Annotated in this window: 57 protein-coding genes, 1 tRNA gene, 1 other RNA gene and 2 pseudogenes (2 of these 61 running past the window's edge); 36 read left to right on the top strand and 25 right to left on the bottom strand. The window is 59.2% G+C overall.

The genetic code is table 11. From position 1 onward, the window contains the following. From pyk to rplT, 4 genes are all read left to right on the top strand, one after another. Positions 1 to 385: the 3' portion of a pyruvate kinase gene (pyk, locus tag ACZ1HM_RS19610; protein WP_472744283.1), read on the top strand. Its footprint begins 1,064 nt before the window's first position; the window shows 385 of its 1,449 coding nt (coding positions 1,065–1,449); its start codon lies off the left edge, out of view; the stop codon is at positions 383 to 385. Between the two features lie 31 nt (positions 386 to 416). After that, positions 417 to 641 (top strand): hypothetical protein, encoded by a 225-nt coding sequence (locus ACZ1HM_RS19605; RefSeq protein WP_472744282.1) that lies wholly within the window; start codon positions 417 to 419, stop codon positions 639 to 641. A 161-nt stretch (positions 642 to 802) separates the two neighbouring features. Continuing rightward, on the top strand, positions 803 to 1,003 hold the full coding sequence (gene rpmI, locus ACZ1HM_RS19600; RefSeq protein WP_472744281.1) for a 50S ribosomal protein L35: 201 nt from the start codon (positions 803 to 805) through the stop codon (positions 1,001 to 1,003). Between the two features lie 15 nt (positions 1,004 to 1,018). After that, positions 1,019 to 1,384 (top strand): 50S ribosomal protein L20, encoded by a 366-nt coding sequence (rplT, locus tag ACZ1HM_RS19595; protein ID WP_472744280.1) that lies wholly within the window; start codon positions 1,019 to 1,021, stop codon positions 1,382 to 1,384. Between the two features lie 150 nt (positions 1,385 to 1,534). Here rplT and ACZ1HM_RS19590 read toward each other — a convergent pair whose 3' ends face one another. Beyond that, the gene (locus tag ACZ1HM_RS19590) at positions 1,535 to 2,122 is read right to left on the bottom strand and encodes an NAD(P)H-dependent oxidoreductase (protein ID WP_472744279.1); all 588 of its coding nucleotides are present in this window, start codon (positions 2,120 to 2,122) and stop codon (positions 1,535 to 1,537) included. A 107-nt stretch (positions 2,123 to 2,229) separates the two neighbouring features. Here ACZ1HM_RS19590 and ACZ1HM_RS19585 point away from each other — a divergent pair, with 107 nt between their 5' ends. Further along, positions 2,230 to 2,826: a TetR/AcrR family transcriptional regulator gene (locus ACZ1HM_RS19585; RefSeq protein ID WP_472744278.1), complete on the top strand. Its 597-nt coding sequence runs from the start codon at positions 2,230 to 2,232 to the stop codon at positions 2,824 to 2,826. On the opposite strand, the gene ACZ1HM_RS19580 is transcribed toward ACZ1HM_RS19585, so the two are convergent. Then, the gene (locus ACZ1HM_RS19580; protein WP_472744277.1) at positions 2,801 to 3,316 is read right to left on the bottom strand and encodes an OmpA family protein; all 516 of its coding nucleotides are present in this window, start codon (positions 3,314 to 3,316) and stop codon (positions 2,801 to 2,803) included. The genes ACZ1HM_RS19585 and ACZ1HM_RS19580 overlap by 26 nt on opposite strands. Positions 3,317 to 3,713: 397 nt before the next feature. On the opposite strand from ACZ1HM_RS19580, the gene pheS reads away from it, so the two are divergent. From pheS to pheT, 4 genes are all read left to right on the top strand, one after another. Next, complete coding sequence (pheS, locus tag ACZ1HM_RS19575) at positions 3,714 to 4,787, top strand: phenylalanine--tRNA ligase subunit alpha (protein ID WP_472744276.1); 1,074 nt, start codon at positions 3,714 to 3,716, stop codon at positions 4,785 to 4,787. A 191-nt stretch (positions 4,788 to 4,978) separates the two neighbouring features. Beyond that, complete coding sequence (locus ACZ1HM_RS19570) at positions 4,979 to 5,716, top strand: type 1 glutamine amidotransferase (protein ID WP_472744275.1); 738 nt, start codon at positions 4,979 to 4,981, stop codon at positions 5,714 to 5,716. Between the two features lie 68 nt (positions 5,717 to 5,784). After that, positions 5,785 to 6,555 carry a CE1 family esterase gene (locus ACZ1HM_RS19565; protein ID WP_472744274.1) on the top strand — a complete coding sequence of 257 codons (771 nt, stop codon included), beginning with the start codon at positions 5,785 to 5,787 and terminating at the stop codon, positions 6,553 to 6,555. A gap of 182 nt (positions 6,556 to 6,737) precedes the next feature. Then, the gene (gene pheT, locus ACZ1HM_RS19560; protein WP_472744273.1) at positions 6,738 to 9,137 is read left to right on the top strand and encodes a phenylalanine--tRNA ligase subunit beta; all 2,400 of its coding nucleotides are present in this window, start codon (positions 6,738 to 6,740) and stop codon (positions 9,135 to 9,137) included. Here pheT and ACZ1HM_RS19555 read toward each other — a convergent pair. Further along, positions 9,126 to 9,287 carry a hypothetical protein gene (locus ACZ1HM_RS19555; protein ID WP_472744272.1) on the bottom strand — a complete coding sequence of 54 codons (162 nt, stop codon included), beginning with the start codon at positions 9,285 to 9,287 and terminating at the stop codon, positions 9,126 to 9,128. The two genes, pheT and ACZ1HM_RS19555, sit on opposite strands and share 12 nt — an antisense overlap. Continuing rightward, the gene (locus ACZ1HM_RS19550) at positions 9,262 to 10,008 is read right to left on the bottom strand and encodes a LysR family transcriptional regulator (RefSeq protein ID WP_472744271.1); all 747 of its coding nucleotides are present in this window, start codon (positions 10,006 to 10,008) and stop codon (positions 9,262 to 9,264) included. The genes ACZ1HM_RS19555 and ACZ1HM_RS19550 overlap by 26 nt, the downstream gene beginning before the upstream one ends. An 84-nt stretch (positions 10,009 to 10,092) precedes the next feature. On the opposite strand from ACZ1HM_RS19550, the gene ACZ1HM_RS19545 reads away from it, so the two are divergent. The 3 genes from ACZ1HM_RS19545 (at position 10,093) to ACZ1HM_RS19535 (ending at position 11,947) form a co-directional block, all read left to right on the top strand. Next, a complete protein-coding gene (locus ACZ1HM_RS19545) occupies positions 10,093 to 10,725 on the top strand; it encodes a class I SAM-dependent methyltransferase (protein WP_472744270.1) in 633 nt (210 codons plus the stop codon). Between the two features lie 55 nt (positions 10,726 to 10,780). Beyond that, positions 10,781 to 11,221, top strand: a complete 441-nt coding sequence (locus ACZ1HM_RS19540) for a YtoQ family protein (RefSeq protein WP_472744269.1) — start codon at positions 10,781 to 10,783, stop codon at positions 11,219 to 11,221. Positions 11,222 to 11,329: 108 nt separating this feature from the next. Further along, complete coding sequence (locus ACZ1HM_RS19535; protein WP_472744268.1) at positions 11,330 to 11,947, top strand: dimethylsulfonioproprionate lyase family protein; 618 nt, start codon at positions 11,330 to 11,332, stop codon at positions 11,945 to 11,947. Here ACZ1HM_RS19535 and ACZ1HM_RS19530 read toward each other — a convergent pair. Next, positions 11,936 to 12,635, bottom strand: a pseudogene (locus tag ACZ1HM_RS19530) (glutathione S-transferase family protein). The gene ACZ1HM_RS19535 and the pseudogene ACZ1HM_RS19530 sit on opposite strands and share 12 nt — an antisense overlap. Positions 12,636 to 12,785: 150 nt before the next feature. On the opposite strand from ACZ1HM_RS19530, the gene mscL reads away from it, so the two are divergent. From mscL to ACZ1HM_RS19515, 3 genes are all read left to right on the top strand, one after another. Then, entirely contained in the window at positions 12,786 to 13,217 is a 432-nt protein-coding gene (mscL, locus tag ACZ1HM_RS19525) for a large conductance mechanosensitive channel protein MscL (RefSeq protein WP_472744267.1), read from the top strand. A 164-nt stretch (positions 13,218 to 13,381) separates the two neighbouring features. After that, on the top strand, positions 13,382 to 13,843 hold the full coding sequence (locus tag ACZ1HM_RS19520; protein ID WP_472744266.1) for an Lrp/AsnC family transcriptional regulator: 462 nt from the start codon (positions 13,382 to 13,384) through the stop codon (positions 13,841 to 13,843). A 131-nt stretch (positions 13,844 to 13,974) separates the two neighbouring features. After that, positions 13,975 to 14,703, top strand: a complete 729-nt coding sequence (locus ACZ1HM_RS19515; RefSeq protein WP_472744265.1) for a hypothetical protein — start codon at positions 13,975 to 13,977, stop codon at positions 14,701 to 14,703. Positions 14,704 to 14,803: 100 nt separating this feature from the next. Here the strand turns inward: ACZ1HM_RS19515 and rpsU are convergent, their stop codons facing one another. Next, positions 14,804 to 15,010, bottom strand: coding sequence for a 30S ribosomal protein S21 (gene rpsU / locus ACZ1HM_RS19510; RefSeq protein WP_007118112.1), 207 nt, complete (start codon positions 15,008 to 15,010; stop codon positions 14,804 to 14,806). 111 nt (positions 15,011 to 15,121) lie between these two features. Between rpsU and ACZ1HM_RS19505 the strand changes: the two genes are divergently transcribed. Further along, positions 15,122 to 15,808 carry a COQ9 family protein gene (locus ACZ1HM_RS19505; RefSeq protein WP_472744264.1) on the top strand — a complete coding sequence of 229 codons (687 nt, stop codon included), beginning with the start codon at positions 15,122 to 15,124 and terminating at the stop codon, positions 15,806 to 15,808. Here ACZ1HM_RS19505 and ACZ1HM_RS19500 read toward each other — a convergent pair. Next, a complete protein-coding gene (locus tag ACZ1HM_RS19500; protein ID WP_472744263.1) occupies positions 15,805 to 16,149 on the bottom strand; it encodes a hypothetical protein in 345 nt (114 codons plus the stop codon). The genes ACZ1HM_RS19505 and ACZ1HM_RS19500 overlap by 4 nt on opposite strands. A 218-nt stretch (positions 16,150 to 16,367) precedes the next feature. Here ACZ1HM_RS19500 and ACZ1HM_RS19495 point away from each other — a divergent pair, with 218 nt between their 5' ends. From ACZ1HM_RS19495 to ACZ1HM_RS19485, 3 genes are all read left to right on the top strand, one after another. Continuing rightward, positions 16,368 to 17,096: an energy-coupling factor ABC transporter ATP-binding protein gene (locus ACZ1HM_RS19495; RefSeq protein ID WP_472744262.1), complete on the top strand. Its 729-nt coding sequence runs from the start codon at positions 16,368 to 16,370 to the stop codon at positions 17,094 to 17,096. Then, the gene (locus ACZ1HM_RS19490; RefSeq protein ID WP_472744261.1) at positions 17,071 to 17,667 is read left to right on the top strand and encodes an energy-coupling factor transporter transmembrane component T family protein; all 597 of its coding nucleotides are present in this window, start codon (positions 17,071 to 17,073) and stop codon (positions 17,665 to 17,667) included. The genes ACZ1HM_RS19495 and ACZ1HM_RS19490 overlap by 26 nt, the downstream gene beginning before the upstream one ends. A gap of 64 nt (positions 17,668 to 17,731) precedes the next feature. Next, the gene (locus tag ACZ1HM_RS19485; RefSeq protein ID WP_472744260.1) at positions 17,732 to 18,280 is read left to right on the top strand and encodes a biotin transporter BioY; all 549 of its coding nucleotides are present in this window, start codon (positions 17,732 to 17,734) and stop codon (positions 18,278 to 18,280) included. Here ACZ1HM_RS19485 and ACZ1HM_RS19480 read toward each other — a convergent pair. Beyond that, a complete protein-coding gene (locus ACZ1HM_RS19480) occupies positions 18,266 to 19,363 on the bottom strand; it encodes a thiolase family protein (protein ID WP_472744259.1) in 1,098 nt (365 codons plus the stop codon). The two genes, ACZ1HM_RS19485 and ACZ1HM_RS19480, sit on opposite strands and share 15 nt — an antisense overlap. Then, the gene (locus ACZ1HM_RS19475) at positions 19,363 to 20,622 is read right to left on the bottom strand and encodes an AMP-binding protein (RefSeq protein WP_472744258.1); all 1,260 of its coding nucleotides are present in this window, start codon (positions 20,620 to 20,622) and stop codon (positions 19,363 to 19,365) included. Before ACZ1HM_RS19475 ends, ACZ1HM_RS19480 begins: the two co-directional genes overlap by 1 nt. Positions 20,623 to 20,714: 92 nt before the next feature. Between ACZ1HM_RS19475 and ACZ1HM_RS19470 the strand changes: the two genes are divergently transcribed. Continuing rightward, a complete protein-coding gene (locus ACZ1HM_RS19470; protein ID WP_472744257.1) occupies positions 20,715 to 21,704 on the top strand; it encodes an NAD(P)H-quinone oxidoreductase in 990 nt (329 codons plus the stop codon). Positions 21,705 to 21,981: 277 nt separating this feature from the next. Here the strand turns inward: ACZ1HM_RS19470 and ACZ1HM_RS19465 are convergent, their stop codons facing one another. Then, positions 21,982 to 22,626: a ribonuclease T2 family protein gene (locus tag ACZ1HM_RS19465; protein ID WP_472744256.1), complete on the bottom strand. Its 645-nt coding sequence runs from the start codon at positions 22,624 to 22,626 to the stop codon at positions 21,982 to 21,984. 128 nt (positions 22,627 to 22,754) lie between these two features. Between ACZ1HM_RS19465 and ACZ1HM_RS19460 the strand changes: the two genes are divergently transcribed. Next, positions 22,755 to 23,519, top strand: a complete 765-nt coding sequence (locus tag ACZ1HM_RS19460) for a DUF1013 domain-containing protein (protein ID WP_472744255.1) — start codon at positions 22,755 to 22,757, stop codon at positions 23,517 to 23,519. Between the two features lie 486 nt (positions 23,520 to 24,005). Here ACZ1HM_RS19460 and recR read toward each other — a convergent pair whose 3' ends face one another. From recR to ACZ1HM_RS19445, 3 genes are all read right to left on the bottom strand, one after another. Beyond that, positions 24,006 to 24,599 carry a recombination mediator RecR gene (gene recR / locus ACZ1HM_RS19455; RefSeq protein ID WP_472744254.1) on the bottom strand — a complete coding sequence of 198 codons (594 nt, stop codon included), beginning with the start codon at positions 24,597 to 24,599 and terminating at the stop codon, positions 24,006 to 24,008. A gap of 82 nt (positions 24,600 to 24,681) precedes the next feature. Next, positions 24,682 to 25,026, bottom strand: coding sequence for a YbaB/EbfC family nucleoid-associated protein (locus ACZ1HM_RS19450; protein WP_472744253.1), 345 nt, complete (start codon positions 25,024 to 25,026; stop codon positions 24,682 to 24,684). A 50-nt stretch (positions 25,027 to 25,076) separates the two neighbouring features. Beyond that, on the bottom strand, positions 25,077 to 26,822 hold the full coding sequence (locus ACZ1HM_RS19445) for a DNA polymerase III subunit gamma/tau (protein ID WP_472744252.1): 1,746 nt from the start codon (positions 26,820 to 26,822) through the stop codon (positions 25,077 to 25,079). A gap of 176 nt (positions 26,823 to 26,998) precedes the next feature. Here ACZ1HM_RS19445 and ACZ1HM_RS19440 point away from each other — a divergent pair, with 176 nt between their 5' ends. Beyond that, positions 26,999 to 27,349: a DUF6404 family protein gene (locus ACZ1HM_RS19440; protein WP_472744251.1), complete on the top strand. Its 351-nt coding sequence runs from the start codon at positions 26,999 to 27,001 to the stop codon at positions 27,347 to 27,349. 34 nt (positions 27,350 to 27,383) lie between these two features. On the opposite strand, the gene ffs is transcribed toward ACZ1HM_RS19440, so the two are convergent. Then, an RNA gene (gene ffs, locus ACZ1HM_RS19435) (signal recognition particle sRNA small type) lies at positions 27,384 to 27,481 on the bottom strand. Positions 27,482 to 27,504: 23 nt separating this feature from the next. Further along, positions 27,505 to 29,382, bottom strand: a complete 1,878-nt coding sequence (locus ACZ1HM_RS19430; protein ID WP_472744250.1) for a 5'-nucleotidase C-terminal domain-containing protein — start codon at positions 29,380 to 29,382, stop codon at positions 27,505 to 27,507. A gap of 122 nt (positions 29,383 to 29,504) precedes the next feature. Between ACZ1HM_RS19430 and nudC the strand changes: the two genes are divergently transcribed. Both nudC and ACZ1HM_RS19420 read left to right on the top strand, forming a co-directional pair. Continuing rightward, entirely contained in the window at positions 29,505 to 30,473 is a 969-nt protein-coding gene (gene nudC / locus ACZ1HM_RS19425) for an NAD(+) diphosphatase (protein ID WP_472744249.1), read from the top strand. A gap of 61 nt (positions 30,474 to 30,534) precedes the next feature. Then, a complete protein-coding gene (locus ACZ1HM_RS19420) occupies positions 30,535 to 31,002 on the top strand; it encodes an SRPBCC family protein (RefSeq protein ID WP_472744248.1) in 468 nt (155 codons plus the stop codon). Positions 31,003 to 31,010: 8 nt separating this feature from the next. On the opposite strand, the gene ACZ1HM_RS19415 is transcribed toward ACZ1HM_RS19420, so the two are convergent. Continuing rightward, entirely contained in the window at positions 31,011 to 31,853 is an 843-nt protein-coding gene (locus ACZ1HM_RS19415; RefSeq protein ID WP_472744247.1) for a prephenate dehydratase, read from the bottom strand. A gap of 126 nt (positions 31,854 to 31,979) precedes the next feature. Here ACZ1HM_RS19415 and ACZ1HM_RS19410 point away from each other — a divergent pair, with 126 nt between their 5' ends. The 6 genes and pseudogenes from ACZ1HM_RS19410 (at position 31,980) to ACZ1HM_RS19385 (ending at position 39,179) form a co-directional block, all read left to right on the top strand. Next, a complete protein-coding gene (locus ACZ1HM_RS19410; protein ID WP_472744246.1) occupies positions 31,980 to 32,480 on the top strand; it encodes a c-type cytochrome in 501 nt (166 codons plus the stop codon). Positions 32,481 to 32,632: 152 nt separating this feature from the next. Further along, positions 32,633 to 34,561, top strand: coding sequence for an extracellular solute-binding protein (locus ACZ1HM_RS19405; protein WP_472744245.1), 1,929 nt, complete (start codon positions 32,633 to 32,635; stop codon positions 34,559 to 34,561). 9 nt (positions 34,562 to 34,570) lie between these two features. Beyond that, positions 34,571 to 35,658 (top strand): annotated as a pseudogene (locus tag ACZ1HM_RS19400) (microcin C ABC transporter permease YejB). Then, entirely contained in the window at positions 35,658 to 36,764 is a 1,107-nt protein-coding gene (locus ACZ1HM_RS19395) for an ABC transporter permease (RefSeq protein WP_472744244.1), read from the top strand. The pseudogene ACZ1HM_RS19400 and the gene ACZ1HM_RS19395 overlap by 1 nt, the downstream one beginning before the upstream one ends. After that, the gene (locus tag ACZ1HM_RS19390; RefSeq protein ID WP_472744243.1) at positions 36,761 to 38,341 is read left to right on the top strand and encodes an ABC transporter ATP-binding protein; all 1,581 of its coding nucleotides are present in this window, start codon (positions 36,761 to 36,763) and stop codon (positions 38,339 to 38,341) included. The genes ACZ1HM_RS19395 and ACZ1HM_RS19390 overlap by 4 nt, the downstream gene beginning before the upstream one ends. A gap of 73 nt (positions 38,342 to 38,414) precedes the next feature. After that, entirely contained in the window at positions 38,415 to 39,179 is a 765-nt protein-coding gene (locus ACZ1HM_RS19385; RefSeq protein WP_472744242.1) for a DUF2189 domain-containing protein, read from the top strand. Between the two features lie 25 nt (positions 39,180 to 39,204). Here ACZ1HM_RS19385 and ACZ1HM_RS19380 read toward each other — a convergent pair whose 3' ends face one another. Further along, positions 39,205 to 39,468 (bottom strand): DUF6552 family protein, encoded by a 264-nt coding sequence (locus tag ACZ1HM_RS19380; protein WP_472744241.1) that lies wholly within the window; start codon positions 39,466 to 39,468, stop codon positions 39,205 to 39,207. Between the two features lie 22 nt (positions 39,469 to 39,490). Continuing rightward, positions 39,491 to 39,637 carry a hypothetical protein gene (locus ACZ1HM_RS19375; RefSeq protein WP_472744240.1) on the bottom strand — a complete coding sequence of 49 codons (147 nt, stop codon included), beginning with the start codon at positions 39,635 to 39,637 and terminating at the stop codon, positions 39,491 to 39,493. A 98-nt stretch (positions 39,638 to 39,735) separates the two neighbouring features. On the opposite strand from ACZ1HM_RS19375, the gene ACZ1HM_RS19370 reads away from it, so the two are divergent. After that, on the top strand, positions 39,736 to 40,614 hold the full coding sequence (locus tag ACZ1HM_RS19370) for a LysR family transcriptional regulator (RefSeq protein ID WP_472744239.1): 879 nt from the start codon (positions 39,736 to 39,738) through the stop codon (positions 40,612 to 40,614). Here the strand turns inward: ACZ1HM_RS19370 and ACZ1HM_RS19365 are convergent. Both ACZ1HM_RS19365 and ACZ1HM_RS19360 read right to left on the bottom strand, forming a co-directional pair. After that, positions 40,611 to 42,098, bottom strand: coding sequence for a D-alanyl-D-alanine carboxypeptidase family protein (locus ACZ1HM_RS19365; RefSeq protein WP_472744238.1), 1,488 nt, complete (start codon positions 42,096 to 42,098; stop codon positions 40,611 to 40,613). The two genes, ACZ1HM_RS19370 and ACZ1HM_RS19365, sit on opposite strands and share 4 nt — an antisense overlap. Before the next feature lie 229 nt (positions 42,099 to 42,327). Continuing rightward, positions 42,328 to 43,032: an HAD family hydrolase gene (locus ACZ1HM_RS19360; protein WP_472744237.1), complete on the bottom strand. Its 705-nt coding sequence runs from the start codon at positions 43,030 to 43,032 to the stop codon at positions 42,328 to 42,330. Positions 43,033 to 43,121: 89 nt separating this feature from the next. Here ACZ1HM_RS19360 and clpS point away from each other — a divergent pair, with 89 nt between their 5' ends. The 5 genes from clpS to ACZ1HM_RS19335 all read left to right on the top strand — a co-directional run bounded on the left by clpS (position 43,122) and on the right by ACZ1HM_RS19335 (position 47,920). Further along, entirely contained in the window at positions 43,122 to 43,466 is a 345-nt protein-coding gene (gene clpS, locus ACZ1HM_RS19355) for an ATP-dependent Clp protease adapter ClpS (RefSeq protein WP_472744236.1), read from the top strand. A gap of 3 nt (positions 43,467 to 43,469) precedes the next feature. After that, positions 43,470 to 44,462: a class I SAM-dependent methyltransferase gene (locus tag ACZ1HM_RS19350; RefSeq protein WP_472744235.1), complete on the top strand. Its 993-nt coding sequence runs from the start codon at positions 43,470 to 43,472 to the stop codon at positions 44,460 to 44,462. A 32-nt stretch (positions 44,463 to 44,494) separates the two neighbouring features. Further along, positions 44,495 to 45,295 (top strand): SDR family NAD(P)-dependent oxidoreductase, encoded by an 801-nt coding sequence (locus tag ACZ1HM_RS19345; RefSeq protein WP_472744234.1) that lies wholly within the window; start codon positions 44,495 to 44,497, stop codon positions 45,293 to 45,295. Between the two features lie 760 nt (positions 45,296 to 46,055). Beyond that, a tRNA-Met gene (locus ACZ1HM_RS19340) sits at positions 46,056 to 46,132 on the top strand. 249 nt (positions 46,133 to 46,381) lie between these two features. Then, positions 46,382 to 47,920: a benzoate-CoA ligase family protein gene (locus tag ACZ1HM_RS19335; RefSeq protein WP_472744233.1), complete on the top strand. Its 1,539-nt coding sequence runs from the start codon at positions 46,382 to 46,384 to the stop codon at positions 47,918 to 47,920. Positions 47,921 to 48,132: 212 nt separating this feature from the next. On the opposite strand, the gene ACZ1HM_RS19330 is transcribed toward ACZ1HM_RS19335, so the two are convergent. The 5 genes from ACZ1HM_RS19330 to fahA all read right to left on the bottom strand — a co-directional run. After that, a complete protein-coding gene (locus ACZ1HM_RS19330) occupies positions 48,133 to 49,815 on the bottom strand; it encodes an ABC transporter substrate-binding protein (RefSeq protein WP_472744232.1) in 1,683 nt (560 codons plus the stop codon). A 476-nt stretch (positions 49,816 to 50,291) separates the two neighbouring features. Continuing rightward, complete coding sequence (locus tag ACZ1HM_RS19325; protein WP_472744231.1) at positions 50,292 to 50,492, bottom strand: DUF2783 domain-containing protein; 201 nt, start codon at positions 50,490 to 50,492, stop codon at positions 50,292 to 50,294. Beyond that, a complete protein-coding gene (locus ACZ1HM_RS19320) occupies positions 50,489 to 52,093 on the bottom strand; it encodes an FAD-dependent oxidoreductase (protein ID WP_472744230.1) in 1,605 nt (534 codons plus the stop codon). Before ACZ1HM_RS19320 ends, ACZ1HM_RS19325 begins: the two co-directional genes overlap by 4 nt. 30 nt (positions 52,094 to 52,123) lie before the next feature. After that, the gene (locus ACZ1HM_RS19315) at positions 52,124 to 53,074 is read right to left on the bottom strand and encodes an MBL fold metallo-hydrolase (protein ID WP_472744229.1); all 951 of its coding nucleotides are present in this window, start codon (positions 53,072 to 53,074) and stop codon (positions 52,124 to 52,126) included. 73 nt (positions 53,075 to 53,147) lie between these two features. Continuing rightward, positions 53,148 to 53,690 carry the final stretch of a fumarylacetoacetase gene (gene fahA, locus ACZ1HM_RS19310; protein ID WP_472744228.1) on the bottom strand. The gene runs 711 nt beyond the window's last position, so the window shows 543 of its 1,254 coding nt (coding positions 712–1,254); the start codon falls outside the window, past its right edge; it ends in the stop codon at positions 53,148 to 53,150.

Below are 53,690 nucleotides of genomic sequence, written 5' to 3'. Positions count from 1 at the left end.
CGACGGGATTGTGGCCGCCGCGCGTGAGATTGCTGAGACGACGGACATCAAGGCGATTTGCTGTTTCACGCAAAGCGGCACCACCGCGTTGCTGACCGCCCGCGAACGGCCCCGTGTGCCGGTGATTGCCTTGACGCCGCTGGTCAACACCGCCCGGCGTCTGGCGCTAAGCTGGGGAACCAATTGTGTTCTGACTGGTGAAGTGGACCGGTTTAAGATGGCGGTGGTGTCTGCTGTGCGTGCCGCGCGCAGCGAAGGCTTTGCCCAAGAGCAGGATATGGTGGTGGTCACCGCCGGTGTGCCGTTTCAGGTGTCGGGCAGCACAAACATTCTGCGGGTGGCCCCCTGCGACGAAAGTTTGATTTTTGCTGCCGACCCAGAGTAGCATTCTGCGCAAGCCTACAAGGAGAACGCGCATGACACCGGATCTCGCGCTTGCATTGGGCATCGTGATCGCCGGGTTTTCGGTGCCCTCGGTTTTATCTGCTCTGTCAGACAGGCGCGCCCCGCGCGCCTCTGCGGTGACGATTCTAATTGGCGGTGGGCTGATCCTTTATGCGATGCAGACCCAGCCGGGAGGCTACAGCCTGGAGGATGTCCCCAACGCGATGGCCAGCGCCTTTAATCAGTTGTTTCCTTAAGGTCCTGTCAATCGGCCCTGACCCTGGCTTCGCCACTGGCAAAGGCATCCTTTCTCTTGCCAAAGGCATAAACCCCGCCTATACGGCGCTTTCATCCCGTGCGGCCGGCCGAAATGGCATGCCGAGTCGTGCGTAAACCGAACCAAAAGACGGAGACGGAAATGCCTAAGATGAAGACGAAGTCGAGCGCTAAGAAGCGCTTTAAGATCTCGGCCAATGGCAAGGTGATCTCGGCACAAGCCGGGAAGCGCCATGGCATGATCAAGCGGACCAAAAAGTTCATTCGCAACGCCCGTGGCACAACCACGCTGTGCGATGCCGATGCACGTATCATCAAGGGCTTCATGCCCTACGACCGCTGATAGAGGAGAGCTGAGATGTCCCGAGTTAAAGGTGGTACAGTCACCCACGCCCGCCACAAGAAGATCGTTAAAGCCGCAAAAGGCTATTACGGTCGTCGTAAGAACGTCTTTAAGGTCGCCACGCAGGCGGTCGATAAGGCCAACCAATACGCCACACGTGACCGTAAGAATCGCAAGCGCAACTTCCGCGCGCTGTGGATCCAGCGGATCAACGCGGCTGTGCGTTCCCATGACGAGGCGCTGACATATTCCCGCTTCATCAACGGCCTGAACCTGGCCGGGATCGAAGTGGACCGCAAAGTGCTGGCCGATCTGGCCGTGAATGAGCCTGAGGCATTTGGTGCCATCGTGGCCACAGCACAGGGTGCTTTGGCGAAGTAATCGCTAAACACGCAAAGAAATTGAGGCCGTACCTGACATTCAGGTGCGGCCTTTTCTTTTGCCTCAGGGCGGACCTGTAAACGCGAAAGCGTATCGGCCCGCCTGAGGTTCAGGATTTGGGCGAGATGTCCGCCTGAACGCATCCGGCTTTCAAGCCGCAGCCGCGCCATAGGCGCTGATCTTGCGCATCCAGCGGGCCACGTTGCCCTCTTTGGGATGGCTTGCCCCGGCCAGATAGGTGATCTTGGTCGGTGTGATCCCCACAAACTTGAACACCTGTCCCTTGAGCTGGTTCACCATGGCGTTGCGGTACATCAGCGACAGCAGGAACTTGGGCGTATCAGAGGTGACAATCACCCGCCCCGTCCGCCCGGTCAGCATGGGTTTGGGCATTTTCCCAGCGGGGACATGGGTGTCAAATGTCCGGCCTGGCAACAGCACGCGGTCAAAAAGCCCTTTTAGTTTGCCCGGCACGCCGCCCCACCACATGGGGGTGGTCAGCACGACGTGCTCGCTCCATTCGATGTTTTCCAGCACTTCTTCCAAACCGGGTTCAAGCGGTTTGATGGTCTTGTAGCCCGCAAAGCCAAAGTCAGCGTCAAAGTCCAAGTCGTGCAGGTGTGCGACGCGCACGTCATGGCCTGCGGCCCGCGCCGCCTTGGCGTAGGTTTCTGCGAAAGCGCGGTTCAGTGAGGTTTCGGCCGGATGACCGTTGAGGATGAAGATTCGTTTTTTCATGTCTAACTCCAATTAAATGACCGTGGTCAAATTTCGATTAAGACATAAAATGACCGTGGTCAATTATTATTTTTGACCACGGTCACAAAATGTGAAACGAAGGGGCCATGAAACAAGCTGTCCAGAAACGCACGCTCAAAACCCGCGCCCGAATGATCCAAGCCGCACAGGCGCTGATCCAAGAGGCTGGCTATGAGGCGTTGCGGGTTGAGGATGTGGTGCGCAAGGCGGGCGTGGCCAAGGGGACGTTCTTTGCGCATTTCAAAGACAAAGACGCGCTGATGGACTTTCTGATCGGGGATAAGATCGACAGTTTCCTCGATGATATTGAGACCTTGCCCACCCCCAAAGATGTGACCGCGATGGTTGACGCGATGGCCCCGATGTTGGCGTTTCTGACCAGCGAGCGGTATATTTTTGACGTGGTGCTTAGGCATTCAACCGCTGGGCTGAACCAAGAGGTTGGGCCCATCGCAACCACATTTGGCCGTCATGCTGAGGTGATCACCCATTGGATTGCGGATGGCCCTTTTCGCAAAGACATCACATCCGAGCTGTTGGCCGAAGGTGTGCAGGCCTTTTTCATCCAGGTCATCGCCTTGGAGTTCTGCACCCTTCACAACATGACAGGCAAGACGACGCGTTTTCGCACCTACCTTGAGGCGTGGCTGAACCCCACTACTGCGCCGGGGCCCGCAGCCTAAGCACGCGGAATTCAACACGCCGGTCTGCGGCGTCTTCTTCATCGGAGCCTTGCGAAAGCGGGCGGCTGGCCCCAAAGCCCACAGCCTCAACCGCATTTGGATCGACGCCCATGGCCACCAGGTGGTTGAGTGTCTGATCGGCCCGGCCCCAGCTGATGTCAGAGTTGGCGCGATCCGATCCGCTGCCATCGGCATGGCCTGCAATCATCACATAAGCGTTTGGGCAGTTCTGGATTTCATCGCTGATGCGTTCAACAAGGGGGGCATATACTGCGGCTATTGTGGTCTGAGCGGCCCCAAACTGCAGCGTGACCTCAGACAGGAACGCATCCAGTCGGGCAACGCAGTCTGTTGCTGCAAATGTGTCCGCCTCATCCAGCGGGCCGCGATGGGCTGCAAAGGCCGACCGCACCTCAGATGCGATGGCTTGTGCTGTGGCAAGGCGTTCTTCTTTGGACGGTGTCCGCGCAGGGGCATGATCATCAGCCACGGCAAAGGATCCCGGCGCTGGGGGGCTGTCAGGTTTGCCATGGCCTGCGCTGGGGTAAGGGGCGAGGGCTGCGCCTCTTGCGCGTTGGGCTGGGTCCAGGACAGAGACAGGCCGATCACGCACAGCGCAACAGACGTGCCCGCGAAAACAAGTGTTCGGCGGATCCGGCCCTTGGCCTGGCCAAATCTGAAAAGAGGATGTCGTGAGTTCATCATGGACCGCACAGCCAGATTTTGTTGGTATCACAGGAATTTGTGGACGCTTGCCATCTTACTACTCGATCTGGTGTCTGGCAATGGATTCGGGCAAGGTGCCCTCGCGGTCGGGGATGTCCCGGTGGGTTGCATTCTCACAGGGGCGCAAGTAGCAGAGGCCAAGCAGTTTCCAAAGGTGCGTCATGGACGATCTTAAGCAAAAATACCTCAGCCAAATTGCCGACGCGGCGGATGAAAACGTGTTGGAAGACATCCGTCTGGCGGCGGTTGGCAAAAAGGGCGAAGTGGCGCTGAAAATGCGTGAGCTGGGCAAGATGACCCCAGAGGAGCGTCAGGTTGCAGGCCCCGCATTGAACGCGCTGAAAGATGAGATCAACTCCGCCCTGGCGGCCAAAAAGGCAGCGCTCGCTGATGCGGCGCTGGATGAACGGTTGAGGTCGGAGTGGCTGGACGTGACCCTGCCGTCGCGCCCTGAGCGTCAGGGGTCAATCCATCCGGTCAGCCAGGTCACCGAAGAGCTGACCGCGATTTTTGCAGAACTTGGGTTTTCCGTGGCCGAAGGCCCGCGCATCGACACCGATTGGTATAACTTCGACGCGTTGAACATTCCGGGCCATCACCCTGCACGCGCTGAGATGGACACGTTCTATATGCACCGCGCCGAGGGCGATAACCGCCCGCCTCATGTTTTGCGCACGCATACGTCACCGGTGCAGATCCGCACGATGGAAAAAGAAGGCGCGCCGCTGCGCATCATCTGTCCCGGCGGGGTGTACCGGGCTGATTATGATCAGACGCACACGCCAATGTTCCACCAGGTTGAGGGACTGGCCATCGACAAAGACATCTCCATGGCGAACCTGAAATGGGTGCTGGAAGAATTCTTTGCCGCGTTTTTCGAAATAGATGGCATCAAGACGCGCTTTCGTGCGTCGCATTTCCCCTTCACGGAGCCGTCTGCCGAAGTGGATATTCAGTGTTCCTGGGTCGATGGGCAGTTGCGCATTGGTGAGGGCGATGGCTGGATGGAAGTGCTGGGCTCTGGCATGGTGCATCCCAAGGTTTTGCAGGCCGGGGGCATTGATCCTGCGGAGTGGCAAGGGTTTGCCTTTGGCATGGGGATCGACCGGATTGCGATGCTGAAATACGGCATCCCGGATTTGCGCGCCTTTTTTGACAGTGATCTGCGGTGGCTGCGGCATTACGGCTTTGCGAGCCTGGACCAGCCGAACCTGCATGGCGGGTTAAGCCGGTAGGTTAATGCTGTCCCCGCGGTGATAGGCGGGGAATACCATTTAAGATCAGTGGTAAATCCTGGGTTGCGGCGGCTTAGGCGCGCGTAGGGTTTACGCCGTTTAGGGTGCGTTTTCTGGCGCATCCGGGGCTTGATTAATTGCGCTTAATCCTGAGGCTGTGACAGTGCAAAACCATTGGGGGGACCCGGCCCATGCCACATATTCTTATCGTCGATTCAGATTCGGCTGAATTGAACGCCAATCTTGTTGCCGCCCGCGGGATGACGACAGGGCAGAACTATGCCGCAGCTCTGGGGGCCTGTGATGCGGAGGTGCGCAGCACGGTGATTGCGCCTTATGAGGGGGACGTTGTGCCGGACCTTGCGGGGTTTGACGGGGTGGTTTTCACCGGATCAGGGGTGAGCTGGAACACCCATGACGCCCGCGCCGCCCCTTTGGCGGACGTCATGCGCAAGGTGTTTGACGCAGGGCTGCCCACATTAGGGTCGTGCAACGGCATGCAACTTGCAGCAAGCGTTCTGGGCGGACGGTCTGAGGCCTCGCCCAAAGGGCGCGAGGATGGATTGGCGCGGGATGTTCACCTGACGCAAGCGGGCCGCGCGCATCCCTTTCTGGCCGGGCGCACCGATGGCTTTGCAGTGCCCTGTGTGCACCGCGATGAGGTGAGCCAACTGCCGGAGGGCGCCGTTCTTTTGGCCAGCAACGGCCATTCTGAGGTGCAGGCCTTTGCCTATGAACATCAGGGCATCCGGTTTTGGGGGTGCAGTATCATCCAGAGTATGACCCGGTGCATTTCGGACCTGAGCTGCTGCGGTGGGAGCGGTTTGGCCCCGAAGAGGCGGGCGATATCGCAGCCGCCCCGCAAGACCCCGACGCGGCGGCGCGGTTGGGCATCCGGGCTGAGGATTTATGGCCTGAGGTGCGGATGACGGAGCTGCGCAACTGGCTGGCGTCTTTGTGAGGTGACAGGCGGCATGCAATCGATCATGTCTGCGCCATGTTGATCCGGTTTTTCCTCTTCGCTTGCGCGCTCATCGTCCTGTCGGCCATGGGGCCGTGGAAAGGGTGCCAGGAGGGCACCGCTTGCACCCAGGGGGACAGATCCTATCACATCAAACTGCCCGATGATTGGGATGGTAAGAGCGCTATGCCGGTCTTGCTGCATTTTCATGGGTGGGGGCGACAGGGGGATCTGATTGTCAATCACCAGCGCATATCGGGCCACACCAAGCGGCGCGGCGTTTTGCTGATTGCGCCCAACGGCCTGGGGCGCACCTGGGATTTCTGGCAGCCCGGCGGACGGGACGTGCCCTTTGCCGATGCGGTGCTGGCGGATGTGGCCAAGCGGCTGCCGATTGATCCGGCGCGTATTTATGTTTCGGGCTATTCCTATGGGGCGGCGATGGCCTGGCGTTATGCCTGTGAGAGCGGCGCGGATGTGGCAGCACTTTTGGCGATTTCAGGCACGCTGCCGCAGGATCAGGATTGTGCGGAGGCCCCGGGGGAGGTGCGGCAGGTGTACGGGTTTGACGACACGGTGATGCGGTTTCCCTTTGGGCCGGATGGCGATGAAACCTATCCGGTGGCGCTGTGGCGCGACATCTATGGCTGTGGGGACATGCGGCGTGAGGGGATCTGGCAGGCGGTGTCCTGGCTCAAGCTGGACCGGCGGGTTTGGGACTGTGACGGCGGGCGTGTGACGTTGGATCTGCATGTGGGGGGCATTTCATCCCGCATGGCTGGATTGGCTGGCAGTTGGATCAGTTGATGGGACGTCCGGCGCAGTATCCGTAGCGCGCGGGGTGCCGCCCAGATCCTGAGACCGCGGTCTGGGGTGGCGGCGTGGGTGTTGAGTTATAGTGGAAAGATGAAGCGCAGGGGCGGTGGCTCATTGAAACCCGGTGCGTTTGGCGATACCGACACGGCGATACGACGTGCGAGGACGATCCGATGAAATTCACGCTTTCCTGGTTGAAAGACCATCTGGAGACAGAGGCTTCTGTTGATGAGATCTGTGAGACGCTGACTGACCTTGGTCTTGAGGTCGAAGGGGTTGAGGACCGCGGCGCGAAGTTGCGCGATTTTACCATCGGCTTTGTCAAATCGGCTGAGAAACACCCCGACGCGGATCGTCTGCGGGTGTGTCAGGTGGATACCGATGAGGGCGTGAAACAGATCATTTGCGGTGCGCCAAACGCGCGCGCGGGCATCACTGTGGTGGTGGCCAAGCCGGGTGTCTATGTGCCGGGGATTGATACCACCATTGGGGTGGGCAAGATCCGCGGGATTGAGAGCTTTGGCATGATGGCCTCGGAGCGCGAGATGGAGCTGTCTGAGGAGCATGACGGCATTATTGAGCTGCCGTCGGGCGAGGTGGGGCAGTCCTTTGTGGAATGGTTGGCCGCGCATGATCCCGCCAAAGTGGATCCGGTGATTGAGATTGCGATCACGCCGAACCGCCCGGACGCCCTGGGCGTGCGCGGGATTGCGCGTGATTTGGCGGCGCGGGGCTTGGGCAAGCTGAAAGCGCGGGAGACCGATGCGGTGCCGGGCCAGTTTCCTTGTCCGATCACGGTGAAGATTGATGACGACACACGCGATCAGTGCCCGGTGTTTTATGGCCGGATGATCCGTGGTGTGAAAAACGGGCCGTCGCCTGTTTGGTTGCAAGATGCGCTGCGGGCGATCGGGTTGCGGCCGATTTCCTTTCTTGTGGATGTGACGAATTTCTTCACCTACGACCGCAACCGCCCGCTGCATGTGTTCGACGCGGATAAGGTTGCTGGTGGCACCTTGCGGGTGCACCGCGCGGTTGGCGGTGAGACGCTGGTGGCGCTGGATGACAAGGAATACACCTTTGACGCGGGCATGACGGTGATTTCGGATGCCAATGGCGTAGAAAGCATTGCCGGTGTGATGGGCGGTGCGGCGTCGGGCTGTACCGAAGAGACCGTGAATGTGTTCTTGGAGGCGGCCTATTTTGATCCGGTGCGCACGGCCTATACCGGGCGCGCGCTGAAGATCAATTCTGATGCGCGCTATCGGTTCGAGCGAGGGATTGATCCGGCCTGGACGCCCCATGGGATTGAACATGCCACGCGTATGATCCTGGAGCATGCGGGCGGCGAGGCATCGGATGTTGTGGTGGCGGGTGCCATTCCGGACACCAGCCGCGCCTACAAGCTGGACACGGACCGGGTGCAATCGCTTGTTGGGATGCGCATCCCCGCTGAGACGCAGCGCGAGACGTTGACAGCGCTGGGCTTTGTGCTGGACGGGGACATGGCCAGCGTGCCGTCCTGGCGGCCTGATGTCCAAGGCGAGGCCGATCTGGTGGAGGAAGTGGCGCGGATCGCGTCGCTGACCCAGCTGGAAGGCAAGCCGTTGCCGCGCTTGTCTGATGGTGTGCCGCGGCCGATCCTGTCGCCGATGCAGCGCCGGGAAGGGGCCGCGCGGCGTGCTGCAGCGGCGTTGGGGTACAACGAATGCGTGACCTACAGTTTCATTGATCAAGCCTCTGCGGCGCTTTTTGGCGGTGGGGATGATGCGACGATGCTGGAGAACCCGATCAGCAGTGACATGAGCCATATGCGGCCTGCCTTGTTGCCAGGATTGCTGGCCGCAGCGGCGCGCAATCAGGCGCGGGGTTTTGCAGATATGGCGCTGTTTGAGGTTGGGCCTGCCTTCAGCGGTGGCGAGCCCGAGGAGCAGCACATGTTGGTGACCGGTCTGTTGATCGGGCGCACGGGCCCTAAGGATGTGCATGGCGCGTCGCGGCCTGTGGATGTCTATGACGTCAAGGCGGACGCCGAGGCGGTTCTGGCGGCGATGGGCGCACCTGCTAAGGTGCAGATTTTGCGTGATGCGGATGCGTCCTGGCATCCAGGGCGGCATGGGCGGATTTGTCTGGGGCCGAAAAAGACGCTTGGCATTTTTGGTGAGGTGCATCCGAAAATCCTGGCGGCCATGGATGTGAAAGGCCCTGCGATGGCCTTTACGATCTACCCTGCTGAGATCCCGATGCCGCGCAAATCCGGGGCCACCCGCCCTGCGTTGTCGATCAGTGATTTGCAGGCGGTCGAACGTGACTTTGCCTTTGTGGTGGATGCAGGCGTTGAGGCGCTGACACTGGTGAATGCCGCGATGGGTGCTGACAAGGCGCTTATCCAAGAGGTGCGCGTTTTTGATGAATTCATTGGCGGCAGCTTGGGCGAGGGCAAGAAATCTCTTGCGATCACGGTGCGGTTGCAGCCGGTTGAGGCCACGCTGAAAGACGCCGACATCGAAGCGGTTGGGGCCAAGGTGATTGAGAAAGTGACCAAGGCGACCGGTGGCGTGCTACGCGGTTAAGGCTTCGGCCAACAGATCGTAGGCCAGCCTGATCCTTGGGCTGGTGTGCACCTCTCTGTGGGTGACAAGCCAGATCGGGAAGGTCACCACAAGCTTTTGGGGCAAGACACGTTCAAGCTTCGGGTCAGGCTCGGCGATGGCGGCGTCCATTGGGGCGATGCCCAGTGCCGCCTTTGCACATTTCCCAAGCCACCAGACCGCTGTCAGAGCGCGCGCGAAAGTGATCTTCGGACAGATTGATGTCCATAGCGCTGAGGTAGCTAAGCATGCGGGGAATGTCGCCCATGCCGATCCAGTCATGCTGGGTTAAATCGGTCAGCGTTTCCGGCCTGCCGCGTTTATCAAGGTAGTCGCGTGTGGCATAGAAATAGCCCGTGCGTTCCACCACCAGCCGCGCGACCAGATTGGGCTGTTCGGGGCGGATGTGGCGCAGGGCGATATCGGCTTCTCGCGTCATGAGATTGCGGATGTCGTCCCCGGCGACAATCTCGGCCACGATCTGGGGCGCGCGCAGGCGAAGCCGGTGCAGAATGGGCGGCAAGACATAGGCCGAAGAGACTTCGCTGGCGGTGATCCGCACCAGGCCAGCAAGGCCGGAGCGTTGGCCGCTCGCCGTGAGCGACAGGCGCGCGGCGGCGGATTGCATGTCATCGACATGGGGCAGCAGTTCTTTCCCGGCCTCGGTCAATTCCGTGTATCGCCCGTTGCGTTCAAAGAGCATCAGCGCCAGCCTGTCCTCAAGGGCCGCAATTTGACGGCTGAGCGTGGGCTGTGTCAGACCCAGTTTGCGTGCGGCGGCAGAGAGCGAACCTTCTTGGGCGGTGGCCTGAAAGGCGCGCAGCAGGTTCCAGTCTGGTTGATCATGATCCATGCGAAAATGTATATATAGCCTACGAATTTCGTCAATTCACCCGTGATCCATGCGGATGTAGATGGGTGGCGAAAGGAGATCGCAATGACACAGACAGGACAATTCTGGGATAAGGTGGCCGTGAAATATGCGGCCCAACCGATCCGTGACCAAGATGCGTATGAATACACTCTGGGGCGCACCCGCAGCTATCTAACCGCCAATGATCATGTTTTGGAGATCGGCAGCGGCTCAGGTTCAACAGCGTTACGGTTGGCCGGCGAGGTGGCGCAGATCACCGGCACGGACATCTCATCCGAGATGACCCGTATCGCCACGGAGAAAGCAACAGCACAGGGCGTGCGGAATGCGGATTTTCGCGTCATGAGCGCGCTGCAAGCCGCTGAGACGGCATCGGCCTATCAGGTTGTGACCGCCTTCAACCTTTTGCACCTGACGGAGAACCTGGAAAAGGTTTTGGAGACCTTATCACGTCAGTTGGCCCCCGGCAGTTTGCTGATCAGCAAGACACCTTGTTTAGGTGAGCCTTCCATCGGGTTGAAACGCTTTGCGTTTCGCGCGGTCATTCCGGTCTTGCAGGCGGTGGGTAAGGCCCCCTTTGTCCGTTACCTGAGTTTCAATGAACTGGAATCGGCCATGACCTGGGCGGGCTTTCGGATCATTGAAACCGGCAGCAACCCGGCGATGAGCCGGTACATCGTGGCCCGCAAGCCGTAGACGGGATTGGGTTTCGCCCTATGTTGCGCGGCAGTGCAAAAAGGAGATCAGCGCAGTGAAAGTCTATCTATCTGGCGAGATTCACACCGATTGGCGCGAGCAGATCATCGAAGGCGCAGCGGGGCTGGATGTGGCATTCTCCAGCCCGGTTACCGACCATGGGGCCAGCGATGATTGTGGCGTGGCGATCCTGGGGGCCGAGGATGACAAGTTCTGGCATGACCGCAAAGGGGCGCAGATGAATGCGATCCGCACCCGCAAGGGGATTGCGGAGGCGGATGTGGTCGTGGTGCGCTTTGGTGAGCAGTACAAACAGTGGAACGCGGCCTTTGATGCCGGGTATGCCGCGGCACTTGGAAAGTCGCTGATCATTCTGCATGGCCCTGACCATGCGCACGCCTTGAAAGAGGTGGATGCGGCCGCTTTGGCCGTGGCGTCTGAGCCGGGGCAGGTTGTGCAAATCCTGCGGTATGTCCTAACGGGTGCTTTGCCCTAAGGGGCGACATGGGCTGAAACCGGCCCCCTTGGTGACGCAGATTGGCGATCTTTACTGACCGGGATGTCACAGGATTTGTGACATTGCAGCGGTTGAGGAGGATCGCCAATGGCACATGCGCAGTCATCACGCGCGGCATGGGATACGCTTTTGGACAGGGCGCGCGCGGCGCATGTTGCACATGACGCGCTGTCGGCGTTCTGCCCGTTTCCATCGGATTTGCAGGCCCAAGAGGTCACGCCGTTCCACATCCCCGCTGCGGATCTGTTGGCACAAGAGCAAGGCCTGTTTTCTGACAGCTATGGCGCGTTGCGGGACGCGTTCACGCGGTGCGGGCCTTTTGCGATGTGGCGAGAAACCTACAAGGGCACCGATATTGGTGACGATTTTCTCAACCGCTTTGCCTGTTATTGTCTGATCGGGGCAGGTGGTGCGTTTCGCAGTGCGCAGATGGCGGCCTGGGTTGTTTATATGCCCGCGGGGCTTGATTATCCCTGGCATCATCATCCCGGAGAAGAGATGTACCTCACCCTGGCGGGTGAGGCTGTTTTTCGGCGTCAGGGCCAGCCGGATGAGGTGCTGCGCGCAGGCATGACCAGCCAACACGCCAGCAATCAACCCCACGCCATGGAGACGTTTCGGCATCCGGTGATGGCCTATGTCGTTTGGCGCAACGGGTTTGAAACACCCCCGGTGCTGACCGCCTCTGGCGGCTCAGCTTGGTGAGGGGATGGTGCGGCCCTTTTGAACGGCTGGGCGCTCCATGAAACGCGCGTGATAGGCCACGAGGTTTTTGTGGTCTTCCCAGCCCACGATCTCTTTTGTGCCGTAGAACTCAAGCGCGCCCAGCCACGGGACGATTGCAATGTCCGCGATCGAGAACTCGCCCGCGATCCAGTCTTGGCCATCCAGTTCGCCATTGAGGACGTTCAACAGGCGCTTTGCCTCATCAATGTAGCGTTGCTGAGGACGTTTATCCTCCCACTCAGAGCCTGCGAATTTGGAGAAGAAGCCAAGCTGCCCCAACATCGGACCCAGTGCCGCCCATCTGGAACATCAGCCATTGGGTGACCTTTGCTTTGTCAGATGCGGTGTTGCCGATCAACTTGCCGGATTTTTCTGCCAGATAGAGCAGAATAGCCCCAGATTCGAAGATGCCGATCGGTGCCCCATCAGGCCCATTCGGGTCGATGATGGCAGGGATTTTGTTGTTGGGGTTGAGCGACAGGAACTCTGGGCTTTTTACATCCGCGTCTGAAAGCGTGACCAGATGCGGTTCATAGGCCAGCCCCATTTCCTCAAGCGCGATGGATACTTTGACGCCGTTTGGTGTGGGATATGAGAACAGCTGAATGATGTCAGGGTTCTGCGGGGTCCACCGTTGGGTAATGGGAAATGCGGAAAGGTCAGCCATGTGATGCTCCTGAGTGTGCTTTTGACATCAGATAGGCAATTTTCCCCTCATTAACACCCTCGTCGCTGTGCAAGGATGTGTTAACACATGTGCGTGACCGAACGGACAAATGCGAACAGAAGTCGGTCATTGCGATCAAAGGGACAAATTATGATTCAAGAGTTCAAAGATTTCATCGCCAAAGGAAATGTCATGGACATGGCCGTTGGTATCATCATCGGTGCAGCCTTTACGGCCATCGTAACCTCATTGGTGGGTGATCTGATCAACCCGATCATCGGCCTGGTGTCTGGTGGCGTTGATTTCACCAACAACTATGCGGTGTTGGGTGGCGAAGTGCCGGAAGGTGCCTCGCTTGAAGCCGCGCGTGAGGCGGGTGCCTCAATCTTTGCCTATGGTGCGTTCATCATGGCGATCATCAACTTCCTGATCATCGCTTTTGTGGTGTTCATGCTTGTGAAGATGGTCAACCGTGTCAAAGACGCGGCCGAGAAGGAAGAAGAGGCAGCTCCAGAAGAGCCCAAGGGCCCAACCCAGGAAGAGCTGCTGGCAGACATTCTGAAAGCGCTGCAGAAATCCTAAGCAAGCGACATTGTGTAAGAAAGCCCGCCGTTCTGGCGGGCTTTTTCGTTTTTTGGGGTGGGTTCGTGCATTTTGGCGGGCAGGGGCCGCTGTTGTCTTGAAACTGGCCGACTGCACGGGATAGTTTTGCGAGAGTTACAGCCCACACGCGAGATTTTTGCATCATGAGCCTGGATGACATCGACCGACGTATTCTGCGCGCCCTGCAACGCAACGGGCGCATGTCAAATGCGGAGCTGTCCGAAGATGTCCACCTGTCCCCCTCGGCGTGTCATCGCCGGGTCCAACGGATGGAGAAAGAGGGCTATATCCGCGATTACGTCGCCCTGCTGGATGCCAGAAAGCTGGGCGTGCCGACCACCGTATTTGTTGAAATCACGCTCAGGGGGCAGGCGGACGATATCCTTGATGCCTTTGAAAAGTCCGTGGCGCGCATTCCTGATGTGCTTGAGTGTCATCTGATGGCGGGGTCCGCGGATTACTTGCTGAAGGTGGTGGCCGAAAACACCGAAGATTTTGCGCGCATCCACCGCCAGTATCTGGCGCGGCTGCCGGGCGTGCAGGGCATGCAATCAAGCTTTGCGTTGCGCACGGTTTTCAAGACCACAGCGCTGCCGGTCGGGTGAATTCACCTGTAGGTTATCTTACCTGTTGAATTTCCACGTTTTTAGCGCAGTTAAGCGCTGATTTGCCCAAGATTGGACACAATCCCCCCTAGCCACCGAATTGTTGAAAGTTTTCGGCCAGAAGGTGGATCATGAAAATCAAAGCCATAAACATTTTGCCCGTCCTCAGCGCGCTTGTCCTGTCTGGATGCAGCGTTGCCCCGCAAGGCGCACAGGAGGTGTCTTCTATTCGGCATTCGATGTTGGGGGCACCGGTTGAAACGGGGCTGGATGCCGCACTTGAGGCACAGGCGCAGGCCTTGACGGAATCCTCTGACAGGCTGGTGCGGTCCTCCACGATCAATGGGGCGTTGATTGGAGCGGCGATTGGCTGTGGTTTAACTGTGCTTTCTGCCAGTAATGCCAAGAACTGCGTTGCAGGTGCCGCGTTGGGCGGGGCCGGTGGTGCGGCTGTGGGGCATGTTGTTGGCAAGCAAAAGGTGCAGCGGCGGGTTGAGTTGGTATCGCCCAGTGCCGTTGTGCGGAACCTGCGCAGCGCGAATGACAAGCTGGACAGCATTTATGCAGATCTGCCGACAGTGCTGGGCGCACAGGACGTGCGGTTGAATGCGCTGAGCATGGCGCTGGCCAAAGGCGAAATCACCCAAGCCGCCCATGATCGCGAGGTGAACGTGATCCGGGCTGAGCGCGCCGATCTGGCGCAAGCCTTGATGATGAGCGAGCGCGATGCCCGCGCGGCGGCCCGCAATCTGCAAGAGGCAGCAACCCAAGGACAAAGCGGTTTGGATTGGCATATCGGATCCACCAACCGCCTGGCGGATGACATGGCCTCTGCTCGGGATCAGATTGACCTGCTCTGATCAGATCTAACCCTGAGGCAAAAGCACCCTTGGACAAAAGAAAACCCCCGCAGGGCGAACCTGACGGGGGTCTCTATTCTTAAGCTGACGCTCGGATGATTTACATCATGCCTTCGCGCTGTGCTTTTTTGCGTGCCAGCTTGCGGGCACGGCGGATCGCTTCAGCTTTCTCGCGCGCTTTTTTCTCGGACGGCTTCTCGAAATGTTGCTTGAGCTTCATTTCGCGGAAAACGCCTTCGCGCTGCAGCTTCTTCTTCAGGGCACGAAGCGCCTGATCGACATTGTTGTCACGAACACTAACCTGCATGTGGTTGTCACCACCTTTCTAGATAGAGTTGCAAGGATTTGCAGGAGACCGCGCTATAACAATATGTATAGGACTTGTCGAGTCTCTCAGCCCACACCAAAGGAGCCTGTGATGTCAGAACCAAAAGAGCGTCTGCTTGATGCAGCTTTGCCCCATGTCCCGTTTGATGGCTGGTCCCCTGCCACGTTCAAAATGGCCGTGACAGACAGCGGAATAGACCCGGTGGTGGCCCGCGCCACATGCCCGCGCGGCGCTGTGGATTTGGCAGTGGCCTATCATGTGCGCGGGGATCAGCTGATGCTGGCCGCCCTTGCCGAAACGGACCTGGCCGACCTGCGGTTCCGGGACCGGATCGCGAAGGCGGTGCAGCTGCGGCTTGAGGTTATTGACGACAAGGAGGCCGTGCGCCGGGGCACGACGCTTTTTGCGCTGCCGCCCTATGCGCCTGACGGGGCCAAGCTGATTTGGGGCACCTGTGATGCGATTTGGACCGTGTTGGGGGATAATTCAGCGGATTATAATTGGTACACCAAGCGGGCGACTTTGGGGGGCGTTTATTCCTCAACAGTTATTTTTTGGCTGGGTGACAACAGCGAAGGTCACACCGCCACGTGGGAGTTTCTGGACCGGCGCATTGATAACGTGATGCAGATCGAAAAGCTGAAATCGAGCGTTCAGAAAAGCCCAACGCTGAGCGCGCTTTTGGCGGGTCCGAACTGGGTGCTGAGCCAGATCAAAGCGCCGTCACAGTTTGACAAAGGCGCCTTTCCCGGCTCTTGGACCGCGCCGCGTGATTAACCCACCAGCAGTGTCAGCGCCAAAAGCACGCTGACACATAGGTTTGCGATTACCACGGGGTGCAAGGCCCTGATGGCAAAGGCCGTCAGCAGTTTATAAAGGATCTGCAGCGGAAAGAGGGTTGCCGCGATCCCTAAGGCGATGTCCTCGCGGCCCATCATCATTTGCAAAAGCGCATAAAGGCTGATGAGCCCGATGCTGAGATAGACGCATGCCAGAATGCGCCGGGCGGGCGTGTCGCTGCCGTAAACTTCGGTCATGCCGGGGTGGTTGCGCCAGATCCCTGCGCTGACGGCGAAAGTGATGGCGACATTTGCGATGAATGACAGGGCGTAAAGCATGGGGGGAAGCTACAGCAGAAATGGCAGGAGCTGAACCATAGAACCCCGGGCAAGACGTCACAGTTTTCGCCAGGTGGCGGGGGCGGTGCATCTGGGGTGATTTATGCGCTCTCTCGCCCGTCTGCGGATCTTCGACCGGGGCTGAGCGCCTATTTCAAGTCTGCTTTCCCTGACGGGCGCGACCTGTTAGCACCGGCGCGCGCAAGTCCGATGGTTTTATGCCCCACACTGCCCTCATTGAGCTGAACGCTGTTTCCTACAGGCCTGATGGCAAGCCGGTCCTGAGCGACGTGTCTTTGCAGACTGATGCCAAGCGCATTGGCATTGTCGGGCGCAACGGGTCGGGCAAGACCACCTTGGCGCGGATCATGGCCGGTCTGCTGGCCCCGGATCACGGTCAGGTTCGTATCAATGGTGTTGATGTGGCGCGGGACCGCAAAGCGGCTTTGGGGGCTGTGGGCATTCTGTTTCAGAACCCGGATCACCAGATTATTTTCCCCACCGTTGAGGAAGAGATCGCCTTTGGACTGACACAGCTGGGCCAGTCGAAATCTGAGGCTGCGGCGGGCACGCAAGGCATTCTGGCGCAGATGGGCAAGGCCCATTGGGCCAAGGCGGCCATTCACCAGCTGTCCCAAGGGCAACGGCAGTTGGTGTGTCTGATGTCGATTTTGGCGATGGCCCCAAAGGTGATCCTGCTGGATGAGCCCTTTGCCGGTCTGGATCTGCCAACCGCGCGCCAGTTGGCCCGCATTCTGGCGGGGCTGGATGTGACGCTGGTTCAGATCACCCATGATCCGGCCGCCTTGGCGGGGTATGATCAGGTGATCTGGCTCGATCAGGGACGGATCTTGCAGGACGGGGCCACCGCATCGGTTTTGGAGGCCTTTGAAGCCCGGATGCAGCAGATAGGAGAAGGCGATGATCTCTCTGACCTCACCGGTTGAGACACGGGCGCATCGCTGGCCTGCGGGGCTTAAACTGGCGCTTTTGGCGGCGTCAACGGTGGGGCTTTTTGCGCTGCAGTCGCCTTGGGCGCTGCTGATCTGTTTGCTGGGCACGCTTGCGCTTTATGCCTGGCCGGGACGCGTGTTCATGGTCTCAGGTCTGCACAAGCTTTGGGGGCTTTGGCCCTTTGTTGTGTTGATTGTGATCTGGCATCTTGTGCTGGGCGACATTGGCACCGGTTTGGCGATTGTCATGCGGATGCTGACGGCGGTTGCTTTGGCCAATCTGGTCACCATGACGACCCGGCTCAGCGATATGATGCAGGTGGTGCAGATGCTACTGACGCCGCTGCGCTGGCTTGGTCTGCGCGTGGATGTTGTGCCTGTCGCCATGGCGCTGGTGCTGCGCTTCACGCCGGTACTGGTCATCAAGGGCCAGGCGCTGACTACGGCCTGGCGCGCGCGGTCGGCGAAACGGCCCGGCTGGCGGATCGTTGTGCCCTTTGCGGTCACAGCGCTTGATGACGCTGAGCGGGTGGCGGAGGCCCTAAAGGCACGCGGCGGCATCTGATTTTGCGGTTGAAGCCCTGCCCCCCTTGGACTAGCCAACCCGCGACGCATTCAGAGGAAAGCCCATGGAACGTTCGGTCGCGTTGATCGCTATTTTCGCAGCTTTGATAGCAGCACTGGGTTTTCTGCCCGCGCTGACCCTGGTGCCTGGTGTCCCGATCACGGCGCAAAGCCTGGGCGTGATGTTGGCCGGGACGGTCCTGGGGGCCAAGCGCGGCGGTCTTGCGGTGCTATTGTTCGTGGCGCTGGTGGCTTTGGGGCTGCCATTGCTGGCGGGCGGGCGTGGCGGTTTGGGCGTCTTTGCCTCTCCTACGGCGGGTTTTGTCATTGGCTTTCCGATCGCGGCTTTTGTCACCGGATGGCTGACATCGCGTCTGCAGGCGTTGCCCGTGGCCTGGGCGGCTGGCGTTGCCGCTGTGCTGGGCGGGATTGTCGTTCTTTATATTTGCGGGACCATTGGTTTCATGACGGTTCTGGACCGGACTTTGGGTGAAACACTGGGTGTTTTGTGGGTGTTCATCCCTGGCGATCTGGTCAAAGCGGTTCTGGCAGGCGTGGTCACAGCCGCCTTGGCCAAGGCGCGCCCTGCCAGCGTGCTGTCACGCGCGCAATAAGACAGCCGTGCCGATCCCCCCGGCGGCGGCGATGGCCGCCAGGCCGGTGCCGGGCGTGGCGCGCAGTTCATGCACCAATCGCACCAGGTTGATGGCACCCGATGTGCCGATAGGGTGGCCGCGTGCCAAGGCACCCCCGCTGCGGTTGACGATGTCGGGCGATATCTGCGCCTCCTCAACACAGGCGATGGCCTGCACGGCATAGGCCTCCATGATCTCGGCGGCGTGCAGGTCTTGCGGGGACAGGGCCGCAGCCCCAAGCACCCGTTTTATGGCTGCAACCGGGGCCAGGCCGGGGCAGGTGGGATCTCCGCCCAATGTGGCCCCGCCAAGGATGTTTGGCCCGGTCAGCCCCTGCTTTTTCGCCCAACGCGCTGAGACCACCAGGCAAAAGGCCGCAGCATCGGCGGCCACGGCGGCGTTTGCGGCGGTGATCGTGCCGGTGATGGGCTTGGCCCGTTGGCAAAGTGCGGGTGTCAGACGCCGCGCGAAACTGTCGGCGGTGAGTGTCGCAAGGGGAACGAGTTCTGCCGCCGTGGGCTGATACTGCAACGCCTTTGCGTGGCTTTGGACGGCCCAGTGCGTCTTGCGCGGCTTTGCTGATGTTGTGCTGTTGCGCCAACCTATCGGCGGCCTCAGCCATGTCCGGGTCACGGTCGGGCCAAGGGGTAAAGGGTGCCTGGTCATAGGGTTCTGGTGCGCGACCATCTCGGAAGGTGCGCAAACGTTTGGGGCGCCGCGAATAGCTCTCAGCGCCCCCGCGATCACCACCTCAGCGTCACCAGAAAGGATCATCTGGCGGGCCAGCAGCACCGCATCCATGCCGCCCGCGCATTGGCGGTCAATGCTCAGCCCCGCGACCCGTCCCGGCAACCCAGCGGCCAGTGCGACCGAACGCGCAGGGTTGCCGCCCATCCCCAACGCGTTGCTGACAATGATCTCATCCACCATGTCAGCTGACATGCGGGCCTGCGCCAACAGGTGGCGGATGACCGGCGCGGCAAGCGCGTGAGGCTCCAGTGCGGCCAAAGCTCCACCACGTGGGGCCACCGGCGTGCGACATGCTGCAACGATCTGTGCCATCAGCTCTGATCCTCCACCCATTTGGCCAGCGCGACCAGATCTGTTTTGCCCGATGCCAGACGCGGCCAATCGGGCTGAAAGAGCGCGTGTTGCGGGGCCGCGGCGCGCCCGATCTCGGCTGCGACAGCGCGTTTGATCTGCTCCAACAGACCCGGTTGCGCGTCGCCCTCGATGATCGCCAGCAGCCGGTTGCCACGCAATGGGTCCAGTCGCGGCAGCACGGCAGAGGCGCGCTCAGGCACAAGCGCTGCGATGATCTGTTCTACTGGTTCGGGGGAGACAAGCGTATCGGCGATGTTGACAGCGCGGTCTTTGCGCCCGGTGATCCACAGATTGCCTCCCGCGTCTTTGTACCCAAGCTCGCCGACACTCAGCATGCCGTCCTGCCATTTTGTCTCTGCCGTGCCACCGGTTGCATAGCGGTCAAAAAGATAGGGGCTTTTCACCCAGATCTCACCGGGATCTGAGGTGGCGCGCCCCTTGGCGTCTTTGATTTCAATGTGCACGCCAGGATAAGCCTGGCCCACCGAACCGTCGGGCGTTGTTTGATCCGACAAGGTGACAAAGCTGGTTTCAGCGGCACCGTAAAACACCACAAGCTCTGCGTTTGGGAAAGTGTCCCGGGCCCTGTCGCGGGTTTGCGGATCAAGCGCGCCGCCGCCACAAAGGATCAGCCGTACCGACGGCAGTCTGGCCTTGCTGCGCCCGGCCAACAGCCGCACATGCGTGGGCGTGACATAGAGAACGGTAATGCCCTGGTTCTGGATCAGGGTGCGCTGACGCTCCGCTCCTAGCCCTGACAAGACATGGGCATCAAGGCCGAGGTAAAGCGCCTCAACCACACCATAAAGAGACAGCGAATGGTCAAGCCCGCCCAACACAGCGGCCTTGTCGTTGGGGGTGAGGGTAAAGCGGGCGGCGTTTTCCCGAAAGCTCGCGATCCAAGAGCTTTGCTGGCGTAGAATGGCCTTAGGCGCGCCGGATGTGCCGCCTGTCAGCGTCACGAAGGCACCCGCTTTCAGAGGGCTGAGGGCAGGCGGATGCGCACCGTGCAGGCAAAACCCGGCGCCTGACAGCAACGCTTGGCCAAGCGAAGCGGCAGCCTGCGCAACGGGGGTTGCGGGGATTAGGTGGGAGGCTGCCGTCACGGGCATTTCGCGCGCAACGCTTTGGTCCCCAACGCAAAGCTGGGACGTGTTGTGCCACCTGAACCGTTCTACGTTATGCGCTGTCATTTCCCATCCTTCTGCGGCGTTCATAGCAATGCCACCCTTTGGGTGCCACTATCGACGTGCACCGCGCCTGAAAGCCCATTAGGGTCCCGCCACGGACGAGCAGGAAGGATGATCAAATGCCCGAAACGATGCGCGCTGTTGAAATCACTGAACCGGGTGGGCCTGATGTGCTGCAACTGGTGACGCGGCCGGTGCCCAGCCCCGAGCACGGACAGGTCATTCTCAAGGTCGCTTATGCCGGGGTGAACCGGCCTGATGCCTTGCAGCGTGCGGGGATGTATGCCCCACCGCCCACGGCCAGCGATCTGCCGGGGTTGGAAGCCTCGGGCACCGTTGTCGCGGTTGGGGCGGGCGTGTCGGATCTGGCGGAAGGGGATCAGGTCTGTGCTCTGCTGCCCGGAGGTGGCTATGCGGAATATGTGGCCACGCCTGCGGCGCATTGTTTGCCTGTGCCTGCGGGCATGGGGTTGAAAGAAGCCGCTTGCCTGCCTGAGACATTTTTCACCGTCTGGTCCAATGTGTTCATGCGCGGCGGGTTGAAAGCGGGTGAGCGTCTCTTGGTGCATGGCGGATCGTCCGGGATTGGTACGACGGCCATTCAATTGGGCAAAGCGTTTGGCGCGCGTGTCTTTGCAACTGCGGGTACGGATGCAAAATGTGCGGCCTGTCTGGATCTGGGGGCAGAGGCTGCGATCAACTACCGTGACACGGATTTTGTCGATGTCATGAAGGCCGAAGGGGGCGCGGATCTGATCCTGGATATGGTGGGCGGTGCCTACATCCCGCGCAACCTCAAGACATTGGCGGAGGACGGGCGTCTGGTGCAAATCGCCTTTCTGCAGGGGCCGAAGGTTGAGGTGAATTTCGCCTTCCTGATGACCCGCAGGCTGACCATGACCGGATCCACCCTGCGCCCGCAAAGTGACCTCGCCAAAGCGCGTATTGCCCAAGAGCTGCGCGAGGCGGTTTGGCCATTGCTGGATGCGGGTAAAGTCGCCCCGGTGATGGACAGCAGCTATTCGCTGGCAGAGGCGTCAGCGGCGCATGCGCGGATGGAAAGCAGCGGGCACATCGGGAAAATCGTGCTGGAAGTTGGCGCGGGTTAGTCAACGGCAAGCATGGCGGCGATATGATATTTGGGTTTGGCAAAGCCAGATCTGAGTACAGTGCTTTCAGCGGTATCAGGCATTGAAAGGGGGAGGACGCTGACGCGCCGCTCCCCCAAGGTGAAGAAGAGGACTATGCTACTGATGCCGGACGCCGCCATTGGAATGGTGGCACGTCCCGCCCAGTAAAAGTGCCTCAACGAGGTTAATGAAACCTTACGCTCTTTCGGGTTTGATCCCCTGCCGTCACTTTGGCCGCGCGGCGTAGGTCAGCATCCTAGCGCACGGGGGCAAACAGCGCTTTTTCCATCCGGCAATCGCGCACCACATCCTGACCGCAGGGCACCGGCGTCAGCGTTTTGGACAGACAAATCCGCGCCTCCTGAATTTGATCCGCGCGGCAGGTGATGGTGACGCCGTCAGGTTCCATTGTAGGATTTGACTGCAAAAAGGCCTCTTCCACCACAGCGGCGGGCAGTTTTACCTGACGGTCGAGTTTTCGGAAAATCTCGGGTCTGATGATCTTACCATAGGCTTCGCGCGACAAAGCGTAATAGGCCGGGGCCGACAGGCCGGTGCAGGTGCCGTGTTTGCGCCATTGGTGCCAGGCCAGGCCGCTGGTGCCCATGATATCGGCCATGTCAGCCGTCATGCGCCGCGACGGCGGGCGTTCGGCGGTTTTGCAAAAGGATGGGTAGCCCCTATGAAACTGTGGCCAAAGCCCATGCAGGATCCATCCATGCCCGGTGCCACGCGCGCATTGCGGAGAGTTGCGCGCATCGCCTTCGCGCAGACACCAGTTGGGCGACCAGCTGAGTGAGACGACGTAGTAATCAAAATCACCCGCCCGTTCGCCTTCGGCGCTGACCGGGAGCGCCAGGCTCAGCAGGATCGTGGTGAGGAGGGTTTGCAGGATGCGCATTGGGTCTTTCCTTATGGCGTGGCGCTGACTATAACGCGCGCAAGTTCCCCGACAATGGAAACCGTTTCGGACCTCCGAGACAGCCTTTCAGGCGACGGGAAAATTGTGTTCGCAAAGGAGAGATCATCATGGGCAAGCCGATTATGGCAAAGGCCACAGCTGTTTGGCTGGTTGATAACACCACCATCAGTTTCAAGCAGATCGCGGATTTCGTCGGGATGCATGAGTTGGAAGTGCAAGGCATTGCCGATGGCGATGTGGCAGCCGGTGTCAAAGGGTTTGATCCGATTGCTAACAACCAGCTGACCCAGGATGAGATTGATGCGGCACAGTCCAACCCGCTGCATAAGCTGAAGCTCAAATTCAACGCTGCAGCGCAGGGCGAAGAAAAGCGGCGCGGTCCACGCTATACCCCGCTGTCCAAGCGCCAGGACCGACCCGCGTCCATTTTGTGGCTGGTCAAATTCCACCCGGAATTGACGGATGGCCAGATCGGCAAACTTGTCGGCACAACCAAGCCCACCATTCAGGCGATCCGTGAGCGGACGCATTGGAACATTTCCAACCTGCAGCCGATTGATCCGGTGGCTTTGGGGCTGTGTAAGCAATCTGAGCTGGACGCCGCCGTGCAAAAGGCCGCCGCGAAGAAGGCAGCGGATGGCGAAGTGATGAGCGATGATGAACGGCGCAAGCTCGTCAGCACCGAGCAGAGCCTGGAGATGGAGGCCGAGCCCAAGATCCCAACGGCGATCGAAGGGTTGGAAACCTTTACCCTGTCTGGCGATGACGCGGATATGACGGAAGACGACGATGCGGGCAACTATGCCGACGCCGACAGCTTCTTTTCGCTGCCCTCTGGCGGTGACGCGGATGAGGACGACGCCAAGACCTAAGCGCGTGCTTTCAGCATGGCGGCCTGTGACCGGGCCGCTGTGCCGAACCTTTCTCCTCGCGTGGTCATAAGTGCAGGGCGGGGGGATTAATTCTCGCCCTGCTCGTAAATTGCTTGCGGTTGCCTGTGGAACTTGCAACAAAGTAATCCACAGGGAGAGATTGGACACGCTGGTTCGCCGCCAGATGTGCGCACATTAGGGATTTTTACTGAATTTTCGTTTTCTACCGCTTGATGCGTGCTTTTTCGGATTGTGATGCGTCGCGGTAGTGGGCCGTCTGCTTTGGGAGGGGCAGGCGGCCACTTTTTTTGTCCCTTTGGTTTTTGTGTGAGAGGGTAGGTGCAGCGCTGCTGCGACAGCTTGCACCGGATGCATCCGCCTGGGCCCAGAGATTTCAGTAGGTTGGGCCAGGTGCCCGGTATCGGGTGACGCGTTGTTGGTGATTGGAGTGAGCGGATCAAGCCAACGGCCAGGCATCCGCCCTGATCAAAGCGTTTTGCGCGCCCGCATGGCAGCTGTGATCGTGCCGTCATCAAGGTAATCAAGCTCTCCCCCAATGGGAACGCCTTGGGCCAGGGAGGTGAGCGTGACATGACCTTCCAGCTGGTCCGCGATGTAGTGGGCCGTGGTTTGGCCGTCGATGGTGGCATTCAGCGCAAGAATCACTTCGGTGATGTTCTCGGTCGCTACCCTGTCAATGAGGCGCGGGATGCGCAGCTCTTGCGGGCCGATGGCATCAAGGGCCGAGAGGGTGCCGCCCAAGACATGATAGCGGCCTTTGAAGATGCCCGCGCGTTCCATCGCCCAAAGGTCTGCGACATCTTCCACCACGCAAAGTTCACCGTTGGCGCGTTTGTCGCTTTGGCAGATGTCGCAGATATCAGCAGTGCCGATGTTGCCGCAGTTCAGACATTCCCGTGCGGTAGCGGCCACCGTCTGCATCAGATCGGCCAAGGGCGTCAGTTGCAGAGAGCGTTTGCGGATCAGATGCAAAACCGCGCGCCGGGCAGAGCGTGGGCCAAGCCCAGGCAGCTTGGCCATCATCTCAATCAGAGCGTCGATTTCGCGGGTTGAACTCAAGGGACAGCTCGTGCGGTGAGGGGGGATGAAGTTATATTGGAAAGATGAAGCGCAGGGTGGCCCCCTGCCACCCTCTTGCCAGTTAGAAAGGTAGTTTCATGTCTGCCGGCAGGCCCATGCCTTCGGTCAGTTTTGCCATTTCTTCCTGGGCGCGTTCGTTGGCTTTGGTCTGGGCGTCTTTGATGGCGGCCAGGATCAGATCCTCAACCACTTCTTTGTCATCGCCATTGAAGATGGAGGGGTCGATGTCGAGGCCCTTCAGTTCCCCCTTGGCGGTGCAAGTGGCCTTGACCAGGCCTGCGCCGCTTTCGCCCACAACCATGATGCTGGCCATGTCCTCTTGCATCTGGGCCATTTTGCCCTGCATTTCCTGGGCCTTTTTCATCATGCCGGCCATATCGCCAAGCGCGCCAAGTCCTTTGAGCATTGCTCTCTCCTTATCTGGTTGCCCCTATATGCGGGCGTGAACGGGCGGGATCAATCCTCCTCAAAGGGATCCCATTCATCTTCGACTTCGGGCAGGGCGTCTTCGACGGCCTGGGCTGCGATGTCATCGGGGGTGCGGATGGCAGTGATTTTGGCCTTTGGAAAAGCCTCCAGCACGGCCTGCATCAGGGGGTGGGCCGCGGCGCTGGATTTCAGCGACAGTTCTTTGGCATCCCGGATTTCGGCGATGGTGTCGGCCCCGCCTTCGTTCACAATGCTGACCGCCCAGCGGTTGCCTGTCCATCCTTGCAGGCGGTGGCCCAGGCGTTGGGCCAGATCGCGGGGGGCTTTTTCGGTGGGGACAAACTCAATCCGGCCGGGTTGATAGGCGGCCAGACGCAGGGTGGTTTCAACCTCAACCAGCAATTTGACGTCCCGGTTGGCGCGAATGAGCTCGACGACATGTTCAAACGTGGGAAAGCGCGCCAAAGCTGCGGCGGTGTCCTGGGCCAGCGCGGTGGCCGGGCCTGAGGCGGCGGGGCTGCTGGCCATGCGGGATTGCGCCTGGGCCACAGCCTCGGCCCCCGAAGACGCGGGCGCGCGTGCCGTTGGCGTGCCGGTTGGAGCGGGCGGTGGCGTGGTGTTTTGCAGCTTGCGCACCAGTTCTTCCGGGCTTGGCAAATCAGCCACATGGGTCAGCCGGATAATGGCCATTTCAGCGGCCATCATCGCATTGGGTGCGCTTGCCACTTCGTCCAGGGCTTTCAGCAGCATCTGCCACAGCCGGGTGAGGACGCGCATTGGCAAGGCTTCGGCCATCTGTTGGCCCCGGCTGCGTTCTTCTGGAGAGATCGTAGGATCTTCGGCAGCGGCGGGTGTGATTTTGACCACGGAGGTCCAATGGGTAATCTCGGCCAGGTCACGCAGCACGGCCATGGGATCAGCACCGTCCGCGTATTGGCCGGAGAGTTCGGTGAGCGCACCGGCTGCGTCACCGCGCAGGATCATGTCGAAAAGATCAAGCACGCGGCCACGGTCCGCCAGGCCCAGCATCGCGCGCACCTGATCGGCGGTTGTTTCACCAGCGCCGTGACTGATCGCTTGATCCAAGAGAGACAGCGCGTCCCGCACGGAGCCTTCTGCGGCGCGTGTGATCAACGCCAGGGCATCATCCGCAATCTCAGCGCCTTCTGCCAAGGCGATTTTGCGTAAGAGTGCGATCATCACCTCAGGCTCAATCCGGCGCAGATCGAAGCGCTGGCAGCGCGACAGTACGGTGACAGGTACTTTGCGAATTTCGGTTGTAGCGAAGATGAATTTGACGTGTTCGGGCGGCTCTTCCAGCGTTTTCAAAAGCGCGTTGAAGGCACCGGTAGAGAGCATGTGCACTTCGTCGATGATGTAGACTTTGTAGCGGGCAGAAGCGGCGCGGTAATGCACGCTGTCGATGATTTCCCGAATGTTGGCCACGCCCGTGTTGGAGGCCGCGTCCATTTCCATCACATCGACATGGCGGCCTTCCATGATTGCGGTGCAATGTTCGCACTGGCCGCAAGGTTCCGTTGTGGGGCCGCTGGTGCCGTCGGCACCGATGCAGTTCATCCCTTTGGCGATGATACGTGCGGTGGTCGTTTTGCCGGTACCCCGAATACCCGTCATGATGAACGCCTGCGCGATGCGGTCGGCTTCAAAGGCGTTTTTCAGGGTGCGCACCATGGCGTCCTGGCCCACCAAATCGACGAACGTCTCTGGTCGGTATTTACGTGCGAGCACGCGGTAGGCTTGGGCGTCAGACATGAAAGCTCTCAGCGGGGGATTCGGATCAGACCTATAAACTAGGGGCAGGGGTGAGCGGCGTAAACCAGTTGTGTCGCGACGCTACTGCGTTGTTTGAGGCGCTGTTTTTCCGTAGTCTTTGAGGGCGGGTTTTTGTAGCTGATCAGCAAAATCGCCGCCCGATCGGAGGCATTGAGATGAGTGAGTATGAACGCAAGTTTGTGGCCGCGATGGCAGAGCTGGAGGCCACAGATATGTGGAAATCCAACCATACGCCGCCGCTGTTGCGCAACTTGCGATCTTTGGGCGTAGAGGCGCGTCCGCCGCATTACGCGCGATTCGGGACGATTGTTCTGGGCTATGCGCTGTGGTTTGGCGTGGTGTGGGGCGTTTTGATGTGGTTCTTCAGTTGGCGCGCAGAAGACTTCACAGTGCTGGCAGCGGTCGGTGCCTCAGCCATTGCAGGGCTGATTTTTGGGGTTTGGATGGCGATTTACTATGCCAGAGGCCGCAAAAAATACGGGCTGACCCCGTGGGATGCGCTGTAGCGGAGTGTGGGGAAAGGCTGACCCTGACGGATCCTGGTGAGAGATTGATAACGACCCAAGCGGGACCCGTTACGGCTGCTTCCTTCCGGATCTGACCGGGTTGGCGAGGCGCTTGCCCGCACCAACCTCTCAGCACGCTACATAGGCGGGCGTGGCTAAAAGTGCAAGCCGGGCAATGTGATGCGTGCCTGCACAAACCCTTCCCTGTTGCGGCCCAGAAGCTCTGGCGACAGATGCGAGATTTCCCGCATAAACGGCAGCGCGTCCGTGGGCAGGTGCAAGACCGCCTGCAGCTGCGCGCCTTGTGCAAAGGCCCATGGTCGGGCGCGCAGAGGATAACGAAAGCGGTGGTGGCTGAGCGTTTGTTCAATGGCGGTAAAGGGCGTGATGTCGCTACGAAAGATGATCTGTTCGGGGCCGAAGGCCTGACCGCCGCCACCGCCGACGGCACGGAAGTTTGTCGTTGCCAGAATGAACGCCTGATCCTGGTGGACGGGGGTGCCGTGCAGCTGCATTTCACTGATCCGACTGCCGATGGGGTGGCGGGGATCGATGCGGTAGTCGAGGCCAAAGATCGTATCAAAATCAAATGGTGGGCGTTCTGGCCGCAAAAGCGGGATCTGCGGCTGGCCTGGCTGAAGCTGGGAATAGACGCTGGCGGCGTGTTCCAGCCAGCGGTGCAGATCGGCGCCGGTGACACGCAGGCCCCAGATGCCGTTGGAAAAGGGGCTGAGCCCAATCAGGTGCCTTTTGAAGATCGCGCCGCCTGGCAGGTGCAGGTAGTTGTCCGGCCCGCCCCGCCCGCCCGCTGTGTGGGCTGAAACAGCTGCAAGAAGCGGCAGGTCGGCGTATTCCGTTCCCCGGATCCCTTTGGCGACCACATCTGCTTTGGCACAGGCGGCCAGGGCGCAGGTGGAGGTGGGGACGGCGAGGGTGAAAAAGTTGTGAAGCGGCTGGCGCAAGAACCCGCAGGGCAAGGCCAAGGAGGTGCGGGTCGCGCTATGAGAGGCCATGCACAGCGCTCTGATCACCCGGTCAGGTTGGGCATTTTCGGTATTGGGCACAAGGCTGCTGTCATGATCGCGCACCTGCCACTGACCGGATTTGTCTTGCGCGACGTTCAGGTCCAGCACCGCAAGGTCAGAGGCGCCGTAGCCGGCCATGGCCGATGGCCGGGCGGAAAGGGCCCCGCGTTTGGTATCAATGCCCTCAAGGCCCGCGTGATCGGCACCTGGCAGGCGGCGGTGGGTATGACCGAGAAAGAGCGCATCAATACCGGGAAGGCCTGCAAGATTGCGCGCATCATCCTGAAACCGGTTGCCTGCCAGCTGCGCCTCTACCCCCATATGAGCCAACAGAATCACCAGGTCGGCCCCTTTTTCGCGCAGGATTGCAGCCTCATCCGATACGGCCTGGGCGGCGGCCGCGACTGTGGCTTCTGCGCCCAGTTCGCGGGCGTTCCAGACTGCGGTTTGTTCGGGAAGGGCCGATATCACGCCGATTGAAATGTGGTGCTGTGGCTGGCCCGGAACCCTTTTTTGAATGAGCACGCTGCGCCTGATAGGGGACGGGCGTGAAAACCACAGGTTGCTGCAGATCATTGGCGTTGGGGTCGCCTCGGCCAGTGCCTCCAGATAGGGCAGACCGTGATCAAGATCATGGTTGCCAATGCCAAGAGCGTCATAGCGCAGATGTTTCAGGCACGAGACCATCGGGTGCGTCTTATTGACCGGCAGGCTCAGGAACTCCCTTTCGATGCCCGCCCCTTGCAACATATCGCCATTATCAAACAGCAGGCACATGATGCCCGCCTGGTGTGCCGTTTTGCGCGCCTGCTGGATCAAGGTCGCAAGCCCCGCCACGCCCCAATGCTTGCCGGGGCTGTCGCGGATATAGTCGAAGCCCACCATGTTTTGGTGGATGTCCGTTGTGCCCAGAATACGCAAGGTGAACGCGTGCAGGGTCGCATCCTCCGACGAGGATGGTCTGGCATGCCGAAGCGGTGCCGTCAGGGCTTTTTGGTCGTGCTTCATAAAACCGGGATAGCAACCAAGGATTGCATTGCATTAGACATCCACAACTTGAAACTTTCAAGGCTGTTGATCAGCGGTTGTTTATGCGAGGGGAGACGTCAGTGATTTGAGGGAGATAGTCTATGCGCCATGCAGAAGAGGTGACCTTTGGCGGATCTGGGTTGGATCGGGCCGGAGAGATTCGGGATGATCCCAGCATTGTCCGTTTTGCGCGGAACGCGGCCGACACCCGTGCCATTGTGTTCTGGCGTGGCAAACCGCTGATCCAGCGCGAACGCCCTGCAGCTTTGGCGCGTTTGCCGATGGACCATCCTATTTTGAGCGAAGCGGTTGAGGAACCCGTGCTTTTGGGACGCGAAGAGGGCGCCGCGCGGTTTGGCTATGACATCTCTGCCTGGCAGCCTGATGGGTTGGACCCCGCCTTGCTGGGTGGGTTTCTGGACCCAAGCGAGCAGACCCATCCGACCTTGGCGCCGGGGCTGGTGTTTGCGGAGCTGCGCCGGACGATGACCTGGCTGTCGCCAAGGGATGCAGAGCTGGCGGCGACCGGCAAGGCGAACCTTGGCTGGCACGAAACACATCGCTTTTGCGCGCGGTGCGGCGGTGCGACTGAAATCGTGCAGGCGGGCTGGCAACGCAAATGCCCCGCTTGCGGAGCGAGCCATTTTCCACGCACCGACCCGGTTGTGATCATGCTGATTACGCACGCAAATTCGGTGCTGATGGGACGCTCTCCGGGGTGGCCACAGGGGATGTATTCTTTGTTGGCGGGGTTTATAGAACCGGGCGAAACACTTGAGGCCGCTGTCCGCCGTGAGGTGTTTGAAGAAGCAGGCGTGCGTGTGGGCGAGGTGTCTTATCTGTCAAGTCAACCCTGGCCCTTTCCGGCCTCGTTAATGTTTGGGTGTTACGGTGCGGCGTTAAGCCAGGACATCAACATTGATCCGGTTGAGATTGAAGATGCCAGATGGATCAACCGCGAGGAGATGATGGATATCTTTGCCGGCAACCACAGCGAGATTCTCCCTGCGCGCAAGGGGGCCATCGCGCATTTTTTGTTGGAAAATTGGCTTGCAGACACGCTGGATTGAGGCGATTCTGTTAACAAAAAGTTAACGGCGGTCCAGCGCCGTAGTTTGTAGGGTTCCTGGTATGAAATTTTCCACCAATGAAGATATCGACGCGCCGATTGATGCGGTCTTTGATATGTTCTGTGACTTTGAAGCGTTTGAGCGATCTGCCATGCGGCGCGGGGCCGAGGTGCAGCGGACCGACACCCTAAGAGAGCCCGGTGTCGGCATGAGCTGGCGCGCCGGTTTTGAGATGCGGGGCAAACCCCGCACGCTTGATCTGGAGATGGTCGCGTTTGAACGACCCTATGAAATCAAACTCACCGGGACGTCGCCCGGCATGCAGAGCCATACCTGTTTTGAGCTGATCGCGTTGTCCCGGACCCGGACGCGTGTGCATGTGGAACTGGAGGTCAAACCGATCAATCTTTCCGCACGACTGTTGGTTCAATCGCTGAAGCTGGCTAAAAATTCGCTGACCAAAAAGTTCAAACTGCGTGTTGCGGAATATGCCAAAGGCATGGAAGACCGGTACGCGCGGCTTAGCTAGCGTCGGCGTTACCCGCGATCAGGATGCGCGGGATAGACGCCCAGAATGTCCAACTCATGGGTGAAATACCGCAACTCTTCCAGCGCCCGTTGGACGGGCGGATCATCTGGATGGCCTTCGATATCTGCGTAAAACTGCGTGGCCGTGAATGAGCCGCCGACCATATAGCTTTCCAGCTTGATCATGTTGACGCCGTTCGTGGCGAACCCGCCCATGGCCTTGTAGAGGGCCGCGGGAATGTTGCGCACTTGAAAGACGAAGGTTGTCAGCATCTTGTCGCCGCGCGGCTTGGTGTCGATTTCGGGCGACATCAGCAAGAACCGCGTGGTGTTGTGATCAAGGTCTTCCACCCCTTCGGCAAGCACATTTAGACCATGGATGTCTGCGGCAACCGCACTGGCCAAGACACCTTCTGTTGATCCTTTGGCCTGAGCCAGTTCTTCGGCGGCCCCTGCGCTGTCTGCGGCGGCCTCAAACGTGATGCCATTGGCGTCCAGAAAACTGCGTGCTTGTGGCAGTAGAACCATGTGCGCGCGCACGTGTTTAACATCGGCCATAGCGACGCCGGGACGGGCCATCAGAGCGATGCGCACGCGCACAAACCCTTCGTCAATAATGTGCAAACCACTTTGTGGCAGCAGTCGGTGAATGTCGGCCACCCGCCCGTAGGTCGTGTTTTCAACCGGCAGCATCGCCAAATCTGCGCGGCCTTCTTTCACGGCCCGAATGGTGCCTTCAAATGTCGTGCAGGGGACGGGAATCATATTGGGTCGAGATTGCAGGCACGCCTCATGGCTGTAGGCCCCTAAAGCCCCCTGAAATGCGATGCGTGGGGCGTTTTCATCAGACACGGGATTAATCCTTGGTATTAATGCCTCACTGGGCGATTGGTCGCGGTAAGTACACCTTGCTTGGGCCGAGGGAAAGCAATAGTAACCGCCAGGAAGAAGCCTCGGAATAACTTACGGACCCCAGCCATGTTCGACACTATGACCCTCACAAAAATCGGCGGTGGCCTTTTTGGCGCATGGCTGATCTTGCTGCTTGGAAAATGGGCGGCGGAAGAAATCTATCACGCCGACGTGCATGGCGATCCTTCTTACGTGATTGAAGTTGCAAGCGCAGAGCCTGCCGAGCCTGAAGAAGAGATTGATGTGGCCGCGCTGCTTGCGGATGCAGACGCCAGCAAAGGCGAAGGTGTCTTCCGCAAGTGCAGCGCCTGTCACAAGCTGGACGGCACAGACGGTGTCGGCCCGCACCTCAACGGTGTTGTGGGACGTGACATTGCCGCAGTGGGCGGCTTTGGCTACTCCGGCGCGCTGAGCGGTATCGACGGTGCCTGGACCGAAGAAGCGCTTTACGGCTTTCTGGAAAACCCCAAAGGATGGGCCCCAGGGACCACAATGGGCTTTGCTGGTTTGAAGAAGCCAGCCGACAAAGCAAACCTGATCGCGTATCTTTCCGGCACATCAGAGTGATGTGACCGCATAATTGCAGAACAGGCCGCCTTGAGCGGCCTTTTTTGTGCGCATGTTTCAGAAGATAACATATTCGCAACTTGTGTCTTGGCAGGCGGCCCCAGTAGCTTACATCAACGCACAGACGCTTCGCGACATGGAGGACCCGCCAAATGCCCAGACCACAAAGCGCCGCATCATCCGTGGAACCACCAACACGGCGCTGGCTTCAATGGATGGGGCTTGGATTTGTGGGGGCTGGGCTGATCCTGTCCGGGGCCGCGAAGGCCGAGGTTGAGACGATCAAGAGCCATGGCTATTCGTTCTATGGTGACCTGAGCTATCCGGCGGATTACCCGCATTTCAGCTATGTGAACCCTGACGCGCCCAAAGGGGGAGAGGTTTCGCTGGCCACGCTTGGCACTTTTGATTCCATGAACCCCTATAGCCGCAAAGGTCGGGCCGGGGCGCTGTCATCCGTGATGTACGAAAGCCTTTTGGGCGAAGGTGTGAATGCTGCCGCACCGGCGGATGTTTATGCCGAGTATTACTGTTTGCTGTGCGAAAGCCTGGAATACGATGTCGACAAGAACTGGGTGATCTTCTACATGCGCCCGGAGGCGCGGTTTTCGGATGGAACGCCGGTCACCGCACACGATGTGGCATTCAGCCAGCAATTGATCCTGGATCAGGGCCTGCGGTCTTATGCGGATGCGGTCAGCAAGCGCATCCAGAACATCGAAGTTATCGACGATCACACCATCAAATACGAATTCACGCCGGGCATCTCCCGCCGTAGCCTGGTTGAGGTTGTGGGCGGCATGTCGGTCTGGTCCAAGAAGTGGTACGAAGAAACCGGCGCGCGGCTGGATGAAAGCCGGCTTGAGATTTCACCCGGGTCAGGGGCCTACATGGTCGATGAAATCGACGTGAACCGCCGCATTACCTACAAGCGCAACCCGGATTATTGGGGCAACGACCTGCCTTTCAACAAAGGGCGGAACAATTTCGACAAAATCCGGATTGAGTATTTCGGTGATGAGAATTCCGCCTTTGAGGCCTTCAAGGCCGGTGAATACACCTTCCGTGCGGAAGGGAATTCCAGACAATGGGCGACGGCCTATTCCTTTCCGAAAGTTGAAGACGGATTTGTTCTGAAAAAAGAGCTGCCAGATGGCGCGCCGCCCGTCCCGACGGGTTTTGTGTTCAACCTCGGTCGTGAGGTGCTCAAAGACAAGCGGGTGCGTGAAGCGATTGCGCTGGGCTACAATTTTGAGTGGACCAACGAATCCTTGCAGTTTGGGCTGTTCAAACAGCGGGCGTCTTTCGTTCAGGACACGCCAGTGATGGCATCGGGTGTGCCCGAAGGGGCAGAGCTTGAGTTCCTGCAAAGCCTTGGTGATTTGGTGCCAGAAGAGATGCTGACCTCAGAGGCGCGGATGCCGCATACCTCCAGCGCGGACCGTTTGTTGGACAGACGTAACATCCGCCGAGCCATGAAGCTGTTGGATGCTGCAGGATGGGCCGTTGGCGATGATGGCAAGCGCCGCAATGCGGCAGGCGATCCGCTAAAGCTCACCTTCCTGTTGAACGCATCGGGGTCTGCGACCCTCTCTGCGGTGGTTGAGAATTTCATCTCAAACCTTGAAACGATGGGCATCGAAGCCGTGTTGGAAAAGGTCGACGCCGCGCAGTACACAACCCTTGAACGGGATCGTGACTACGATCTGGTCTTTGACCGGTATATCCCTTTCCTCAGCACAGGCGGCGGTCTGCAGCAGGCTTATGGATCAGAGGCGGCTGCCTTTTCCGTCTTCAACCCTGCCGGTCTGGCAAGTCCGCTGGTCGATGAAATCATCGAAGCCTCTCAGCGGATGGAGACCAAGGAAGAAACCGATGTCACCCTTGTGGCCTTGGACCGGGCACTGCGGCATGAGTTCTTTATGATCCCGCTTTGGTACAACGATGCCCATTGGGTCGCTTATTATGATCAGTTTGAACATCCCGAAACGATACCGGCCTACGCTTTGGGCTATCTCGATTTCTGGTGGTACAACGCGGACAAGGCTACGGCCCTGCGCGAAGCTGGCGCATTGAGGTAAGCCACACCCATGGGCGCCTACATCCTTCGAAGGCTATTGCTGATTGTTCCAACACTGGTTGGCATCATGCTGATCAACTTCGCGCTGGTCCAATTTGTACCCGGAGGCCCGGTGGAACAGGCCATCGCCCGTATCCAAGGGGGCGGCGACGTCTTTGGCGGTTTCGCGGGGCCTGGCAATGATGCAGGCGATACAGAATTGCCCACGGGCGATGAAACCTATGTCGGCGCGCGGGGCCTGCCGCCGGAGTTCATTGAAGAGCTTGAGCGTGAGTTTGGCTTTGACAAACCGCCCGTTGAGCGGTTCCTCAACATGATGTGGAACTACATGCGGCTGGATTTCGGAGAGAGCTATTTCCGCTCAATCGGGGTTATTGATCTGATCAAGGAAAAGCTGCCCGTCTCCATCACCCTGGGGCTGTGGTCCACGTTGATTGCCTACCTGGTGTCGATCCCGCTGGGCATTCGCAAAGCGATCAAGGACGGGACCAGCTTTGATACCTGGACCTCGGGTGCCATCATCGTGGCCTATGCGATCCCTGGGTTTCTCTTTGCCATTATGCTGTTGGTGCTTTTCGCGGGGGGTCCTATTTCCAAATCTTCCCGCTGCGGGGGCTGACATCTGACAACTTCGAAGAGCTGTCTTTGCTGGGTAAGATCGGTGACTATTTCTGGCACATCACACTGCCGGTTCTGGCCTCTACCATCAGTGCCTTTGCCACGCTGACCCTGCTGACCAAGAACAGCTTTCTGGATGAGATCAAGAAACACTACGTCATGACCGCGCGGGCCAAGGGGCTGTCAGAGCGGCAGGTGCTTTATGGCCATGTGTTTCGCAATGCGATGTTGATCGTGATTGCCGGGTTCCCGGCGGTGTTTATTGGCGTTTTCTTTGGGGGGTCGCTGATCATTGAAACCATCTTCTCACTTGATGGTTTGGGACGGTTGGGGTTTGAGGCCGCGGTCGCACGGGATTACCCCATCGTGTTTGGAACGCTTTTCATCTTTGGTCTTATCGGCCTGCTGGTCGGCATCCTGTCGGACCTGATGTATGTTCTGGTTGATCCACGTATTGATTTTGAACGGAGGGAGGGCTGATGGCGTTGTCTCCGTTGAACCAACGCCGCTGGCGCAACTTCAAGCGCAACCGTCGGGCCTATTGGAGCTTGTGGATTTTCGCGGTGCTCTTTGGCATCTCCCTCATGGCTGAGTTTGTGGCCAACGACAAACCGATCCTCGTGAACTATCGCGGGGAGTATTACATGCCGATCTTCAACTTCTACGCTGAGACTGAGTTCGGTGGCGATTTCCAGACAGAGGCCGTGTACCGCGACCCTGAGGTGGAGTGTTTGATCGTCACGGGCGGGCTGGATCTGTGTTTTGACGATCCCGAAGCCTATATCGAAGATGCCGCAGACGGCGTGATTGAGGGCGAAGAGATCGCCAAGGGTTGGACGGTCTGGCCCATCATTCCCTATTCCTACAACACCGCAGTGGATCGCCCAGGTGCGGCCCCTCTGCCACCGAATGAGCAGAACTGGCTGGGTACAGACGGGACGAAACGCGATGTGATGGCCCGCGTCATTCACGGTTTTCGCTTGTCGATCCTGTTTACGCTTATCGTAACCGGGCTTGCCTCTCTGATCGGGGTGATCGCGGGGGCGGTGCAGGGGTTTTTTGGCGGATGGCTTGACCTCATCTTTCAACGGATCATTGAGATCTGGTCCTCCACCCCGTCGCTATATGTCATCATCATCATGTTCGCGATCCTGGGGCGCAGTTTCTGGCTGTTGGTGTTTTTGCTGGTGCTCTTTAGTTGGACGTCACTGGTGGGGGTGGTGCGGGCTGAATTCCTGCGCGCCCGGAACCTGGAATACGTTCGTGCGGCGCGGGCCTTGGGGGTTGGGAATGTGACGATCATGTTCCGCCATATGCTGCCCAACGCGATGGTGGCGACCCTGACCATGCTGCCTTTTATCATCACCGGCACCATCTCAACCCTGGCGATCCTGGACTATCTGGGCTTTGGCCTGCCGTCCTCTGCCCCGTCGCTGGGTGAGCTGACGTTGCAGGCCACCCAGAACCTTCAGGCACCGTGGCTGGGTTTCACGGCATTCTTTACCTTTGCCATCATGCTGTCGTTGCTGGTCTTCATCTTTGAAGGCATCCGCGACGCGTTCGACCCAAGAAAGACCTTTTCGTGACAGCGCTGTTGGATGTGAAAAACCTGCGGGTGGCCTTCCGTCAGGATGGCAAGCTGAGCGAAGCGGTGAAAGGCGTTTCCTTCGCGGTGGAACGGGGTGAGACGGTGGCGCTGGTTGGCGAATCTGGTTCCGGTAAATCAGTCTCTGCGCTGTCTACGGTGTCCTTGCTGGGCGACAGTGCTGAGGTTTCAGGCTCCGTCACCTATGATGGTCAGCAGATGATCGGGGCGGATGACGCCCTGTTGCGCAAGGTGCGTGGCAACGACATTTCCTTTATCTTCCAAGAGCCGATGACATCGCTCAACCCGCTGCACACGATCGAAAAGCAACTGGGAGAGAGCCTTGCCCTGCATCAGGGGGTGGTCGGTGAGGCGGCGCGGGGGCGCATCCTTGAGCTGTTGACCAAAGTCGGGATTGTGGATGCCGAAACACGGCTGTCCGCCTATCCGCATCAATTGTCTGGCGGGCAACGCCAGCGCGTGATGATCGCCATGGCGCTGGCCAATAAGCCCGATGTGCTGATTGCAGATGAGCCGACCACAGCGCTTGATGTGACCATCCAGGCGCAGATCCTTGATCTGCTGGCCGAGCTAAAACAGAGCGAGGGCATGGGGCTTTTGTTCATCACCCATGATCTTGGCATCGTGCGTCGCATCGCGGACCGCGTTTGCGTGATGCAACAGGGTGAGATTGTGGAGCAGGGGCCAACTCAGGCCATCTTTGAAAACCCGGCACATCCTTATACCCGTAAACTGCTTGAGGCGGAGCCGACGGGCCAACCAGAACCGGTGCCTGAACGCGCAGAAGAGATCGTAAGCACAGATCATTTGAAGGTTTGGTTTCCCATCCAGCAGGGGCTTTTGCGCCGCACTGTCGGGCACGTAAAGGCCGTAAATGACGCGACCCTGTCGGTGCGTGCGGGCGAAACGCTAGGGATCGTGGGCGAATCCGGTTCTGGCAAGACAACGCTTGCGCTGGCCATTATGCGGCTCATTGCGTCTGAGGGTGGGATCACCTTTCTGGATCAAGACATCCGGCGGTGGTCCACGCGTGAATTGCGGCGGCTGCGCAAGGACATGCAGATTGTGTTTCAGGATCCCTTCGGCTCCCTCAGCCCGCGCATGACCTGTTTTCAGATCATCTCCGAAGGGTTGAATATTCACAACGTGGACCCGAACCGCGATCAACGTGCGCTGGTGCATGAGGTGATGGAAGAAGTCGGCCTCGACCCTGCGACCATGGACCGGTATCCGCATGAATTCTCGGGCGGGCAGCGGCAGCGGATCGCGATTGCACGTGCCATGGTCTTGCGTCCCCGGCTGCTGGTGTTGGATGAGCCGACCTCAGCGCTGGATATGACGGTTCAGGTGCAAATCGTTGAGCTGTTGCGCGCATTGCAGCGCAAATATGGGCTGGCCTATCTGTTCATCAGCCATGACCTGAAAGTGGTGCGTGCCATGTCCCACAAGGTGTTGGTGATGAAACGGGGTGACGTGGTTGAATACGGCACCACCGAAGATCTCTATGACCGCCCGCAGACGGATTACACCCGCACCCTGCTGCAGGCGGCAACCTGAAGCCTGTTGCTGCCGCGTGCCGACTTGATCCAGATCATTTCCGAGGTTGCGCAGCCTGCGGCATACTGTCCTCATGACTGATAAACCACATGGGCCCCCGCCCGTCCGCGCGCCCACAGGCGCGGATTTCCGCACCGCGCTGCGCTTGGGTTGGCAAGATTTCACCGCGATGCCTGCGGCAGGGTTGGCGTTTGCCAGTTTCTTTGTCGTGACAGGCCTGCTGATGGCCTGGATCACCTACGCCACCGGGCATACCTTCTGGCTGATCCTGGCCGTGATGGGTTTTCCCTTGGTCGGCACGCTGGCAGCGGTTGGGTTCTATGAGCTCAGCATCCGGCGAGCCGAAGGGGGCGATACGCGCTTTGGTCCTGTTTTCGCGCATGTTTGGGCCCTGCGCGTGGGGCAATTGCCCTGGTTGTCCGCCATCATTGTGGTCACCTTTTTGTTTTGGTTCTTTTTGGGCCACATGATCTTTGCGCTGTTCATGGGCTTGTCCCCAATGACGCGGGTGTCATCCTCATTGGAGATCTTTCTAACCACCGAAGGCCTGACAATGCTGGGCTTTGGCAGTGCGGTCGGGGCGGGTTTCGCGCTCTTTGTGTTTGCGATCAGCGTGTTGGGCATGCCGATGCTGCTGGACCGCGATGTGGATTTTGTCAGCGCGCTGTTGCGCTCCATCGCTGCGGTGCGGGGGGCAGCGGTGCCCTACATCCTGTGGGGCATCTTTATCGCACTGGTCACTTTGTTAGCGATGTTGCCCTTATTCTTGGGGTTGTTTGTTGCCATGCCTGTCCTTGGACATGCGACATGGCATTTGTACCGGCTGGTGACGCGGTAGGGCCAGGGCAAACCCCAAGACCGCTCTAGCTGCTTGCCAACCCTGCCGCCATTGCGGCCAAGGCCACCATGTGGATCAACATGATGGCCTTGTCGCGCCAGAGCACGCCAACGATGAACCATCCAACCAAACCGGCCAGAAAAAAATAGACGTTCAACGGTGTGACCGCGAATGCGGTGGCGGAATAGCCCAGGATCTGAAAGATCGAAGCGATCCATTTCAGGATCATGGCATTTGTTGCCTGATCCATGCGCCGCAGTTGGGGGAGAGAGGTGGGCGTGTCTGACATCTGTCTGCTCTTTCAGGTGGGTTCAGAGCTTGCTTGGATCAACGCAAACCGTCTTGGGCCCGCGCAGCCAGCGGCGGCGTGAAGTGTCTTTTGCAGGGCGGACTTCGCGCATTTCGACACAGCCGCTGCGGGTTGCGGTCATAAAGGTGGTGGCAAAGATATTTAACATGATCTTTCCTTTCGGCTGAAGTTTGTGCCTTTATATGTGAGTAAAAATGGGAATAATGCGAGTCATCGTAATTCTCATTATGTAAGCTGAGATTTAATATGGATTGGCGCAGCCTGCCGCCGCTTTCAGGGCTAAGAGCCTTTGCCGCCTTTGCGCAAACCGGCAATGTTGTTGCCGCAGGGGAGGCGCTTGGCGTCAGCCATGCGGCCATCAGCCAGCAGTTGCGTAGTTTGGAAAAACACCTCGACGCTGCGCTGGTGGATCGATCGGGGCGCAGCATGACCTTGACCGAAGATGGCGAACGGTTGTCGCAGGTGTTGCTGCAAAGTTTCGGTGACATGGCGCATGTGGTCGCGGACATCACGGGTGAGCAAGAGGCGCGGCCGCTCCATATTTCCACTACGCCTACCTTTGCCGCGTCCTGGCTGATGCCACGGTTGCCCAAATTTCGTGCCGCGCATCCGCAGGTCGATTTGATGATTGACCCATCCGCCAATGTGGTGGCGCTGACCGCTGACGGCATTGACGTCGCTTTGCGCTATGGGGAGGGCCCTTGGCCGGGGGTAGAGGCCGAGATGCTGGTGCAATCCCCCATGGTCGTTGTCGCGGCTCCGTCCTTGGTAGGCGATGCGCCGTTTGACAGGTTGGAGCAGTTGGCCGATTTCCCCTGGCTAGAAGAGTTCGGCACCTCAGAAAGCACACGTTGGCTGGCGCGTTTTGGCGTGCCCAAGATGGCCAAGGGGTTCTTGCAGGTGCCCGGAAACCTGTTGCTGGATGGCGCCCGCGACGGGCAGGGGGTGGCCGTCACTGTCCGCACCTTTGTGGAACGCGATATCGCGGCGGGACGGCTGCGCGTGCTGCATATGGAAGAAACACCGCAGGCGGGGTATCACATCGTCACCAAACCGGGTGTGTTACGGCAATCGGTTAAGGCTTTTGTCCGCTGGATAAAGAAAGAGGCGCAGCAGGCCTGTTAGCCGGGGCCGATCATGAAGCACGAAATGTTGCGCGCAGCCAGACGGCGACAGGCCAGATCAGCGGTTTCACGGGTCATCCCTAGGAAATTGGCGTCAAACCCCTGTGGACGGCGCACCACCTTGCGCAACGATCCATCAAGCGTCGCCATTTCCGCGAGCGCAGTTTTCAACAGGATCTTCTCCGCCGCGTAGCGACTTGGATAGCGCCCGACGTTCACGCCCCAATGCCGTCCACCGGAGGTGGAGATCCTTGTGACAACTTCCTGAGTGACAACCTGCTTCTGGCTGGGCACAGCCTGCGCCAATCTTTTGGGTCGCAATGCGGGTCGGACGGATGCGCCCGCTGAGGCGAGGGTGACCGCAGGCTTGGGCGGTGCGACAGTTTCTGTGGTAGCAACAGCTTGCGGGGTGGCGACGGCCTCTTTCAAGGCGGCTGTGATGTCGGCGTTTGAAACCAGGGGATCCTGGGCCGCTGCGATCAGCTGAGGCGCTTTTGCCCCTGGCCGCAGCTTGGGCCGTTTGGAGGTTTTGACTGCGCCAACCAAGCGGATGGTTTTGCCTTTCCCGCCGGCCACGGAGCCTGGGACAGTGGCGGGTTGCGTTGGGGCCAAATCCTCGCCCGCATAGACCGGCTTTTGCGGTTTGCGCAACGGGGCGCGGGAAGGGGCGCGGCGGAAGCCAAGGTCCATCAGCTCAGCCACCTTGGCATTGCGGGAGGTTGTTGATTTGCCGCCAAAGACAGTAACGATAATGCGCTCTTTGCCCCGCTCGGCAGAGGCGGTGAGGTTGAAACCAGCAGCGCGGGTATAGCCTGTTTTGATCCCATCAGCCCCTTTGTAGGAATTCAAGAAGCGGCGGTTGGTGTGGCTGACCTTGCGCACGCCTGCATCGGCTGTGATGCGTGAGAACAGGTTGTAATACTGCGGATAATCATAAAGCAGGTGCCGCCCCATGATCGACATATCGCGCGCGGTCGACAGGTGGCCTGCTTCGGTCAACCCATGCATGTTCTTGAAGGTGGTGCGGGTCATCCCCAAAGCCTTGGCGGTGCGGTTCATGCGGCGGGCAAAGCGTGCCTCAGAGCCGCTGATGGCTTCACCAATGGCAGTTGAGGCATCATTGGCTGACTTCACCGCAGCAGCGCGGATCAGATAGCGCAGCTTGATGCGTTGTCCTGCGCGCAGGCCCAGTTTGCTGGGCGGTTCTGCGGCGGCCTTTTTGGACACTGTGACCTTGCTATCGAGCGATATCTCACCCCGCTCAATTGCCTGAAACGCCACGTAAAGCGTCATCATCTTTGTCAGCGACGCGGGATGCAAGCGCGTGTCGGCATTTCGCGCGTGCAAGACTTTGCCCGTTCGGGCATCCATCACGTAAGCGGCATAGGGCGCCGCAATCGCGCTGAGCGGAACCACAATAATTAGCCAAATTGCAGCTGCGAAAAATAGCCCAAACCGGGCCGACGGAATACGCCGCGCCTTCATGATGAAACTGCCTTTTTCTGCCTCAGACCGCCAATTTTTTGGCTGGCCATTTTTTATTTATGAAAGGAACGTAACACAGATCGGGTTTTCGATAAACCCTTGGATAAAAGGGAATTACCGGAAAAGAAGTTTTGCTTTTGTCCAGATGTTGCGGCGCAGCAATTGCCGCCTACTACCAAGGCGAATGTGGCGGCAATGTGTCAGGATTGTGGCGGCGCGCTTCGCGCTTTCATTGGCTGATTTGCGCGACGTAATCGGGCAGGCCACCAAGGTCTGAAAGCTCAGCAAATCGGTCCGAATGTAGGGGCGGCTCTGCATGTTCAATGGCCCAGCTGAGCTGATGTGGGACATAAACGCCAAAACCGCCCGCCGCGATCATCGGCACCACATCTGAGGCCATGGAGTTTCCGGCCATAAGCCCCTGATCTGCACCGGTGCCGTGTCGGGTAAAAATATCGGCATAAACCGCAGCCGTTTTCTGCGAGACAATCTCTATCGCGTCAAAACGATCCCTGAGGCCCGACTGGGCCAGCTTGCGCTCTTGGTCCAACAGATCGCCTTTGGTGATCAGGATCAATTTGTGGGTCCGGCCAAGTGCGTCAATTGTACGCTCCACATGGGGCAGCAATTCTATGGGATGTGACAGCATATCGCGACCGGCATCCAGGATTTCTGAGATGACTTTGGCAGGCACTTTGCCCTCTGTCACCTCAATCGCGGTTTCGATCATGGAAAGGGTGAAGCCTTTGATCCCAAAGCCATAATGCGGCAAATTCCGCCGCTCTGCCGCCAGCAGCCGGGCCATGAGATGGTCCTTGTCCGAATGCGCGCTTAGCAGATCGGCAAAGTGGTCCTGGGTCATCGCAAAGAACCGTTCATTTTGCCAAAGTGTGTCGTCCGCATCCAGCCCAATGGCGGTGAGCGGTGTTGCCATGCTTAGCAAACCTCTTTTCTAAACCCTGTCAGGGGTTATATAACGCGGAACGCGACTCACTACATCCACTCAAATCCGTCGGAGCAGCAATGCGCCTTGATCAGCATATGATGGCAGACCGGTCAGAAGATGACGACGGCGAAACCGGCGTCCTGACCAAAACAAAGCCCAAGACCAAGCGGCCACCGCTTTATAAGGTCTTGTTGCTGAATGATGATTTCACGCCGATGGAGTTTGTCGTTCATGTGTTGGAACGGTTCTTTGGGCTGAACCACGCGCAAGCGTTTGAGATTATGCTGACTGTGCATAAGAAAGGCATCGCTGTGGTCGGTGTCTTTAGCCATGAGATCGCTGAAACCAAGGTGGCACAGGTGATGGATTTTGCGCGCCGCCATCAGCACCCGTTGCAGTGCACCATGGAAAAAGAAGACTAGCACGTGATTGATGCACGGTTGCAGGTCGCCCTGTCTGGTGATGGGCTGGACCTGCCGGATGAGGGGCGGATTGCGGTGATCCGACCGCCCGTTGATGCGGATTTGGCTGGGCTGGAGGCCGCGCGCTGCGACATCATCCATGATTTCAAACCGTTCTGTGAGGCTTGGTCAAACCGCGGCTACCAGGTGCATCAGACGCCGCTGGGCCCTTATGCGGCGAGTGTTGTGTGTTTGCCCCGCGCCAAGTCAGAGGCCCGCGCCCTGATCGCAGAGGCCTGCGCCAACACCGATGGTGTGATCATCATTGATGGGCAAAAGACCGACGGTGTAGATTCAATCTACAAGGCGATGAAGGCCCGTGTAACGGTGTCCGCTGCTGTGACGAAAGCGCATGGCAAATTGTTTTGGTTTTCCGAACCCGCCGCAGATTTCTTTGCCGATTGGGCGCAGGGGCCCGCCCAGACGGATGGCGGGTTCTGGACCGCTCCGGGTGTTTTTTCCGCAGACGACGTTGATCTGGCATCCGCGCTGTTGGTGGATGCCTTGCCCGACAAACTTGGAGCTCAGGTGGCGGATTTGGGGGCCGGGTGGGGCTATTTGTCTGCGCATGTGCTGACGCGGGCGGATGTGCAGAATGTCCATCTGGTAGAAGCGAGCCACATCGCCCTTGAATGCGCCAAGCGGAATGTGCCTGATGCGCGGGCCAAGTACCATTGGACGGATGCCACCACATGGGCGCCGCCGCACAAGCTGGATGCGGTGGTTATGAACCCTCCGTTTCACACGGGCCGGGCGGCTGAGCCGCAGATTGGCCAAGCTTTTGTTGCAACAGCGGCGCGTATCCTGTCTTCTCGGGGGCATCTGTGGATGGTGGCCAACCGGCATCTGCCCTATGAGGCCGAGCTCAAAAAATGGTTTGCGCAGGTTGAAGAGATTGGTGGGGATGCCCGGTTCAAGCTGTTTCATGCGACGCGACCGACCAAGCCGCGCCGCTAAGGGCGCAGGCCCTAGGAGATAGGAAAAGACGTATGTCATTTTCAGTTCAGGGAAAAACAGCCATCGTCACAGGGGCCGCGACGGGCATCGGGCTGTCTATTGCCCGGCATCTGGCCGACAAAGGCGCTAATGTCATGGGCGCGGACGCGAATGAAAAAGCACTGGTTGAGGCCCTGGGCGACGCGCCGGAGGATGGCCCCATACGCACCTTCGCAGGCGATTTGCGGCAGCGTCTGACCATCGCCAACCTGGTATCGGCCACCATTGATGCGTTTGACCAAGTGGACATCTTGGTGAATGCCTCACGCCAGCTGTTGCCGACAGATGCATTGGATGTGGAAGACACGTCGGTGCAAACCCTGCTTGATCAGAACCTGATGACAGCGCTGCATCTGTCGCAATATGTGGCCAAGCGGATGATGAAGCAGGCCGAGGGTAAAGAAGAAGGGCAGGTCGGTTCAATCATCAACCTAAGCTCTATTTCCGCGAACCAAATCCAGCCTGAGTTGATGGGGTATTCAATCGCGGCGGCGGCGGTCCAGCAAATGACACGTTCGATGGCGTTGGTGCTGGCACCACACCGCATTCGCGTGAATGCTATTTCCTTTGGCTCTGTGATGAGCGGATCGCTTCAGGCGACGGTTGCGGAGAACCGCGAATGGCGGGATGACATTCGCGAACATACACCGCTTGGCCGCATCGCGGCCCCCACAGAATTGTGCGAGACGGTGCAATATCTGGCGGCAGAAAGCTCAGGGTTTATGACCGGTGGTGTGATCGTTGTGGATGGCGGCCGCAGCCTTCTTGATGCGGTGAGCGCGCCCGCACATTAAAGCGCAACAACGTCGCCTTTGGCGGGCTGGGGCGTCAGGGCGTCCAGGGTGCCATGTTATCATTCGCTGGTAAGGCGAGTTTGAGGACAGGAGCGTCCGTTGCCGCACGCGCAGGCCTCAGCCGGTGGACATTTTGCGCAAATGTCTGGCGCATCCACGCGGCTTGGGTCGCTTCCAATCGCACGCCGCATTCAACGCCGGCAAAGAGGGCCGCGTTACTTGGCGCGTGTTGAATGCTGACGGTGCGCAGTGTTGCCTGAGATGTGGTCATGGTCTGTCCTCCCCGCTTAAGTGGATGCTGTTGCCACATAGAGCGCACGCTGATGCGCGCAGTTGGCCAGGCCAACATCAAAGGTGAAGCCTTGGCGCACATGGGTTTCTCGGAGTGTGGGCAGCATTCCTGATTTGATCAAAAGTCTGACAATTATCGACAAGCAATGCTTGGCAAAATGCGCCATTTGTGGGCATTTTTGGCCTGTTTGCGACATCTGGGTGTCGGAATCGTCATCCCGCGACCCCGCGTTCGAAGGGGGGCAGAAGACTGTTGGGCTTGCTGCTGTCACCGGATCATCCTGCATTCGCACTGTTTAACCTGGCCTTAACAGGGGGCAACATCGCCTAGGTTGTTGGCCATTTTGTGGCATTCGGGGGACAGGGCGGGAAAGGGCGAAGGTTTTGGAGATGGTTTGCACCAACAGCTGCCAATATCGGTGATTTCGACTTGACGCTGACCCGGCGCTGGAATAGCACGCACGCCGATGGCGTTATAGCTCAGTTGGTTAGAGCGAACGACTCATAATCGTTAGGTCGGTGGTTCAAGTCCACCTAACGCCACCACTTTTCTCCTACCGCAGGCTGCGTTGCGCTGACCAGCATGTGCGCTACCCGACTGGGGGCTGCGCATTTTGTGGGTGTGCATTTTGGGGAGCGGTGCTGCCTGATTTCAGACCTTTGGCGGCGTTTGAAATCCTTGCCGGGCCTCGCCGCCCAACATCCTCTTTTCACATCACCCCTTGCGGGGTATGCGGTATGAGTTCGCGCATTGCGTGAACTTATGAAGGCTCAGAACGCAGCGAGTGAAGCAACATGGTATCTGTGAAGTCCAACGCGGCCACCTTTTTCGTTGATTGCCATTTGGCTGAGGGCCGTGGCGATAAAGTGGCCTATTGCGAGGCTGAAACAGGCCGAACGATGACCTTTGCGCAGATGGCGCAGGGGGCAGGACAGGTTGCGGGCGCGCTGCAACGGGCGGGCGTGCGGCCAGAAGAACGGGCCGCGCTTTTGGTGTTGGATCAGATCGAATTCCCTCAGATCTTTTGGGGCGCGATCAAAACCGGTGTTGTGCCAATCCCGCTGAATACTTTGTTGGCGACGCCCATCTATGACGCGATCCTGCAAGACAGCCGTGCCGCGGTTCTTTTCGTCTCAGCACCGTTGTGGCCGGTTGTGGAACCCGTGCTTGCTGACAACCCCTATCTGCGTCACGTCGTGGTCATTGGCGCAGCACCTGAGGGCGCTGTGGGCTTTGATGACTTTATTGAGGGCGCGCCTGTTGTGGGCACGCAAGCGGCCAGCCCGGATGAGCCCGCCTTCTGGCTTTATTCCTCTGGCTCCACAGGGCAGCCCAAAGGCGTGGTGCATGTGCATTCGGCTCTGCAGGCCACAGCAGATACCTACGGCGCGCAGGTCTTGGGGATACGCGAAGAGGATGTTGTGCTTTCTGCGGCTAAGTTCTTTTTCGCCTATGGGTTGGGAAATGAGCTGAGCTTTCCTTTGTCGGTCGGCGCGACGAGCATTCTTTATGCCAGCCGCCCGACACCGCAGGCGATGCTTGAGACGCTTGAGCGGCACCAGCCGACGATCTTTTTCGGGGTGCCAACGCTTTATGCTGGGATGGTCGCCGAAATGGACCGTACTGCGCCGCCCCAGGTGCCCTTGCGGCTGTGCATTTCTGCCGGAGAGGCGCTGCCCGAGAACATCGGCTCCCGGTGGGAGGCGCATACAGGTACGCCGATCCTGGACGGCGTCGGCTCAACCGAGATGTTGCACATTTTTCTGAGCAATCAGCCCGATGATTATGTCTATGGCACATCCGGGGTCGCTGTGCCGGGGTTTAACCTGCGCCTTGTGAACGAGGCGGGGGAGGAAACAGCGGTGGGCGAGATCGGAGAGCTTTTGGTTGAGGGGGCGTCCTCTGCCAGTTGCTATTGGAACCAACGGGACAAGAGCCGCGCCACATTTGAGGGGGTTTGGACCCGAACAGGGGACAAATATGAGCGGCGGGCAGATGGTCGGTTGGTTTATTGTGGACGCACCGATGACATGTTCAAGGTTTCCGGCATCTGGTTGTCCCCCTTTGAAGTTGAAGGCGCGCTTGTCAGCCATCCTCAGGTGCTGGAGGCTGCTGTTGTGGCCCAACAGGATGCCGAGGGGCTGGACAAGCCCAAGGCCTTTGTCGTGCTGCAAACAGGCGCGGGGAGTGACGCGTTGCGTGCTGAGCTGAAAGAACACGTGAAGCAGGCGGTGGGGCTGTGGAAATACCCCCGCTGGATTGCCTTCGTCGACGCGTTGCCCAAGACGGCGACAGGGAAAATTCAGCGCTTCAAATTACGTGAGGCGTGTTGAGCGGCGTTGCAGCCGAGACCGGTTCGATGGGGGCCGCAGGCGGTGCACGGGTGGATCGCTTGCTGTGAGTTGTAGTGGAAAGATGAAGCCCGGGGTGGCGCGTTTTGGCGTCTGTAGGGTTCTGTTTGTGAGGGTGCAGGGGCTGTTTGGGGCGGCCAAGAAAAAGGGCCGCGTCAGACGCGGCCCTTTCTGATTGTTGAGATGGAAAACGCTTACGCGTCGCCGGTCCAGGCGATTGCGGCTGGACGGATCTCAAAGCTGATGTGGTGTTCTGCGCCAACCAGACCTTCTTTGGTGTGGTTATACAGAGAACGCCAGTACGGCTGGATGGTCACACCTTCCTCTTGGATCATCGCCTCGCCTTTGGCCATGATGGCGCGGCGCTTTTCGACGTCAGCTGTGGCAAGAGCTTCTGACAGCAGGGCGTCGAAGTCGGCGTTGGCCCAGCCAAACTCGTTCCAAGCTTCGCCAGAGCGATAGGCCAGGGCCCAGATTTGTACGCCAAGGGGACGGTGGTTCCAGTTGGTGGAGCTGAACGGATATTTTGCCCAGTCGTTCCAGAAGGTGGAGCCAGGCAGGATGGTCCGCTTGACTTTGATGCCCGCGTCACGCAGCTGAGCGGCCACCGCATCGGTGGTGTCTTTGCGCCAAGCGTCGTCGATGGACATCAGCTCGTGCTCAAAGTCGGCCATGCCAGCCTCGTCCATCAGGGCTTTTGCCGCTGCTGGGTCTACCTTGCGCGCTGGCAGCTCTGCGTATTCTGGGTGCATTGGGCCAACGTGGTGGTTTTCGGCTGGGATGCCGCGACCGGAGTAGCCCAGTTCCAGCAGAACGCTGTTGTCCACGGCCATGGAGATCGCCTGGCGGACGCGCTTGTCTGCGTAGGGCTGCATGCCGTCGACTTCGGCCAGCTGGTTGGGACGGATGACGATGGTCGCCGCAGTGGCGATCTCGTGCTCTACCCAGCCATCGAGCAGGGACATGATGTCGATGTATTCGCCTTCGACGGAATACTGCGCATCCACTTCGTCGGCTTCTGCCGCTGCAACCCAGGCTGCTGGATCTGTGCCGTAGTCAATGAATTCAACGCGGTCCATGAAGGGTCCGCCTGTCACTTCGGCACCCCACCAGGTGTGGCCTTCGTTGCGGGTCAAGACGGCTTTCACGCCCACTTCCAGGGATTCTGGCAGGTAGGGGCCGGTGCCCACTGGGTTTGCCAGCGGATCAGCGGCATCATAGCTAGCAGGTACGATGGCGGCAGGATAGTCAGCCATGCCAGCGATCAGCGTGATGTCAGAGGCAGGCAGGTTGAGTTTCACGGTGTGGCTGTCCACAACCTCAATCGCGCCGTCGATGGCCTGATTTGTGTCCGCGTCGATCAGCGTGGCAAAGCGGCCCGCCATTGAGTTGCCTTCGAGCGTCTTGTCACACCAGCCAGTGATGTTGCGCGCCACGTCTTCGGCGGTAAAGTCGGAGCCGTCGTTCCACTTGACGCCTTTGCGGACGTTCAGCGTGTAGACGGTCGCGTCATCGTTCACTTCCCAGCTTTCCAGCAGGGCGGGTGAGAATGTACCGTCGTTCTCATAGGTCGCCAGATATTCCAGCCAGCCGCGGGAGAAGTTGGCGATCTGGGACCAGTCATAGGTGCGGGGGTCTTTCAGCGCGCGCACTTCTTGCTGGATGCGGACGGTGCCACCCATTTGCTTGTTGGCATGTGCAGCCGCGTTGGCAGGGCGTGCCATGCCGATCATGGAATAGGCTGTGGCCGCTGTCGCACCAAAGGCGGTCGATAGGGCCAGGAATTCCCGGCGGTTGACCGGGTCTTTTTTGGCGGCTTCGGCACTGTCCAAGATGGACTGCGGCAAAGGCTTACCCGTGCGTGTCAGAAAACTCATTGTTCTTCCTCTCTGTTGTTGGCCGCGGCTTCTCCACGCGACCGGTAGGTGATGCAGCTTTCCTGCATTTATTTTTCAGCTTCTTAAGAAGCGCGGGAAACAGTCAAACACAGTCAGCCGTCAGGTCAAGCCTCTCACGGGAAGTTGTCAATTTTTGTTGGTGCTTGGACGACGCGACAAGATAAGCGCAGCTTGCCGTATGCCATGGGGGTGCGCCGCGCTCAGGCGCTGGCATCGTATTGCTCGGGGTGGAATTTCTCAACAAACGCCGTTTGTGTGCTGCGCGATGTCGCTGGCAAGCAAACAGTGGCGGCGATCTGTCCTTTGGCGGTTGCGCAGGCAGGCCAAAAGCGGAGGGATGATGTGTGGCGGGCCCGAATTGTAAAATGCGTCACGAGGGCCGCTGACGATCGTCAATGGTACGGTTGAGTGCCGCAATTGCCACGATGTTTCGAATCTTCGACCGCCGAATTCGCTCAGCTGGCGGGGGTCACAGGCTCTCTGGATGCGTTCAAAAGGTGCTTTAAGGTCTCCAGGTCGCCGATCTGGTTGGCCATGATCAGGACCAGACGCGCATTCAGCGCGTGGCTTTCGCTTTCGCTCAGCCCCTCGTGGATATCCATCAGGGCGTGATAAAAGGCGTCGCCATCGGCGCCAAGCTTGTCTTCAAGGATCATAGCAAACCTCCTTTGGCGCGGGCAAAAGCCTCTTTGATATGGGCCGCATCCGGTGATGGGAAGACCGCACAAACATGCCCATCCGGGCGCAGCAGATAGACATGGTCGTGGCCATAGCGGGCAGCGGCGTGCCCGTCGGTATCTGCAAAACAGGGATAGCTATGTGTGCCATCGATGCCGATCCGTGCGATCCCGTCGATCTGTGGCAGGGCGGTGTCGCCAAAGGCCAAAAGAACGAATGCGCCTTGCGCCTCTTGCACCAGCCAGGTTGGGCCAGCGTCACCCTTCAGCGGCGCATCCGGGATGGGCTGACCGGGAGAGATTGGCGCGTCGCCGGGGGTCTGCAACTGCATCCCGCTGAGCGAGCAGGGGTGCGATAGCCTGCCGGAATTGATCAGCTTGCGTGCAAAGGGATGTGCGCCCGCCAGGTTCAGAACCTCATTGCGGAACAGCATTTCAATTTCAGACTTTGGCGTCATGAAATTGGTGGCGCGCGCGGAATTCAGGATGTTTTCGGCAGAGCCGTGGCTGCGTTCTTCGTTGTAGGTTTCGATCAGTGTGGCAGGAGCGTCGCCGTTCAGGACGGCGGCGAGTTTCCAGCCGATGTTGTCCACATCCTGGATGCCACCGTTGCCGCCACGTGCGCCAAAAGGGCTGACCACATGGGCGCTGTCGCCGACAAAGAGCACGCGGTTGTGCACGAAACGCTCCAGCTTGGCGCAGCGGAATTTATAGACGCTCATCCAATCCAATCGGAAAGGGGCATCGCCTACGATGGCCTTGATCCGGGGCAGAACCTTTTCTTCGGTCGCTTCCTCTTTGGGGTCCGTCTCTGGCCCCAGCTGAAGGTCGATCCGGTAGATGTTGTCGGGCTGTTTGTGCAGCAGCGCTGATTGGCCCTCATGGAAGGGTGGGGCGAACCAAAACCAACGCTCAGGGATCTCATGGTCGCCAAAGGGCGAGGTTTCCATTTCGACATCGACGATCAAGAAATGTTCTTCGAAAGTCTGGCCCTCAAAAGTCAAATCCATACGCTTGCGTGTGGGGGAGCCTGCGCCCTCGCAAGCGATGTAATACTCGGCCTCTAAGGTGTAGGGGCCATCGGGTGTCTCAACGCTGAGGACCACATGATCGCCATTGTCGGCATGGTCTGTGACCTTGTTGAGAAAGCGCAGATCAATCAGGTCGGGCAACTCTTGCGCCCGTTCCACCAGGTATTGTTCGACGTAGTATTGCTGCAGGTTGATGAAGGCGGGGTATTTGTGCCCCGGCTCTGGCAAAAGATCGAAGTTATAGACTTCGTCGCGGCCAAAGAACTGGCGGCCCACTTTCCAGGTCACGCCCTTTTCCAGCATCCGGTCGCCCACGCCCAGACGGTCAAAAATCTCAAGCGTGCGTTTGGCCCAGCAGATCGCGCGTGAGCCAACCGAGACGACATTGTTGTCATCAAGCACAACGGATTTGATGCCGTGTTGGGCCAGATCAATGGCCATCGCGAGGCCAATGGGCCCTGCGCCGACGATGGCCACGGGGTGGCGGGGTTCTGGCCCAGTCAGTCCCGGAGGGGCAACGTAAGGAAAGGGGGCGTAATCATAGGGCATGGACGGCTCCTATTGCTGGGGGATCGCGGGTTAGCCTTGCAGCTGTTCCCACATCTCAAGGTCACGTTTGTCGGTCCAGATCCGGGGGTGCAGGATCCCACGGGCCTCATCGTAGGCGCGGCTGACGTTGAAAGGCAGGCAATGCTCATAGATGGCGTAGTCTTTGAACTTAGGATCGCAAGCAGCTCGCACCGCATCCCAGGCCTCTTTCAGGCTGCCCCCTCGGGCGGCCACTTTGGCGGCGGGGGCATAGGTGCTGTCGACAAAATCGCGGGTGCTGTCGATGGCGCGGGCGACGGCATCCTTGCCCACAAGAGCGGCACCGCGACCCGGGGCGATGGCATCCACGTCATAGGCCATGATGTTGTCCAAGGTCCCGCCCCAGTCGCCAAAATAGCCATCCCCGCAGTAACAGGCGGAGTGGTCTTCGACGATGTCGCCGGTGAACATCACGTTTTCATCGGGCACGTGGATCACCGCGTCACCAGCGGTATGGGCGCGCCCGATGTGTTTGATGTCGACCCGGCGTTTGCCCAAATAGACCGTCATGCTGTCTGAGAAGGTGGTGGTAGGGTAGGTCAGGCCGGGGATGCTTTCGTGCCCTTCGAAAAGGCGGGGGAAGCGTTGGAATTCGCTGTCCCAATCTTCTTGGCCGCGTTCCTCAACCATGCCACGGGCGACGTCGGACATGATGATCTGATCCGCGCCGTAGGCAGAGGCCCCCAGCACACGCACAGCGTGGTAGTGGGTCAGTACCAGGTGGGTGATGGGTTTGTCGGTTACCTCACGCACTTTTTCGATGACCTTGTTGGCCAGGCGCGGCGTGGCTTGCGCTTCGACGATCATGACGCTGTCGTCGCCGATGATCACACCTGAGTTTGGATCGCCTTCTGCGGTGAAGGCCCACAGGTCGCGCCCCACCTCATCAAAGGTGATTTTCTTTTCGGTCATGTCGCCCTGAGAGGCAAAAGCTTTGGCCATGGTGTGTACTTTCAAACGTTGGTGCGCGGGGCGCGCGGGGAATTGAGTTTTAGTGGAAAGATGAAGCGCCGCGTTATGGGAACGACTTGGCGGGGCGCACTTGGCCCACGCAGCTGCCGAAACCGATGCGGTAGCCATCGCCCTGGGCGTGGCCGGTGAGCGTCATGGTGTCTCCGTCTTCCAGAAAGCTGCGGGTGGTGCCATCTTGGAGGGTCAGAGGCTCTTTGCCACCCCAGCTGAGTTCCAAAAGGCTGCCGCGTTCTTCTTTTGTGGGGCCAGAGATGGTGCCGGAGCCCAGGAGATCCCCTGCGTTCATCGCACAGCCCGAGGAGGCGTGATGCGCCAGTTGTTGGGCGGAGGAGTAATACATCTCTTTGTAGTTGGTGCGCGCGATGACCTCGGCTGTGCCGCCCTCAGGTTCGATCAGGATTGACAGGTCAATGTCATAGATCATGGGGCCGGGTTCTTGCAGATAAGGTAGGAGTTCGAATTCACGCTCCGGGGTGGCGGTGCGGAAAGGCTCCAGTGCGGCGCGCGTGACGATCCAGGGAGAGATCGAGGTGGCAAAAGCCTTGGCCTGAAAGGGGCCAAGCGGTTGGTATTCCCAGGCCTGAAT

It is taken from the genome of Sulfitobacter sp. GN1-4, assembly GCF_055693825.1.
The sequence above is the reverse complement of the archived record's forward strand: the minus strand, read 5'-3'. Positions and strand labels throughout refer to the sequence as shown.

Excerpts from the sequence above, each read along its gene's own strand:
- mscL (WP_472744267.1), top strand. The coding sequence starts at position 12,786 with ATGATTCAAGAGTTCAAAGATTTCATCGCCAAAGGAAATGTCATGGAC.
- clpS (WP_472744236.1), top strand. The coding sequence starts at position 43,122 with ATGCGCCTTGATCAGCATATGATGGCAGACCGGTCAGAAGATGACGAC.
- rplT (WP_472744280.1), top strand. The coding sequence starts at position 1,019 with ATGTCCCGAGTTAAAGGTGGTACAGTCACCCACGCCCGCCACAAGAAG.
- ACZ1HM_RS19460 (WP_472744255.1), top strand. The coding sequence starts at position 22,755 with ATGGGCAAGCCGATTATGGCAAAGGCCACAGCTGTTTGGCTGGTTGAT.
- ACZ1HM_RS19505 (WP_472744264.1), top strand. The coding sequence starts at position 15,122 with ATGTCAGAACCAAAAGAGCGTCTGCTTGATGCAGCTTTGCCCCATGTC.
- ACZ1HM_RS19490 (WP_472744261.1), top strand. The coding sequence starts at position 17,071 with ATGATCTCTCTGACCTCACCGGTTGAGACACGGGCGCATCGCTGGCCT.
- ACZ1HM_RS19380 (WP_472744241.1), bottom strand. The coding sequence starts at position 39,468 with ATGTCAGACACGCCCACCTCTCTCCCCCAACTGCGGCGCATGGATCAG.
- ACZ1HM_RS19385 (WP_472744242.1), top strand. The coding sequence starts at position 38,415 with ATGACTGATAAACCACATGGGCCCCCGCCCGTCCGCGCGCCCACAGGC.
- ACZ1HM_RS19330 (WP_472744232.1), bottom strand. The coding sequence starts at position 49,815 with ATGAGTTTTCTGACACGCACGGGTAAGCCTTTGCCGCAGTCCATCTTG.
- ACZ1HM_RS19570 (WP_472744275.1), top strand. The coding sequence starts at position 4,979 with ATGCCACATATTCTTATCGTCGATTCAGATTCGGCTGAATTGAACGCC.
- ACZ1HM_RS19545 (WP_472744270.1), top strand. The coding sequence starts at position 10,093 with ATGACACAGACAGGACAATTCTGGGATAAGGTGGCCGTGAAATATGCG.
- ACZ1HM_RS19565 (WP_472744274.1), top strand. The coding sequence starts at position 5,785 with ATGTTGATCCGGTTTTTCCTCTTCGCTTGCGCGCTCATCGTCCTGTCG.
- ACZ1HM_RS19440 (WP_472744251.1), top strand. The coding sequence starts at position 26,999 with ATGAGTGAGTATGAACGCAAGTTTGTGGCCGCGATGGCAGAGCTGGAG.
- ACZ1HM_RS19585 (WP_472744278.1), top strand. The coding sequence starts at position 2,230 with ATGAAACAAGCTGTCCAGAAACGCACGCTCAAAACCCGCGCCCGAATG.
- ACZ1HM_RS19375 (WP_472744240.1), bottom strand. The coding sequence starts at position 39,637 with ATGTTAAATATCTTTGCCACCACCTTTATGACCGCAACCCGCAGCGGC.
- ACZ1HM_RS19520 (WP_472744266.1), top strand. The coding sequence starts at position 13,382 with ATGAGCCTGGATGACATCGACCGACGTATTCTGCGCGCCCTGCAACGC.
- ACZ1HM_RS19480 (WP_472744259.1), bottom strand. The coding sequence starts at position 19,363 with ATGGCACAGATCGTTGCAGCATGTCGCACGCCGGTGGCCCCACGTGGT.
- ACZ1HM_RS19410 (WP_472744246.1), top strand. The coding sequence starts at position 31,980 with ATGTTCGACACTATGACCCTCACAAAAATCGGCGGTGGCCTTTTTGGC.
- rpsU (WP_007118112.1), bottom strand. The coding sequence starts at position 15,010 with ATGCAGGTTAGTGTTCGTGACAACAATGTCGATCAGGCGCTTCGTGCC.
- ACZ1HM_RS19420 (WP_472744248.1), top strand. The coding sequence starts at position 30,535 with ATGAAATTTTCCACCAATGAAGATATCGACGCGCCGATTGATGCGGTC.
- ACZ1HM_RS19365 (WP_472744238.1), bottom strand. The coding sequence starts at position 42,098 with ATGAAGGCGCGGCGTATTCCGTCGGCCCGGTTTGGGCTATTTTTCGCA.
- ACZ1HM_RS19395 (WP_472744244.1), top strand. The coding sequence starts at position 35,658 with ATGGCGTTGTCTCCGTTGAACCAACGCCGCTGGCGCAACTTCAAGCGC.
- ACZ1HM_RS19550 (WP_472744271.1), bottom strand. The coding sequence starts at position 10,008 with ATGGATCATGATCAACCAGACTGGAACCTGCTGCGCGCCTTTCAGGCC.
- ACZ1HM_RS19405 (WP_472744245.1), top strand. The coding sequence starts at position 32,633 with ATGCCCAGACCACAAAGCGCCGCATCATCCGTGGAACCACCAACACGG.
- ACZ1HM_RS19360 (WP_472744237.1), bottom strand. The coding sequence starts at position 43,032 with ATGGCAACACCGCTCACCGCCATTGGGCTGGATGCGGACGACACACTT.
- ACZ1HM_RS19605 (WP_472744282.1), top strand. The coding sequence starts at position 417 with ATGACACCGGATCTCGCGCTTGCATTGGGCATCGTGATCGCCGGGTTT.
- rpmI (WP_472744281.1), top strand. The coding sequence starts at position 803 with ATGCCTAAGATGAAGACGAAGTCGAGCGCTAAGAAGCGCTTTAAGATC.
- ACZ1HM_RS19430 (WP_472744250.1), bottom strand. The coding sequence starts at position 29,382 with ATGAAGCACGACCAAAAAGCCCTGACGGCACCGCTTCGGCATGCCAGA.
- ACZ1HM_RS19465 (WP_472744256.1), bottom strand. The coding sequence starts at position 22,626 with ATGCGCATCCTGCAAACCCTCCTCACCACGATCCTGCTGAGCCTGGCG.
- ACZ1HM_RS19495 (WP_472744262.1), top strand. The coding sequence starts at position 16,368 with ATGCCCCACACTGCCCTCATTGAGCTGAACGCTGTTTCCTACAGGCCT.
- ACZ1HM_RS19320 (WP_472744230.1), bottom strand. The coding sequence starts at position 52,093 with ATGCCCTATGATTACGCCCCCTTTCCTTACGTTGCCCCTCCGGGACTG.
- ACZ1HM_RS19315 (WP_472744229.1), bottom strand. The coding sequence starts at position 53,074 with ATGGCCAAAGCTTTTGCCTCTCAGGGCGACATGACCGAAAAGAAAATC.
- ACZ1HM_RS19485 (WP_472744260.1), top strand. The coding sequence starts at position 17,732 with ATGGAACGTTCGGTCGCGTTGATCGCTATTTTCGCAGCTTTGATAGCA.
- ACZ1HM_RS19555 (WP_472744272.1), bottom strand. The coding sequence starts at position 9,287 with ATGGACGCCGCCATCGCCGAGCCTGACCCGAAGCTTGAACGTGTCTTG.
- ACZ1HM_RS19500 (WP_472744263.1), bottom strand. The coding sequence starts at position 16,149 with ATGCTTTACGCCCTGTCATTCATCGCAAATGTCGCCATCACTTTCGCC.
- ACZ1HM_RS19470 (WP_472744257.1), top strand. The coding sequence starts at position 20,715 with ATGCCCGAAACGATGCGCGCTGTTGAAATCACTGAACCGGGTGGGCCT.
- ACZ1HM_RS19335 (WP_472744233.1), top strand. The coding sequence starts at position 46,382 with ATGGTATCTGTGAAGTCCAACGCGGCCACCTTTTTCGTTGATTGCCAT.
- ACZ1HM_RS19345 (WP_472744234.1), top strand. The coding sequence starts at position 44,495 with ATGTCATTTTCAGTTCAGGGAAAAACAGCCATCGTCACAGGGGCCGCG.
- ACZ1HM_RS19445 (WP_472744252.1), bottom strand. The coding sequence starts at position 26,822 with ATGTCTGACGCCCAAGCCTACCGCGTGCTCGCACGTAAATACCGACCA.
- pheS (WP_472744276.1), top strand. The coding sequence starts at position 3,714 with ATGGACGATCTTAAGCAAAAATACCTCAGCCAAATTGCCGACGCGGCG.
- ACZ1HM_RS19590 (WP_472744279.1), bottom strand. The coding sequence starts at position 2,122 with ATGAAAAAACGAATCTTCATCCTCAACGGTCATCCGGCCGAAACCTCA.
- ACZ1HM_RS19450 (WP_472744253.1), bottom strand. The coding sequence starts at position 25,026 with ATGCTCAAAGGACTTGGCGCGCTTGGCGATATGGCCGGCATGATGAAA.
- ACZ1HM_RS19475 (WP_472744258.1), bottom strand. The coding sequence starts at position 20,622 with ATGAACGCCGCAGAAGGATGGGAAATGACAGCGCATAACGTAGAACGG.
- nudC (WP_472744249.1), top strand. The coding sequence starts at position 29,505 with ATGCGCCATGCAGAAGAGGTGACCTTTGGCGGATCTGGGTTGGATCGG.
- pheT (WP_472744273.1), top strand. The coding sequence starts at position 6,738 with ATGAAATTCACGCTTTCCTGGTTGAAAGACCATCTGGAGACAGAGGCT.
- ACZ1HM_RS19515 (WP_472744265.1), top strand. The coding sequence starts at position 13,975 with ATGAAAATCAAAGCCATAAACATTTTGCCCGTCCTCAGCGCGCTTGTC.
- ACZ1HM_RS19370 (WP_472744239.1), top strand. The coding sequence starts at position 39,736 with ATGGATTGGCGCAGCCTGCCGCCGCTTTCAGGGCTAAGAGCCTTTGCC.
- ACZ1HM_RS19535 (WP_472744268.1), top strand. The coding sequence starts at position 11,330 with ATGGCACATGCGCAGTCATCACGCGCGGCATGGGATACGCTTTTGGAC.
- ACZ1HM_RS19325 (WP_472744231.1), bottom strand. The coding sequence starts at position 50,492 with ATGATCCTTGAAGACAAGCTTGGCGCCGATGGCGACGCCTTTTATCAC.